Annotated in this window: 50 protein-coding genes (2 of these 50 cut by a window edge); 23 read left to right on the top strand and 27 right to left on the bottom strand. The window is 70.4% G+C overall.

Annotation, left to right across the window (positions count from 1 at the left end; genetic code table 11):
* Positions 1–345, top strand: partial view of an urease accessory protein UreD gene (locus NS3_RS20445; protein ID WP_067862275.1) — the 3' portion only. 318 nt of this gene lie to the left of the window's left edge; the window shows 345 of its 663 coding nt (coding positions 319–663); its start codon lies beyond the left edge, outside the window; it ends in the stop codon at positions 343–345.
* Positions 346–528: 183 nt separating this feature from the next.
* On the opposite strand, the gene NS3_RS20450 is transcribed toward NS3_RS20445, so the two are convergent.
* The 3 genes from NS3_RS20450 to NS3_RS20460 form a co-directional block, all read right to left on the bottom strand.
* Entirely contained in the window at positions 529–1,959 is a 1,431-nt protein-coding gene (locus NS3_RS20450) for an NAD(P)/FAD-dependent oxidoreductase (protein ID WP_067862184.1), read from the bottom strand.
* Positions 1,960–2,129: 170 nt separating this feature from the next.
* Entirely contained in the window at positions 2,130–3,017 is an 888-nt protein-coding gene (locus NS3_RS20455) for a serine hydrolase (RefSeq protein ID WP_067862186.1), read from the bottom strand.
* Between the two features lie 138 nt (positions 3,018–3,155).
* Positions 3,156–3,362, bottom strand: a complete 207-nt coding sequence (locus NS3_RS20460) for a hypothetical protein (protein WP_067862188.1) — start codon at positions 3,360–3,362, stop codon at positions 3,156–3,158.
* A gap of 183 nt (positions 3,363–3,545) precedes the next feature.
* Here NS3_RS20460 and recC point away from each other — a divergent pair, with 183 nt between their 5' ends.
* Genes recC through recD form a run of 3 tightly spaced genes read left to right on the top strand, consistent with a single transcriptional unit; the run spans position 3,546 to position 12,195 of the window.
* Positions 3,546–6,896: an exodeoxyribonuclease V subunit gamma gene (recC, locus tag NS3_RS20465; protein ID WP_067862190.1), complete on the top strand. Its 3,351-nt coding sequence runs from the start codon at positions 3,546–3,548 to the stop codon at positions 6,894–6,896.
* A 53-nt stretch (positions 6,897–6,949) separates the two neighbouring features.
* Positions 6,950–10,303 (top strand): UvrD-helicase domain-containing protein, encoded by a 3,354-nt coding sequence (locus NS3_RS20470; RefSeq protein WP_174550498.1) that lies wholly within the window; start codon positions 6,950–6,952, stop codon positions 10,301–10,303.
* The gene (recD, locus tag NS3_RS20475) at positions 10,300–12,195 is read left to right on the top strand and encodes an exodeoxyribonuclease V subunit alpha (protein WP_067862192.1); all 1,896 of its coding nucleotides are present in this window, start codon (positions 10,300–10,302) and stop codon (positions 12,193–12,195) included. Before NS3_RS20470 ends, recD begins: the two co-directional genes overlap by 4 nt.
* 120 nt (positions 12,196–12,315) lie before the next feature.
* Here recD and NS3_RS20480 read toward each other — a convergent pair whose 3' ends face one another.
* The 3 genes from NS3_RS20480 to NS3_RS20490 form a co-directional block, all read right to left on the bottom strand.
* Positions 12,316–13,245, bottom strand: a complete 930-nt coding sequence (locus NS3_RS20480) for an amidohydrolase family protein (RefSeq protein ID WP_067862194.1) — start codon at positions 13,243–13,245, stop codon at positions 12,316–12,318.
* Positions 13,242–14,315, bottom strand: coding sequence for a nucleoside hydrolase (locus tag NS3_RS20485; protein WP_067862196.1), 1,074 nt, complete (start codon positions 14,313–14,315; stop codon positions 13,242–13,244). The genes NS3_RS20480 and NS3_RS20485 overlap by 4 nt, the downstream gene beginning before the upstream one ends.
* 229 nt (positions 14,316–14,544) lie before the next feature.
* Positions 14,545–15,891: a CoA transferase gene (locus NS3_RS20490; RefSeq protein ID WP_084495774.1), complete on the bottom strand. Its 1,347-nt coding sequence runs from the start codon at positions 15,889–15,891 to the stop codon at positions 14,545–14,547.
* Between the two features lie 39 nt (positions 15,892–15,930).
* Between NS3_RS20490 and NS3_RS20495 the strand changes: the two genes are divergently transcribed.
* On the top strand, positions 15,931–16,686 hold the full coding sequence (locus tag NS3_RS20495; RefSeq protein ID WP_067862281.1) for a thioesterase II family protein: 756 nt from the start codon (positions 15,931–15,933) through the stop codon (positions 16,684–16,686).
* Between the two features lie 38 nt (positions 16,687–16,724).
* Here NS3_RS20495 and NS3_RS20500 read toward each other — a convergent pair whose 3' ends face one another.
* Positions 16,725–17,123 carry a DUF2784 domain-containing protein gene (locus tag NS3_RS20500; RefSeq protein ID WP_067862198.1) on the bottom strand — a complete coding sequence of 133 codons (399 nt, stop codon included), beginning with the start codon at positions 17,121–17,123 and terminating at the stop codon, positions 16,725–16,727.
* A 19-nt stretch (positions 17,124–17,142) separates the two neighbouring features.
* On the bottom strand, positions 17,143–18,591 hold the full coding sequence (locus NS3_RS20505; RefSeq protein ID WP_067862283.1) for an SDR family NAD(P)-dependent oxidoreductase: 1,449 nt from the start codon (positions 18,589–18,591) through the stop codon (positions 17,143–17,145).
* A gap of 224 nt (positions 18,592–18,815) precedes the next feature.
* Between NS3_RS20505 and NS3_RS20510 the strand changes: the two genes are divergently transcribed.
* The 3 genes from NS3_RS20510 (at position 18,816) to NS3_RS20520 (ending at position 21,578) form a co-directional block, all read left to right on the top strand.
* Positions 18,816–19,961 carry an acyl-CoA dehydrogenase family protein gene (locus NS3_RS20510; protein WP_067862200.1) on the top strand — a complete coding sequence of 382 codons (1,146 nt, stop codon included), beginning with the start codon at positions 18,816–18,818 and terminating at the stop codon, positions 19,959–19,961.
* Complete coding sequence (locus NS3_RS20515; protein WP_373865330.1) at positions 19,945–20,619, top strand: TetR/AcrR family transcriptional regulator; 675 nt, start codon at positions 19,945–19,947, stop codon at positions 20,617–20,619. Before NS3_RS20510 ends, NS3_RS20515 begins: the two co-directional genes overlap by 17 nt.
* A gap of 251 nt (positions 20,620–20,870) precedes the next feature.
* A complete protein-coding gene (locus NS3_RS20520) occupies positions 20,871–21,578 on the top strand; it encodes a hypothetical protein (protein WP_067862202.1) in 708 nt (235 codons plus the stop codon).
* 55 nt (positions 21,579–21,633) lie between these two features.
* Here NS3_RS20520 and ligD read toward each other — a convergent pair whose 3' ends face one another.
* The 8 genes from ligD to NS3_RS20560 form a co-directional block, all read right to left on the bottom strand.
* The gene (gene ligD / locus NS3_RS20525; RefSeq protein WP_067862204.1) at positions 21,634–22,638 is read right to left on the bottom strand and encodes a non-homologous end-joining DNA ligase; all 1,005 of its coding nucleotides are present in this window, start codon (positions 22,636–22,638) and stop codon (positions 21,634–21,636) included.
* Positions 22,635–23,735 (bottom strand): ATP-dependent DNA ligase, encoded by a 1,101-nt coding sequence (locus NS3_RS20530; RefSeq protein ID WP_218018269.1) that lies wholly within the window; start codon positions 23,733–23,735, stop codon positions 22,635–22,637. The genes ligD and NS3_RS20530 overlap by 4 nt, the downstream gene beginning before the upstream one ends.
* Before the next feature lie 151 nt (positions 23,736–23,886).
* Positions 23,887–24,285, bottom strand: a complete 399-nt coding sequence (locus NS3_RS20535) for a cold-shock protein (RefSeq protein WP_067862206.1) — start codon at positions 24,283–24,285, stop codon at positions 23,887–23,889.
* Positions 24,286–24,395: 110 nt separating this feature from the next.
* Complete coding sequence (locus NS3_RS20540) at positions 24,396–25,019, bottom strand: TetR/AcrR family transcriptional regulator (protein WP_067862209.1); 624 nt, start codon at positions 25,017–25,019, stop codon at positions 24,396–24,398.
* 119 nt (positions 25,020–25,138) lie between these two features.
* Positions 25,139–26,467: a pyridoxal-phosphate dependent enzyme gene (locus tag NS3_RS20545; RefSeq protein WP_067862212.1), complete on the bottom strand. Its 1,329-nt coding sequence runs from the start codon at positions 26,465–26,467 to the stop codon at positions 25,139–25,141.
* Positions 26,467–27,924: a type III PLP-dependent enzyme domain-containing protein gene (locus NS3_RS20550; protein WP_067862215.1), complete on the bottom strand. Its 1,458-nt coding sequence runs from the start codon at positions 27,922–27,924 to the stop codon at positions 26,467–26,469. The genes NS3_RS20545 and NS3_RS20550 overlap by 1 nt, the downstream gene beginning before the upstream one ends.
* Positions 27,921–29,255, bottom strand: a complete 1,335-nt coding sequence (locus NS3_RS20555; protein WP_245649716.1) for a heavy-metal-associated domain-containing protein — start codon at positions 29,253–29,255, stop codon at positions 27,921–27,923. Before NS3_RS20555 ends, NS3_RS20550 begins: the two co-directional genes overlap by 4 nt.
* Complete coding sequence (locus NS3_RS20560; RefSeq protein WP_067862217.1) at positions 29,252–30,523, bottom strand: aminotransferase class V-fold PLP-dependent enzyme; 1,272 nt, start codon at positions 30,521–30,523, stop codon at positions 29,252–29,254. The genes NS3_RS20555 and NS3_RS20560 overlap by 4 nt, the downstream gene beginning before the upstream one ends.
* Before the next feature lie 148 nt (positions 30,524–30,671).
* On the opposite strand from NS3_RS20560, the gene NS3_RS20565 reads away from it, so the two are divergent.
* Together NS3_RS20565 and NS3_RS20570 are read left to right on the top strand one after the other, a co-directional pair.
* Complete coding sequence (locus tag NS3_RS20565; protein ID WP_067862219.1) at positions 30,672–31,100, top strand: pyridoxamine 5'-phosphate oxidase family protein; 429 nt, start codon at positions 30,672–30,674, stop codon at positions 31,098–31,100.
* Positions 31,101–31,354: 254 nt separating this feature from the next.
* The gene (locus tag NS3_RS20570; RefSeq protein WP_174550499.1) at positions 31,355–33,124 is read left to right on the top strand and encodes a hypothetical protein; all 1,770 of its coding nucleotides are present in this window, start codon (positions 31,355–31,357) and stop codon (positions 33,122–33,124) included.
* Between the two features lie 37 nt (positions 33,125–33,161).
* Here NS3_RS20570 and NS3_RS20575 read toward each other — a convergent pair whose 3' ends face one another.
* From NS3_RS20575 to NS3_RS20585, 3 genes are all read right to left on the bottom strand, one after another.
* The gene (locus NS3_RS20575) at positions 33,162–33,596 is read right to left on the bottom strand and encodes a CBS domain-containing protein (RefSeq protein WP_067862293.1); all 435 of its coding nucleotides are present in this window, start codon (positions 33,594–33,596) and stop codon (positions 33,162–33,164) included.
* Between the two features lie 17 nt (positions 33,597–33,613).
* On the bottom strand, positions 33,614–35,041 hold the full coding sequence (locus tag NS3_RS20580) for a helix-turn-helix domain-containing protein (RefSeq protein ID WP_084495776.1): 1,428 nt from the start codon (positions 35,039–35,041) through the stop codon (positions 33,614–33,616).
* Positions 35,042–35,177: 136 nt separating this feature from the next.
* Positions 35,178–35,369: a hypothetical protein gene (locus NS3_RS20585; protein WP_067862221.1), complete on the bottom strand. Its 192-nt coding sequence runs from the start codon at positions 35,367–35,369 to the stop codon at positions 35,178–35,180.
* Positions 35,370–35,650: 281 nt separating this feature from the next.
* Between NS3_RS20585 and NS3_RS20590 the strand changes: the two genes are divergently transcribed.
* Both NS3_RS20590 and NS3_RS20595 read left to right on the top strand, forming a co-directional pair.
* Positions 35,651–37,672 carry an MMPL family transporter gene (locus tag NS3_RS20590; protein ID WP_067862295.1) on the top strand — a complete coding sequence of 674 codons (2,022 nt, stop codon included), beginning with the start codon at positions 35,651–35,653 and terminating at the stop codon, positions 37,670–37,672.
* The gene (locus tag NS3_RS20595) at positions 37,669–38,511 is read left to right on the top strand and encodes a sulfurtransferase (protein ID WP_067862223.1); all 843 of its coding nucleotides are present in this window, start codon (positions 37,669–37,671) and stop codon (positions 38,509–38,511) included. The genes NS3_RS20590 and NS3_RS20595 overlap by 4 nt, the downstream gene beginning before the upstream one ends.
* Before the next feature lie 168 nt (positions 38,512–38,679).
* On the opposite strand, the gene NS3_RS20600 is transcribed toward NS3_RS20595, so the two are convergent.
* Positions 38,680–39,258: a TetR family transcriptional regulator gene (locus NS3_RS20600; RefSeq protein ID WP_067862225.1), complete on the bottom strand. Its 579-nt coding sequence runs from the start codon at positions 39,256–39,258 to the stop codon at positions 38,680–38,682.
* 60 nt (positions 39,259–39,318) lie between these two features.
* On the opposite strand from NS3_RS20600, the gene NS3_RS20605 reads away from it, so the two are divergent.
* A complete protein-coding gene (locus NS3_RS20605; RefSeq protein WP_067862227.1) occupies positions 39,319–39,984 on the top strand; it encodes a class I SAM-dependent methyltransferase in 666 nt (221 codons plus the stop codon).
* 34 nt (positions 39,985–40,018) lie between these two features.
* Here NS3_RS20605 and NS3_RS20610 read toward each other — a convergent pair whose 3' ends face one another.
* From NS3_RS20610 to NS3_RS20640, 6 genes are all read right to left on the bottom strand, one after another.
* A complete protein-coding gene (locus tag NS3_RS20610; RefSeq protein WP_067862229.1) occupies positions 40,019–41,062 on the bottom strand; it encodes a prenyltransferase in 1,044 nt (347 codons plus the stop codon).
* The gene (locus tag NS3_RS20615) at positions 41,049–41,780 is read right to left on the bottom strand and encodes a class I SAM-dependent methyltransferase (RefSeq protein WP_067862231.1); all 732 of its coding nucleotides are present in this window, start codon (positions 41,778–41,780) and stop codon (positions 41,049–41,051) included. The genes NS3_RS20610 and NS3_RS20615 overlap by 14 nt, the downstream gene beginning before the upstream one ends.
* Positions 41,767–43,086, bottom strand: a complete 1,320-nt coding sequence (locus NS3_RS20620) for a glycosyltransferase family 4 protein (protein ID WP_245649719.1) — start codon at positions 43,084–43,086, stop codon at positions 41,767–41,769. The genes NS3_RS20615 and NS3_RS20620 overlap by 14 nt, the downstream gene beginning before the upstream one ends.
* Positions 43,087–43,089: 3 nt before the next feature.
* The gene (locus tag NS3_RS20625; protein ID WP_067862233.1) at positions 43,090–43,950 is read right to left on the bottom strand and encodes a TIGR03619 family F420-dependent LLM class oxidoreductase; all 861 of its coding nucleotides are present in this window, start codon (positions 43,948–43,950) and stop codon (positions 43,090–43,092) included.
* 71 nt (positions 43,951–44,021) lie between these two features.
* A complete protein-coding gene (locus tag NS3_RS20630) occupies positions 44,022–44,396 on the bottom strand; it encodes a carboxymuconolactone decarboxylase family protein (RefSeq protein ID WP_067862235.1) in 375 nt (124 codons plus the stop codon).
* Positions 44,397–44,637: 241 nt separating this feature from the next.
* Positions 44,638–46,101, bottom strand: coding sequence for a dihydrolipoyl dehydrogenase family protein (locus NS3_RS20640; protein WP_067862238.1), 1,464 nt, complete (start codon positions 46,099–46,101; stop codon positions 44,638–44,640).
* Between the two features lie 442 nt (positions 46,102–46,543).
* Here NS3_RS20640 and NS3_RS20645 point away from each other — a divergent pair, with 442 nt between their 5' ends.
* The 6 genes from NS3_RS20645 to NS3_RS20670 are packed head-to-tail and all read left to right on the top strand — an operon-like array spanning position 46,544 to position 52,382.
* Positions 46,544–47,749, top strand: a complete 1,206-nt coding sequence (locus NS3_RS20645) for a cytochrome P450 (protein ID WP_067862240.1) — start codon at positions 46,544–46,546, stop codon at positions 47,747–47,749.
* Complete coding sequence (locus tag NS3_RS20650; RefSeq protein WP_067862242.1) at positions 47,750–48,553, top strand: SDR family oxidoreductase; 804 nt, start codon at positions 47,750–47,752, stop codon at positions 48,551–48,553.
* Positions 48,550–48,774 (top strand): ferredoxin, encoded by a 225-nt coding sequence (locus NS3_RS20655; RefSeq protein ID WP_067862244.1) that lies wholly within the window; start codon positions 48,550–48,552, stop codon positions 48,772–48,774. Before NS3_RS20650 ends, NS3_RS20655 begins: the two co-directional genes overlap by 4 nt.
* Positions 48,774–50,006, top strand: coding sequence for a hypothetical protein (locus NS3_RS20660; RefSeq protein WP_067862246.1), 1,233 nt, complete (start codon positions 48,774–48,776; stop codon positions 50,004–50,006). Before NS3_RS20655 ends, NS3_RS20660 begins: the two co-directional genes overlap by 1 nt.
* A gap of 28 nt (positions 50,007–50,034) precedes the next feature.
* Positions 50,035–51,144 carry an NAD(P)H-dependent amine dehydrogenase family protein gene (locus NS3_RS20665; protein WP_067862248.1) on the top strand — a complete coding sequence of 370 codons (1,110 nt, stop codon included), beginning with the start codon at positions 50,035–50,037 and terminating at the stop codon, positions 51,142–51,144.
* A gap of 11 nt (positions 51,145–51,155) precedes the next feature.
* Complete coding sequence (locus NS3_RS20670) at positions 51,156–52,382, top strand: cytochrome P450 (protein WP_067862297.1); 1,227 nt, start codon at positions 51,156–51,158, stop codon at positions 52,380–52,382.
* A gap of 153 nt (positions 52,383–52,535) precedes the next feature.
* Here the strand turns inward: NS3_RS20670 and cyp51 are convergent, their stop codons facing one another.
* Positions 52,536–53,894 (bottom strand): lanosterol 14-alpha demethylase, encoded by a 1,359-nt coding sequence (cyp51, locus tag NS3_RS20675; RefSeq protein WP_067862250.1) that lies wholly within the window; start codon positions 53,892–53,894, stop codon positions 52,536–52,538.
* Positions 53,895–54,066: 172 nt separating this feature from the next.
* On the opposite strand from cyp51, the gene NS3_RS20680 reads away from it, so the two are divergent.
* From NS3_RS20680 to NS3_RS20695, 4 genes are all read left to right on the top strand, one after another.
* Positions 54,067–55,245, top strand: coding sequence for an MCE family protein (locus tag NS3_RS20680; RefSeq protein ID WP_157101446.1), 1,179 nt, complete (start codon positions 54,067–54,069; stop codon positions 55,243–55,245).
* A gap of 99 nt (positions 55,246–55,344) precedes the next feature.
* Complete coding sequence (locus NS3_RS20685; RefSeq protein WP_157101444.1) at positions 55,345–56,229, top strand: SDR family NAD(P)-dependent oxidoreductase; 885 nt, start codon at positions 55,345–55,347, stop codon at positions 56,227–56,229.
* Entirely contained in the window at positions 56,226–57,377 is a 1,152-nt protein-coding gene (locus NS3_RS20690) for a TIGR03857 family LLM class F420-dependent oxidoreductase (protein ID WP_084495777.1), read from the top strand. The genes NS3_RS20685 and NS3_RS20690 overlap by 4 nt, the downstream gene beginning before the upstream one ends.
* Positions 57,374–57,671 carry the 5' end (the start) of a phosphotransferase gene (locus tag NS3_RS20695; RefSeq protein ID WP_067862254.1) on the top strand. It continues 812 nt past the right edge of the window, so 298 of the gene's 1,110 nt are visible here — the first part of the coding sequence; it begins with the start codon at positions 57,374–57,376; its stop codon lies off the right edge, out of view. The genes NS3_RS20690 and NS3_RS20695 overlap by 4 nt, the downstream gene beginning before the upstream one ends.

Raw genomic sequence — 57,671 nt, forward strand, 5'->3', positions numbered from 1 at the left:
GGGCACCTGAACGTGACCAGTGTCCGCCTGGCGTCCGGAGCGCGGCTGCGGCTGCGGGAGCAGGTACAGATCGGCCGCACGGGCGAGCGTCACGGCCGCTGGCGCGGCGACCTGATCGCCGATCTCGACGACCTGCCGTTGGTCCGGCACCGGCTGGAACTCGGCGCGGGCGTCGCCACCGACGATGTGCTCGGCGCGCACCGCGCACTGATCAGCGAACTGCGCTACCCCGACGACCGTCCCGCCGAGACTTTCGGACTGGCGGCGGCGCGCCTGCCGCTGGAAGCGGGGGGAAGTCTGTACACGGGCCTCGGTGACCGGCTCTCGGACACGTCGAAACCATGAAGAAACGGCCCCGGCCCTGTGTCGACCGGGCCGGAGTCGTCTCGGTGCTGTCCGGAGCCGGCCCGAAATGGTCGTGGAGCCGGCGGCCGAGGGGGCGGCGTCGTCGAGTCACCCGGTCGCCCGTCGGCGGGCAGAGCCCGCGGCAACAGGTTCGCGTCGAACCGCGACGTCGCCGCCGGAGGTTCAGGACGCGCGCTGATCGGCCGCTTTCCGGCCCGGCGCGCGCCCGGGTGACGGTGGTGCCCCGAGCGCGGCGTGGAGTTCGTCCGCGTCGTCCTGATCGTCGTAGACCTGTTCCAGCGCGAGCCGGGCGAACACCCACTGCTCGGTGGCCGCCATCTGACCGCGGCTGCGGCCGAGGAAGGTGACGAACCACTGGATGCAGGTGATCAGACGGCTGCGGTAGCCGACCAGGTAGTACAGGTGCAGTCCCAGCCAGGCCAGCCAGGCGATGAAGCCGCCGAACTCCAGCTTGCCGACCTGGCACACGGCGCTGAACCGAGACACCGTGGCCATGCTGCCCTTGTTGAAGTACTTGAAGGGCTTGCGCTCCTCCGGCGGCTGACCTTTCAGGCCCGCCTTGATCTGCTTGGCGGCGTAGGTCGCGCCCTGGATCGCGCCCTGGGCCTGGCCCGGCACACCGGGCACCGACATCAGGTCGCCGACGACGAAGACGTTCGGGTGGCCTTTGATGGTGAGGTCGGGTTCGACGATCACCCGGCCCGCCCGGTCCACCTGGGTGCCCTCGGAACGCTCGGCCAGCATCTTGCCCAGCGGGCTGGCCTGCACGCCCGCCGACCACACCTTGCACGAGGATTCGATGCGCCGGGTGGTGCCGTCGGCATCGCGCACCGTGACGCCGTGCGCGTCGATATCGGTGACCATCGCGTTGAGCTGGATCTCCACGCCCATGCGCTCGAGCCGTCGCTGCGCCTTGGCACCGAGCTTGGGGCCCATCGGGCCGAGCACCGCGCCCGCGCCCTCGATGAGGATGACCCGGGCGTCGCGCGGGTCGAAGTTGTCGAAGGTGCCCTCGAGCGTGCGGTCGGCGAGTTCGGCGATCTGCCCGGCCAACTCCACACCGGTGGGGCCCGCGCCGATGACGACGAAGGTCAGCAGGCGGTCGCGCGTCGCCTGCGAGGTCGCCACCTCGGCGCCCTCGAACGCGCCGAGGATGCGCCCGCGCAACTCCAGAGCGTCGTCGATGGTCTTCATGCCCGGTGCGTAGGTGGCGAACTGGTCGTTGCCGAAGTACGACTGCTGCGCGCCGGTCGCCACGATGAGGCTGTCGAAATGGGTCAGGGTGTCGTGGTTGAGCAACCGCGAGCTGACCGTCTTGTTCTCCAGGTCGATGTCGGTGACGTCGCCGAGCAACACCCGGACGTTCTTCTGCTTGCGCAGCACCAGCCGGGTGGCGGGGGCGATCTCACCGACCGAGAGGATGCCGGTGGCGACCTGATACAGCAGCGGCTGGAACAGGTGGGTGGAGGTCTTGGAGATCAGGGTGATGTCCACGTCGGCGCGCGCGAGGTGCTTGGTGCCGAACAGGCCGCCGAAGCCCGAACCGATCACCACCACCTGGTGACGACGGTTCTCGACTGACTGAGTGCTCATCGTCGTGCTCCTCGACAGACCAGGGGACAGACCGGGGCTCGCCCCTTCACGGTTCTTCGGACAGGCTCAACCGTAGTCGGCCCGTCATCGGGCGTCACGACGAGAGGGCATTACGGCGTGTGGGCCGCACCCCGCCGCGCGCTGCGCGACGGGGTGCGGCGCCCCGGGTGTCAGCGCCCGGCGAGCAGTGTTTCCGCGAGTTTCGTGTCGGTCTCGGCGCCTTCGGTGTAGCCGCCCTCGGCGCCCATCGCGGTCATGATCGACAGCGTGTAGCGCTCACCCTGGCCTGCGAAGCCGACCGAGTTGACCACCCAGCCGCCCTCCTCCTGCGACCAGCCGTTCTTCAGGCCGGGCCGCATCGACGCGCCCGCACCCCACACACCCCAGTGCTGGTTGGGATCGACACGGCGCATCTGATCGAGCAGGTAGGCGCGATCGTCGGGGTGCATGACGTCCAGAACGTGGCTCATCAACCGGTCCAGGTCGGCGGGGGTGCACTTCTGGTACGACCAGTCCGGGAACAGCGGCCCGTTGGTGGGCAGCGGCACCAGGTTCGCCATGCCGTTGGCGCGGAAGGCGTTGTTGAAGGCCATCCGGTCCGGGCCGGCGTGCTTGTTCCACAGCAGGTCGGTCGCGGCGTCGTTGGAGGTCGACAGCATGGACTCCATCAGGCCGCGATCCTCGGGCGTGAGCACCAGCGCGCCGACGCGGGCGCGATTGAGCAGATCCGCGGCGATGGCCAGCTTGATGGTGGAGGCGGTCCACACCGAGTCCTCGGCGTGCTCGTTGGCGTAGACGGCGCCGGTCACGCGATCGCGCAACACGTATCCGGTGACGCCGGGTCGGTTCTGCAGGTACTGGTCGGCGCTGCGGATCCGGTTGCTCAGATCGCAGTCGAAACCGTTGAAGCAGCCGCCGGGAGCGGCATGGGCGATCGGCGCCGCGGCGCCGGGCAGGAGGGCGGGCGCGCTGGGGATCAAGATCGCCGCGGCGGCAAGGACACAAGCGGTTGCGGCCACGCGGGGAACGGCCCCGGTGGCGGCCTTGGGATAACGCACGAGGGACGACGATGGCACACCTGAGCTCCGGATGCACGTCTTGAGCTCGGCGTGCCGATGTGATACATCGCATCGACACCCGCGGAGAGAAGGAATCGATTGCACCGCAGGAGAATTCACCAGCGCGCGGCGAGCCGCTCAGCGGAAGGCGGCGCGCAGGTCCTCGACGGTGCGTCCGTTGAGGCGGTAACAGTGCTCGAACGCCTCGGAGTGCCGATCACGGGGCCAGCGGTGCAGGACGACCGTACGCCCGTAATGCCGGGCGTTGACCAGTTCCCAGTGCTCACCCACGCGGCGGACGGTGAACCCGTCCTTCGGGACCAGTGGGAGGACCCTCGCACTCATGAACGCGGACCAGCCTTTCGACGCGACTCGTTCTCGGTAGCCCCCTGTGGGGGGAGACTGTGGCACACGCCCCCGCGCTGTCGGCGGTGACACGACCGGCTCTCGCGCACAGGTGTGTTCCAATTCACTCTTCGCGGGCGGGCCGGGGGAGTTGCGCGCCGGTCGCTGACGTATAAACGGACCATGCCGCTGCACATCCATCGGGCCGAGCGCGCGGACACTCTGGTCGACGCGCTCGCCGCGCGATCGGCGGTGCCGCAACCGGATCCGTTCGCACCCGAAGTGATCGCGGTGCCCGCCAAGGGCGTCGAGCGCTGGCTCACGCAACGGTTGTCCGGGACGCTCGGAGTGTCGGCGAACGGGTCCGACGGGATCGCGGCGAATATCGATTTCCCCTCACCGACCGCCTTGGTCGCCGGAATCCTCGCGGCCTGCACCGGCGTCGATCCCGAGGACGATCCGTGGGCGCGGGACCGGCTGGTGTGGCCGGTGTTGCGGGCACTGGACCGCGCGGTGAGCGAACCCTGGTGCGCGGTGCCCGCTCGCTATCTCGGCGCGGCCTCGGGGGGCCGCGATCACCGGATCGGCAGGCGCTACGCCACCGCCGCGCACCTGGCCGCGTTGTTCGACAGCTACGGCGCGCAGCGTCCGGAACTGGTTGCCGACTGGGCTCGCGGTGGCGACGGCGACGGCGCGGGCGGACAGGTGCCCGAGGATCTGCGCTGGCAGCCGCGATTGTGGCGGATGCTGCGCGAGGAGATCGGGGTGCCCGCCCCCGCCGAACGCCTGGCCGCCGCCTGCGCGGCACTGCGCGCCGAGCCGTCCGTGGTCGAGCTGCCCGATCGGGTCTCCTTGTTCGGCGTGACCAGGCTGGCGACCGATCAGCTCGCCGTCCTCGATGCCCTCGGCGCCCATCGCGAGGTGCGTCTGTGGCTGGTGCATCCGAGCCCGGCCATGTGGCGCGCGCTCGCCGGTCTCGGCCCGGCCCGTTCCCGCGCCGAGGACACCAGCGCCGCCGCTGTGCGTCACCCGCTGCTCGCCGGTCTGGCGCGTGAGGTCCGGGAATTGCAGCAACGCCTGTCCGGCATCTGCGTCCCCGACGACGACACCGGTTATCTCGCGCCTGCCGCACCGGACGAGCCGACCCTGCTCCACGCGTTGCAGGCCGGGCTGCGCGAGGACGCCTGGCCACCCGCCGAGCGGATCGCGGCCGACGGCACAATCGAGGTGCACGCCTGCCACGGACCGGCCCGCCAAGTGGAGGTGCTGCGGGATCGGTTGCTTGCGCTGTTCGCGGCCGACACCACCCTGGAACCCCGTGATGTGCTGGTCATGTGCCCCGAGGTGGAGACCTTCGCCCCCTTGGTGCGGGCCGCGTTCGGGGGCCGCGGCGAGGAGCCGGGCGAGCAGACGCATCCGGCGCAGCTGCTGCGAGTGCGTCTGGCCGATCGCGGTCGCGGCGTCACCAACCCGCTGCTCGCGGTGGCGCGGACCCTGCTGGAACTGGCCGACGGTCGCGTCACGGTGACACAGGTGCTCGACCTGGCCGCCTCCGACACCGTCCGCCGTCGCTGCGGTTTCGACGACGACGCGATCGAGCGGTTGCGGGAATGGGCCGCCGCCTCCGGCGCGCGATGGGGTATCGGCGCGCGTCAGCGTCAGGCCTTCGGGCTGGCGGATTTCGCGCAGAACACCCTCAACGGCGCGGTGGACCGCATCCTGCTCGGCGTCACCGCCGACGAATCCGGCGACGACTGGCTCGATCTCGCGCTGCCGCTGGCCGACGTGGACAGCAACGACGTCGACCTGGCCGGGCGCTTCGCCGAATTCGTCGACCGCCTCGCGGTCTGCTTGCGTGACCTGCGCGGGCCGCGGCCGGCGAGTGAATGGGCGCACGTGCTGGGCCGCGCGCTGGAACTGCTCACCGACGTCCCGGAGAACCAGGCGTGGGTTCGTACCGAAGCTCGCGCCGAGATCGCCGCCGCCACCGGGGCGGCGGCGGGCGGCGCCGAAGCCGCCGACGTGCCGTTGCGGCTGGCCGATGTCACGGTGCTGTTCACCGAGCGCCTGGCCGCGCGGCCCACCCGTGCCAACTTCCGCACCGGCGAGCTGACCGTGTGCACCATGGTGCCGATGCGCTCGGTGCCGCACCGGGTGGTGGTCCTGCTCGGTCTCGACGACGAGGTGTTCCCCCGCGCCGGCGGCGTGGACGGCGACGACGTACTCGCCCGCGACCCGCTGCCGGGCGAACGCGACGCCCGCGGGGAGGACCGCCAGCTGCTGCTCGACGCCGTGCGCGCGGCGGAGGAGCGGCTGTTGATCTTCCACACCGGCGCCGACCCGGTGACCGGCTCGGTGCGGCCACCGGCGATTCCGGTCGCCGAACTGCTCGACGTGGTGCGCGCGCACGTCGGCGACGACGCCATGGCGACGGTGGTCACCCGTCATCCGCTGCAGAGCTTCGACCGGCGGAATTTCGACCCCGCCCGGCCCCGCAGCTTCGACACCGTCGCGCTCGAGGGCGCCCGTGCCGCGGCCGCGCTCGCGCGCCCGGCCCCGCCCCTGCTGACCGCGCCGCTGCCCGCACCCGAACGCGCCGATGTGGCGCTGTCGGAGCTGATCTCCTTCGCCGAGCATCCGATTCGCGGATTCCTCTGGCAACGACTCGGACTGCGGGTGCCCGAACACGAGGAGGACATCGCCGAGAACCTGCCCATCGAACTGGACGGGCTGGCGAAATGGGAAGTGGGCGAACGCATGCTGGTCGCCCGGCTCAACGGCGCCGACCCCGTGGCGCTGCGCCGGGCGGAGTGGCGGCGCGGCACCCTGCCGCCGTTCCAGTTGGGCGCGGCGGTGCTCGCCGAGATCGAGCGCACGGTCGAGACCCTGGTGCGCGCCGCCCAGCCCGACTACGCCGCCGAACCCCGCGCGGTGGACATCTCGGTGGATCTCGGCGACGGGCGCAGACTCGTCGGCACCGTCCCCGAGGTCCGCGGCGACGCACTGGTCCGCGCCACGTATTCGCAGGTGAAGCCCAGGCACCGGATCGCCGCCTGGGTCGGCCTGCTGGCGCTGGCCACCGCGGAGGACCGGCCGTGGCGTGCGGTCACCATCGGGCGCGGAGGTTGGCACCGTCCGGCCTGGCGGTGCGAACTCCTCGCCCCGGACCGCCCCGACGCCCTCGCCGTCCTGCGTGACCTGGTGCGCCTGCGCGACGAGGGCCTCACCGAGCCACTGCCCCTCGCACCCAGCGCCTCGGCCGCCTACGCCGAGCGGCGGGTCCGCGGCGGCGCGACGGAGGACGCCGTTCTCGCCGCCGAACGCGAATTCAACGGTAAGGCAGAAGGTTTCGGCGCTTTCGGTGATCACGCCGACCGCCACCTGCGTTACGTCCTGGGCCCGGCCCCTCGGCTGGATCATCTCCTGACCACCCCAGCGCCCGCCGGAACCGCCGGTGAGCCGACCCGATTCGGCGCGCTGGCCGTGCGGCTGTGGGCGCCGCTGCTGGCCGCGGAAACGCAGAGGCAACCGTGACCATTCCGCCCGCCGCCGCTCTCTCCCCAGCCGTCTCCCCGCGCGCGTCCGCGATCTCGGCGCCGCTGCCCCCCGGCGGCGACACTTTCGACCTGTGCGGCCCGCTGCCCTCCGGTACCACCGTGCTCGAGGCCAGCGCGGGCACCGGCAAGACCTACGCGATCGTCGGGCTGGCCGTGCGCTACGTCGCCGAAGCCGGGGTCCGGATCTCCGAGCTGCTGCTGGTCACCTTCTCCCGATCGGCCACCCAGGAACTGCGCGAGCGCACCAGGGACCGTTTCGTCACCGTCGCGACCGCCCTGGCCGATCCGGCGAGCGCCCGCGTCGCCGACGACGAACTGATCGCCCACCTCGCCGACGCTCCCGACGAGCAGGTGGGCCTGCGCCGCGCCCGGTTGCTCGCGGCCCTGTCCGACTTCGACGCGGGCACCATCGCGACCACCCACAGCTTCTGCCAGCGCATGCTCGACGAACTCGGCGTCGCCGGTGAGCGGGACCCGGCCGCCCGCCTGGTGGAGGCCGTCGACGACCTGGTGCACACCGTGGTCGAGGACCTCTACCTGCAGCGTTACGCCCGCACCGAGCCGCCGTTCGGGGTGCGCGACGCACACGCGCTGGCCCGCGAGGCGATCCGCGACCGTCACGCACGCCTGACGCCCGAGGACGACGGCCCGGCGGGGGAGCGGGTGGCCTTCGCCGAGGCGGTGCGCACCGAAACCGAACGCCGCAAACGCCTGGCCGGACTGCGCGATTTCGACGACCTGCTGGTGCTGTTGCACGAGGTGCTCGCCGATCCCGGCCACGGCCCTGCCGCGCGCACCCGGATCAGGTCCCGCTTCCGCGTCGCGCTGGTCGACGAGTTCCAGGACACCGACCCGCTGCAATGGGACATCCTGCGCGGCTGCTTCCACGGCCACACCACACTGGTGCTCGTCGGCGACCCCAAACAGGCCATCTACGCCTTCCGCGGCGCCGAGGTGCTCAGTTATCTCGACGCCGTCTCCCACGCCGACAACCGCAAGGAACTGACCCGCAACCGGCGCAGCGATCCCGGCCTGCTGCGCGCCCTCGACCACCTGCTGGGCGGGGCCGCCCTCGGCCACCCGGAGATCAGCGTGTACCCGGTGGCGGCCACCCGGACGGGCAGCAGGCTGTCCGGGCAGGCCGAACAGATCCGGCCGCTGCGATTGCGCTGCCTGCCGCGCACCGGTGTCGGCCCGTTGAAGAACGGATTCCCCCGGGTGGACCGTCAGCGGGCCGCCGTCGCCCGTGATCTGGCCGCCGATCTCGTCCGGCTGCTCGAATCCGGGACCGACGTGACCGTCGGCCGGGGTAGGTCGGCTGTGCGCCGCCCGGTCACCGCCGGTGACATCGCCGTCCTGGTGCGCAAACGCTCCCACGTCGCGCTGGTGCGCGACGCGCTGGACCGCGTCGGTATCCCCTCCGTACTGGCAGGCGGCACCAGCGTTTTCACCACACCCAGCGCGACGGACTGGCTGTGGGTGCTGCGCGCGCTGGAACAGCCGCACCGCTCCGATCGCGTCCGCCTCGCCGCCTGCACCCCGATCCTGGGGTACACAGCCGCCGAGATCGACAGCGGCGGAGCCGATCTGGTGGGCACGCTGAGCGCCCAGTTGCGCGAGGTCGCCCGCTTGTTCGGGCGTACCGGTTTCGCGGCGCTGTTCGAGCGATTGGCCGACCGTTCCCGGCTGGCTCCGCGCCTGCTGGCCGTCGAAAACGGTGAACGCACCCTCACCGACCTGCGCCACATCGCCCAGCTGCTCGACGAGGTGTCGGCCACCGAGGGCTACGGGCTGACCGCGCTGACCCGATGGCTGGCCGAGCGGGTGCGCGACCCCGCGTCCGGCGCGGTGGCCGGCCGCTCGCGCCGGCTGGACCGCGACGCCGCCGCCGTGCAGATCGCCACCGTGCACGCCAGCAAGGGGCTCGAATTCCCGATCGTCTACCTGCCGTTCGCGTGGGACAACGCCAAGAATCCGAAACCGCCGACCCTGCTGTTCCACGACGACGACGGCGCCCGCGTGCTCGACGTCGGCGGCCCCGAAGCCCGCGGCTACGCCCAGCGCAGGCAGCGTTGCGAAGCCGAGGAGGCAGGGGAGGAACTGCGCTTGCTCTACGTGGCGCTGACCCGCGCCATGTGCCAGGTCGTCGCTTGGTGGGCGCCCTCGGCCACGACGGCGGGCGGGCCACTGCACCGGATGATGCTCGGCCGCACCGACCGTGGCCCGGACGTGCCCGAACGCGCGCCGGTACCCGCCGACACCCGGGCCGTGCCCGCGATCACCGCCTGGGCCGAGCCCGCGGCGGAGGTGATCTCGGTGACCGCCGTGGACACCGCCGAATCCGTCACGCCACGCCGTGTCCGCGTCGAGCCGGACACCGCCGAACTGGCGGCCGCCCGCTTCGACCGCACCCTGGATCTGCTGTGGCGGCGCACGTCCTACTCGGCGCTGACCGAGGGCGCGCACGAGACCGTCACCGACACCGAACCCGAGGATCTGCGCGGTCCCGGCGACGAGCCCGCCACCCCCGCGCTCCTCGAGATCGAATCCGACCCCGCGACCGGTCCCGCCGCGCCCTCGCTGATGAACGACCTGCCCTACGGCGCGGAGTTCGGCACCCTCGTGCACGCTGTCCTCGAACGGATCGACACCGCCGCCGCGGATCTGGCTGCCGAAGTTCGGCGGCGCTGCCGGGAGACCGCCGCCGAACTCCTCGCCGAACTCGACATCGACACCCTCGCGACCGCCCTGCTCGCGGTCCTGCGCACCCCGCTCGGCTTCGGGTGCCTGGCCGATCTCGCGCCCCGGGATCGGTTGAGCGAGCTGGACTTCGAGCTGCCGCTGGCCGGCGGCGACACCCCCACCGCGCACTCGGCCACCCTCGGCGCCATCGCGGACCTGCTGCGCATCCACCTCGCCCCCGAGGACGACCTGTCCCCCTACGCCGACCTGCTCGCCGGTCTCGACGACCGCGCCCTGCGCGGCTACCTGACCGGCAGTATCGACGCCGTGCTGCGCGTCACCGGCCCCGAGGAGGGGGCGGCCCCGCGTTTCGTCATCGTCGACTACAAGACCAACCGTCTGGGCATCGACCGGCTGACGGTCGATCACTACACCCGCCCGCGCATGGCCGCCGAGATGCTGCGCTCGCACTACCCGTTGCAGGCGCTGCTGTATTCCGTTGCCCTGCACCGGTATCTGCGCTGGCGGCTGCCCGGCTACGACCCGGCCCGTCATCTCGGCGGCTGCCAGTACCACTTCGTGCGCGGCATGATCGGCCCGGACACTCCGCCCGGCCACGGCGTCTTCGACTGGCGCCCGCCCGCCGACCTGGTCGTGGCGCTCTCGGACCTGCTGGCGGGCACGGGAGAGGGAGCGCGATGACCGCGATCCAGGTGGCACAGCGCGGTACGGGACTGTTGCGCGTATTCAACGAGGCCGGCGTGCTCTCGGCGGCCGACGTGCACGTCGCGGTGCGGTTGGGCAGGCTCGGCCGGGAGGAATCGGAGCTGGTGCTGTTCGCGGCGGCGCTGGCGGTGCGCGCGGTGCGCTCGGGGTCGGTGTGTCTGGAACTGGACCGGATGCGCGAGATCGGTGTGGACGCCGACGAGGACTGGGACGTCGGTCAGGGTGTCGACCCGGCCACCCTGCCGTGGCCCGATATCGAGCCGGTGATCGCGGCGCTGCGGGTGAGCCCGCTGGTGTGCGGCGGTCCGGCCGGGCCGTTGTGCCCGCTGCGGGTGGTGCCGCCCGCCCCCGGCGACGACGGCGGCCCGCTGCTCTACCTCGACCGCTACTACCAGCAGGAACAGACGATCCGCCGGGTGCTCACCGAGCGCGCGGCGAGCCACCCCGAAGTCGATGCGGCCGTGGCCCGCCGCGAGCTGGACCGGCTGTTCGGCACCGGCGACGGCGCCCCCGACCGGCAGCGCCTGGCCGCCGCACTCGCCGCGACCCACCGGACCACGGTGGTCGCCGGCGGTCCCGGCACCGGCAAGACCCACACCATCGCCCGCGTGCTGGCGCTGCTCGAGGCGCACCAGCGGGCCGATGCCAAGGCCGCGCCGCTGCGGATCGCGCTGGCCGCGCCCACCGGCAAGGCGGCGGCCCGTCTGCAGGAGGCGGTCCGCGACCAGGCGGGCGAACTCGGCCTGCCCGAACTGACCGCCGCGACACTGCACCGGCTGCTCGGCTGGCAGCGCGGGCGCGGAAACCGATTCCGGTACAACGAGTTCAATCGCCTGCCCTACGACGTGGTCGTCGTCGACGAGACCTCCATGGTGTCACTGACCATGATGAGCAGCCTGCTGTCGGCGTTGCGCTCCGACACCCGGCTGGTGCTCGTCGGCGACCCGGACCAGCTCGCCTCCGTCGACGCGGGCGCCGTGCTCGCCGATCTGGTGGCCGGGCCGGTCGTCGGTGCGCCCAACCCGGTGCTCGACGACATCCTCGGCACGCCGCCCCCGGATGCCGCCGAGCACCCGGAAGGTCTGACCGAGCTCGAACGGACCAGGATGCGCGGCGGCATCGTGCGCCTCACCCGCGGCAGGCGCTTCGGCGGCCATATCGCCGAACTGGCCGTCGCGGTCCGGGCCGGGGACGCCGACCGCGCCCTCGACCTGCTCCGCGCGGGCGGCGCCGATCTGTCCCTGTGCGCGCCCGAGGACATCGACGCCGTGCGTGCGGATGTGGTGCGCGCCGCCCGTACGGTCACGGACTCCGCCCGCGCCGGCGACGCCACGGCGGCTCTGGCCGCTCTGGAATCGCACCGGCTGCTGTGCGCCCACCGCCGCGGCCCCTTCGGCGTGGAACGCTGGGACCGCATGGCGGGGGAGTGGGCCGCCGCCGCGGGCGCGGGTCAGGACGGCGGGTCCACACCCTGGTATCCCGGTCAGCCGCTGCTCGTCACCGCCAACGATCACGAGGCCCGCATCTACAACGGCGACACCGGTGTCATCGTCACCATGCCCGACGGCTCGCTGCGCGCCGCCCTGCTGCGCGGCAGCGACCCCTACCTCGTCCACCCCACCCAATTTCCTTCCGTAGTCACGGTTTTCGCGATGACCATCCACCGCAGCCAGGGCAGCCAGTACGACTCCGTCTCCATCGTGCTGCCCGAACCCGAATCCACCCTGCTGACCAGGGAACTGCTCTACACCGCCATCACCCGTGCCCGCGGGCACGTCCGCGTCATCGGCACCGAGGAAGCGATCCGCGCGGCGGTCGGGCGGAGGGTGCTGCGAGCCAGCGGGCTCGCCCGGCGTGTCATCGCCTGAGCGGGATCGGTCCGGCCGCCGCCCGCCTGGACCCTGGGCCGAGTCGTGTGAGAATCGCCGGGCCACCCGGTCGTGCTGATCCCGGCCCTCGCCGGTCGGGGCCGAGTCCCGACGACGATCTCAGCTCAGGCCGAACATCCGGACCGCGTTCTCCCAGAACACCTTCCGCAGCCAGTCCGCACCGAGATCGAGGCGTTCGACGGCCTGGACCGCGTGCGCGTACGAGTACGGGATATTGGGAAAGTCGCTACCGAACAGGATGCGGTCGGACAACGCGCGCAGCCGCTCGTATTCGGTGACCGGGTAGGGCGCGTCCGCCTCGCTGAAATCGGTCCACACCATCGTGGTGTCGAGTGAGACGGTGGGGTACCGCTCGGCGAGGTCGAGGAACTGGCTGTATTCGGGGGTGCCCATGTGCGCCACGATCAGTCGAAGAGCGGGGAACCGGCTCAGCAGCTCGGCGATCGGCCCGGGCCCGGTGAACCGGCCCGGCGCGGGCCCGGACCCGCAGTGGATCACCACCGGGACTCCCGCCTCGGCGAGCTGCCCCCAGACCGGGGTGAGCAGCGGATCGTTCGGCGCGAAGTCGCCGACCTGGATGTGCACCTTGAACACCCGCGCCCCACGCTCGATCGCCGCGGCGACATAGGCGGCGGCCTCGGGTTCGGGATAGAAGGTCGCGGTGTGCAGGCAGTCGGGCGTGCGGGCGGCGAACTCGCCGGTCCAGTCGTTGAGCCACGCCGCCATGTCCGGCTTGTGTGGGTACACCAGCGAAGTGAAGGCGCGAACACCGAAGCCGCGCAGGGTCTTCAGCCGGACCTGCTCCTCGTCGCGGTAGGTGATCGGCCACTGCCTGCCCACCAGCGGGCCCACCGAGTCGAAGTAGGCCCAGACCTTGCGCAGCACCGACTCCGGCATGAAGTGGGTGTGCACGTCGACGATGCCCGGCAGCCCGAGCCTATCCCGGAACCCGGCCAGGTAGGCGATGCTGTCGGCGGCGTGGGCGTAATCGCTCGCCGAATACTCGCCGTGATGGCTGTGACCGGTCATGTGACCTCCAGGCTCGAACGATGCGCCACGCTCGGCGCGGGCGGATACAGTGCGCGCGCGAAATCACCCACCCGGGCGAGGAGACGGTCGAAGAACGCCTCGGGGTCGGTGCCAACGACGATGTCGGCGTTGAACGGCCTGCCCCACATGCCCGCCCAGTCGGCGACCGTGGTGGCCCGGGTCAGCGTGCCGGTCAGCTCGACGTCCACCGTGGCGGGACGGGTCACCGCCAGCGACGGATCCAGCGCCACGGCCGCGGCGAACGGGTCGTGCATATGCGCCAGATAGCCTTGGTCGTAGGCCTGATGGAACTCGAAGTAGAAGCGGACCGCGTCGGTCAGATGGCGGATGATCGGATTGCTCGCCGTCGAGGACCGCCCCGGTGGATCGGTGGGCGCGGGCACCTCGACCGGGCTGCTGCCCGCCCGCTCGGCCAGCGCGCGCAGATGGCCCGGATGCATTTCGATGGTCTCGGTGACGTCCAGTGCGCAGATCAACGGCCTGCGGTCGGGCGGTGCCGCGGAGAAGGCGTCGAAAACCTCCTTGGCCGCTTCGGGATCGACGTGCACGTTCCATTCGTTCGTCGGCGTCGTATTGCCCGGATGGTTGAACGCCCCGCCCATCACCACCAGCCGGCGCAACAAGCGCGGCAGCTCGGGCTCGAGCCGCAAGGCCAGCGCCAGATTCGTCAGCGGCCCGGTGCACAATCCGACGATCTCGCCGGGATGCGCCCGCACCGACTCCACCCACATCCGCGCCGCCGAGCGGTCCGAGAGCGTCCGCCCCGACATCGGGAGACGGGCATGCCCGACGCCCTGCGGGCCGTGGGTGTCCTCTGTGGTGCGCAACTCGATCGCCAGCGGCCGATCCGCCCCGAGCGCCACCTCGATTTGCGGCGCGCGGCACACCTCGAGCCACGCCAGATTGTTGGCGGCGACCTGCGCGGCCCCGACATTGCCCGCTGTCGACGCGATGCCGAGCACCTCGGCCTCCGGCGAAGCCAGCAGGTAGAGCAGCGCCAGCGAGTCGTCGATCCCGGTATCGACATCCACGATGATCTTCTGCCGCACGCCTCGAGCCTAATCGCCGCGTCCGAGCGGCCGCTCTCGGCTCCCGAGGGGGCCGCCCCGGCTGTGCCCGCGCTTGGGTCTGGCCGCCGCGGTGCCGGACGTCCGACGCGGGGATTCGCGGCTACGCCCGGGCTCGCCGGCCTACCGCCCGCTGCGCGGCCTGGGCATCGCCCCGGGATCGGTGGTATTCGCGGGCGGCAGGGCTGCGGGCCGTGGGCGCGAACAGGCGTTACCGCGTGCGCACCGGCCAGGCCGGTGTTCCCGAACCGATCTGGGGCGCGGGCCAGGCGTAGTCCGGGTACTCGGCCAGCGCGGGAGCCGCGGTGAGCAGGTTCCCGTGCGCGACCACCGCGTGCGGGTTCGGCGCCGCGGGCGGCGGATGCTTGAGGGTGCGGCCCGGTGCGCCGAGCAGCCAGGAGGCGGTGCGCGCCAACGAGGTTCGCACATCCCGGCCGACACCGTCGTAGGTGTGCGCGGCGAGCGCGTCGATGATGCCCGCGGCGAGCAGGTAGCCGGTGGCGTGGTCGATGGCCTGCGCGGGCAGCGAGCCGGGCACCTGGGGCGCGCCCTCGAGCACGGCGATACCGGTCGCGGCCTGCACGATGCTGTCGAAGCCGCGCCGCCCGCTCCACGGACCCGACTCGCCCCAAGCGCTGATCCTGGCGTGGATCAGGCCGCGCCGAACCGCGGTGATCAGGCCCGCGCTCTCCAGCGCGCCCGGCCGGTACCCGGTCACCAGCACGTCGGCCTGCGAGAGCAGATCGTGGAAGGCGACGGCATGGCTGCGCATGTCCATCAGCACCGAATGCTTGCCCTGACAGGTGTCGGCGAACTGCCACGGCAGCTCCGGCAGCCACGGTGCGTCGATGCGCAGCACCTCCGCGCCCAGCAGCGCCAGGGTGCGGGTGGCGACCGGCCCGGCGATCACCCTGGTCATATCGAGCACACGCACTCCGCGCAGCGGCTGGAACGGGGTGGCGTCCGACCGCAGCCGGGTGCCCGCGCGATCCTCGCGCTGTTCCATCGCCACCAGAGGCCCGTCGGCGGCGTCGGCGGCCTGCGGCGTGGCGGCCCACTCGTCTTCGGTGCGCACCCGTACCGCGACGGCGCCCACCGCGGCCGCGTTGTCCTCGATGTCGGAGGCGCGGCTCATGGCGATCTGCGCGACCGCGATGTCGAACGGGATGTCCTCGGGCAGCCCCAGCGCGGTGAGCAGGCGGGAGCGGTGGTGCGGGTAGTTGGCGTGCGTGCGGACCCAGCCGTCGAAGGTCGGGAAGAACCCGGACAGATCGGCCCAGCTCGGCACCTGCCGGCCGTCGACACGCAGCAGATGGTCACTGGAGAACGCGGCGGTGATGCGCTCGGGGTCGATCCGGTGGGTCACGGGCGCGAGCCCGTGCGCGTCGCGCATACGATTGGCCGCGGCCGCCACGGCTGCCACCGATCCCGCGGCCAGTGTCCACACCGGCAGTGTCGCAGCGAGATTGCTGCCGGGATCAGGCGAATCGATAACGCCGGACGCCGGGACGCCGATTCCGGATTCGTACTCGTGGACCAGCCGATTGTGCGCGTTCACCAGTCCGAGACTAGCGGTTACAAGCAGAAGGAGACCGACGTGGAGAGTGCGATCGTGGCGACCGAATGGCTGCGCGCCTTGCGAATCGAACCCGCGCCACGCCACCACCTGGTGTGTTTTGCCCCGGGAGGCGGTTCGGCCACCGCCTACCGAGATCTGGCCGACCGGGTCGGTCCGGGTATTGCGGTCTTCGCCGTGCAATACCCGGGTCGTCAAGATCGTTTGGGCGAAGCTCCGGTGACCGATCTGCATGCGCTGGCCGACCGGATCGCCGAGGAGTTGCTGGCCCAGGCCGCGGTGCCCGGTCTCGCGCTGTTCGGACACAGCATGGGCGCCACCGTCGCCTACGAGACCGCCCGCAGGCTGGAGTCCGCGGGCCGCGCGGTGTCCCGGCTGTTCGTCTCGGGCCGCCCCGCGCCCACCTTCGTCGAATCGCGCAGGCTGCATCTGGGCCCGGACGAGGATCTGATCGCCGACCTCGAACGTCTCGCCGCCGATCCGGCCCCGATCGCCGTGCTGCGCAGCGAACCGGGCCTGGCCGAGATCGTGCTGCCCGCCGTGCGCGGTGACTACCAGGCGGTGGAGACCTACGCCCAGCGCGGCGGCGATCCGTTGCGCTGCCCCATCACCGCCCTGGTCAGCACCGAGGACCCGACCATGAGCGTCGAACAGGCCGACGAATGGCGCGATTTCACCTCGGGGGTGTTCCGGCGGGAGACCTTCCCCGGTGGGCACTTCTATCTCGACGAACAGCCCGACGAGGTCGCCGCGCTCGTCACTCGCACCGTGCGCTGATCACCGGGGCGCCGCGCCGATGAGCGCGACCGCGCACCTCACCGGATCGCGCGACGGGACACCACCGGCGCGCGATCCGCGGACCGGCGGCGGATCGTCACCAGTGCGCCCGCCCAGGAGATCAGCACGACCACCGCCACCAGCAGCCGGATGAGTCCCACCGCGTCATCGGGATAGATGACGCCGGTGAGGTAGTGGTCGATGAATCCGGTCGAGGGCAGTTCCGCCGTCCCCGCCGACCGGCGCGCCCAGTTCTCCAGATGCGTCAGCGGGCAGTCGTAGCCGATGAGCACCGAGCCGAATCCCCAGACGGCCGCGGCCAGATGCGGCCAGAAGGCCCACGGCCGCCACCACGCCAGGAATCCGCCGAACACCACGTAGACCAGGAACGCGAAATGCGCGAACGCGGTGAGATCGGCGATCAGACGAAAACCCACAGTTCCCAGGGTAGGCCGCTCACCAGGGTGACGGCCGGTAATCCTTGAGGAAGCAACCGTAGAGGTCGACGCCGTTCTCGCCCTGAACGATCGGGTCGTACACCCGGGCCGCGCCGTCGACGAGGTCCAGCGGCGCGTGGAAGCCCTCCTCGGCCAGGCGCATCTTCGTGTAGTGCGGGCGCTCGTCGGTGATCCAGCCGGTGTCGACCGCGGTCATCAGGATGCCGTCGGTCTCGAGCATCTCCGCGGCGCTGGTGCGGGTGAGCATGTTCAGCGCTGCCTTCGCCATATTCGTGTGCGGATGTCCCGGGCCCTTGTAGCCGCGGCTGAACTGGCCCTCCATCGCCGAGACGTTGACGATGTACTTGCGGTGGGCCGCGGCGGCCGCCATCGCCGGGCGCAGTCGTGACACGAGGATGAACGGCGCCACCGAATTGCACAGCTGTACTTCCAGCAACTCGGTCGGATCGACCTCGGCGACGGTCTGCACCCAGCTGTTGGTGTGTGCGAGATCGGGCACCAGCCCGCCGGCGTCGATGGCCACGCCGCGCGAAATGCGTTCGGGGGTGGCCGATCCCGCGACCAGCGCGAGTTCGGCGACGTCGGCGGCGGTGAGTGAGGGGGCGGCGAGCAGCGAGGGCGACAGCGAGGCGGTCAGCGCGCTGGGATGCGCCTGCATCGTCTTGCCGAAGGTCACCACGTCGGGCAGCACGCCCGCGGGCAGCGGCGCCGATTCGGCCTCCACCAGCGCGCTGTAGGCGCCCGTCGAGCGGCGCACGGTCTGCGCGGCGTTGTTGATCAGGATGTCGAGCGGACCCTGCGCGGCGACGTCGTCGGCCAGCGCGATCACCTGGGCGGGGTCGCGCAGGTCGATGCCGACCACGCGCAGTCGGTGCAGCCAGTCCGCGCTGTCCTCCATGGCGGCGAAGCGGCGCACCGCGTCGTTGGGGAAGCGGGTGGTGATGGTGGTGTGCGCGCCGTCGCGCAGCAGCCGCAGCGCGATGTACATGCCGATCTTGGCTCGCCCGCCGGTGAGCAGCGCGCGGCGGCCGGAGAGATCGGTGCGCGCGTCGCGTTTGGCGTGGCTGTCGGCCGCGCAGTCCGGGCACAGCTGGTGGTAGAAGGCGTCGACGCGGGTGTAGTGCTGCTTGCAGATGTAGCAGGGGCGCGACCGCAGCAGGGTGCCCGCGCTCGCGCCCGCGGCGTTGGAGCTCAGCGGGATGCCCGCGGTCTCGTCGTCGATGCGGTTCGGTGAGCCGGTAGCGGTGGCCGCCACCACCGCCCGGTCGTTCTCGGCGACCTTGCGCCGCGCTTCCTCGCGCCTTCGCTGCTTGAGCTTTTTGAACATGTGTCCGACCGCCCGCTGCACAGCGATCGAATCCGCGTGGTCCTTGTCCAGGTCAGCGGCCTGCTCGAGAACCCGTAGACAGGTGGCCAGCTCGTCGGGATCGATACTGTTCTCGGCCATCGGGTCTTCGGACATCCTTCGTGAGCTGGGGTGCGAACGCAGTGGATCGGGGTGACCGGGTGCGTTGTCGCGACGCGATCGTGGGGTCCATTGTCGCAAACGCCGACTTTCCGGATTCCGCCGCGTTCGCCGCGCTGTTGACAACTCGCCAATAGGGCTGGGAACCTGATGCCGGGGTCCCGGCGCCCGAGGCCGGGTCACATCGAGCAAAGGATCGTGAGCACATGGCACGCGCCGCATGGAGTGACGACGAGGTCGAGGCGGTACGCGAACTCGCCCGGAACTTCTTCGAGAAGGAGGTCGTCCCGCACGAGGAGAAGTTCGTCGCGCAGGGACACCCCGACCGCGAGCTGTACAACCGTGCGGGCGAGCTCGGCCTGCTGTGCACCGCGGTGCCCACCGAATACGGCGGTGGCGGAGGAACTTTCGCCCATGAGGCCGCCATCATCGAAGAGCAGACCTTCGCGGGCGACGGCGCCCTCGGCATGCCCGTGCACAGCTCGATCATCGCGCCCTACATCGCCGAGTTCGGCTCCGAGGAACTCAAGCGCCGGGTGCTGCCCAAGGCCGCCGGCGGCGAGATGGTGCTCTCGATCGGCATGACCGAGCCGGGCACCGGTTCGGACCTGCAGAACATCAAGACCAGGGCCGTGCGCGAAGGCGACGAGTACGTCATCACCGGCTCCAAGATCTTCATCACCAACGGCTGGCTCTGCGACGGCATCATCATCGCCGCCAAGACCGACCCGACCAAGGGTGCGGCGGGCGTCTCGCTGATCTTCGCCGAGGTTAGTGACGACACCCCCGGTTTCAAGCGTGGCCGCATCCTGAGCAAGATGGGCGGCAAGGGCCAGGACACCGCGGAGCTGTTCTTCGACGGCCTGCGGGTGCCCGCCTCCAACCTGCTGGGCACGGGCGAGGGCCAGGGCTTCTACCAGATGATGCAGCTGCTCGCGCAGGAGCGACTGGTCACCGCCGTCATCGCGGTGCCCATGATGGAGAAGGCCGTCCAGCTGACCGTCGACTACACCAAGGGCCGCGAAGCCTTCGGCAAGCCGCTGTACGCGATGCAGAACACCAAGTTCGAGCTCGCCGAATGCGCCACCATCACCAAGGTCGCGCGCACCTTCCTCGACGAGTCGATCGTCAAGCATCTGCGCGGTGAACTCGACATCCCCACCGCGGCGATGACCAAGTACTGGATCACCGATCAGCTGAACATCGTGGTGGACCGATGCCTGCAGCTGTTCGGCGGCTACGGTTACATGACCGAGTATCCGATCTCGGAGCTGTACACCGGCGCCCGTGTGCTGCGCATTCTCGCCGGCAGCAACGAAGTGATGAAGGATCTCATTGCCCGATCGCTCTGAGGTGCCCGGTCGTATCGCATCGGCGGCCGGTCGTACCGGAGCCGGTGAGCGCCCCGCGCGCCGCAAACGCCTCGAACCCGACGAGCGCCGCGCGCAGATCCTGGCGTGCGCGATCGAGATGTTCGGTGAGCGGCCGTACGCGGCCGTGTCCACCGCCGAACTCGCCGCGCGCGCCGGGGTCGCCCGCGGGCTGATCAACCACTACTTCGGCAACAAGCGCGACCTCTATCTCGTAGTGGTGCGCCGGATGGTGACCCTGCCCAGGGGCGAGGACATGGTCGTGCCGACGGGCACCCCGCGCGAGCGGGTCGACGCCAGCGTGCGGTGGCTGCTCGACACCATCGCCGAACACGGCAGCACCTGGGTGAAGGTGACCAGCCACGAGGGCGTCGGCGACGACCCCGAGGTCCAGCAGATCCTGGACGAGGCCGACGACGCGGCGGCGGAACGCACGCTGTGCATGGTCGGGCTCGCGGATTCGGCGCACAGCGCGGAATTGCGGGCGATGGTGCGTGCGTACGGCGGATTGGTGAAAGCCGCGGGGCGCGAATGGATCACTCGCGGAAACCTGACCCGCGAACAGGTGCACCATCTGCTCGCGGACCTGCTGTGGGCGCTGGTCAGCGAGACGATGGCGAAGGTGGGCCACGCTTCCTGAATACCGCTTTTCGCCGGGAGTTTGCCGAGTGAATATCCGGCCGTTCCGGTGATCATCGTTTCCGGATTCCTGACGCATTTCGGGATATCCGGCCCCGAGGCCGGGTGTGACCGGCATTACTCGGTGACCGGGCTACTACCTCGCGCATTCCGGTAGCGCTTTCTCGTCCGGCCACTATTCTTTCCCGGTAGCTGGTGGGGTTCGCCGCTTCCGGGGCGCCGCGCGAGAGTTCGAAATGCGAGAGGACCGGGATGGCACGGACGCGGGAATGGCAGGACTCCGAGGCGTGGCCACAGGCATGGCCCGAGGACCAGGACCCTGAGGACCCGTTCATCGCCGACTCCCGTCCCATCGTCAATCCTTATGCGGTGATCGCGCTCGTCGCGGCGTTGCTGGCCTTGTTTCCGGTCGCCATCGTGTTCGGGCTCATCGCCTTCGGGCATCCGAGAGGCCGGGCCATGGCCACGTTCGCGGTCTTGCTCGGTATCGCCGAGGCGGCCGCCGTGGCCGCGGTGGTGGTGCTGACAGGCAGCTCGCTGACCGACACGCTGGCCGACCTCGAGGACGCGACGGCCACCGGCACGACGGTCACCGCCACGAGCACCGCCGACCAGACCACCGCGGCCCAGGCGCCGCCCGCCGAACTCCCCTCCGCGCGGCCCACCCCGGCATCGACGACCGAGGAAGCTCCGCTGGTCCGCAAGGGCGCGGCGTGCACCGCGGGCCAGCTCGGCATGATCGGGTCCGCTGTCGACGGTGGCACGCTGTTGTGTCTGGAAGCCGCGGGTGCGAGCGGCGCTCACCAGTGGTCGGGCCCGTACAACATCGGCACCGGCGTCTTCGAACCCGGCCGGACCTGCGACGAGACGATCGCCAAGTCCGGGCGCACCGCCGACGGCCGGGCGCTGGTGTGCGAGAGCCAGGGGACCGAAGGCGTCTGGGTCCGCTGGACCAACTGAGACGGCTGCGCCGGACCGATCGACGAGTTCCGCTGCAGACGATCACGGCCGCTCGCTAGTCGGTTTTCGCCCGGCTCGGCTGCACCCTCGGCGGCTCGTTCGGCATCTTCGGATATTGCGGCGGCCACGGCGCGTCCATCAATCCCGAAGCCATATCCCGTTCGGACATCTCCAGCAGCGCCTCGATCGACTGTGGCGCGCGATCGGCCCACGGATCGCCGAACTCGGCCAGCCTGTCCGGGACGGTGGCGATGGTCAGATCCTTCGGCGCCACGGCGTCGAGATCGTCCCAGGACAGCGGGGTGGAGACCTGTGCGCCGACCTTGGGCCGCACGCTCCAGGCCCCGAAAACGGTCTTGTGCGGAGCGTTCTGATTGAAGTCGACGAACACCCGCTGCCCGCGTTCCTCTTTCCACCACTGCGCGGTGATCTGGTCGGGATGCCGCCGTTCCAGTTCGCGCGCCAGCGCGACCGCGGCCGCCCGCACCTGGTAGCCGTCCCAGCGTGGCTCCAGCGCCACATAGATGTGCAAACCCCGCGACCCCGAGGTCTTCACCGACGATGCGATGCCAAGCTCGTCGAACAACGCTCTGGTCAGCCGCGCCGCCTCGACCAGGTCGGGGTAGCCGATGCCGGGGGAGGGATCGAGATCGATGCGCAGTTCGTCGGCGATCGTCAGATCGCCCGCCCGGTTGGGCCAGACATGGAAGCCGAGGCAGCCTTGGTTGACCGCCCACAGCACGTGCGCGAGATCGTGCGCCACCAAGGCGTCGCTCGTGGTGCCGTTCGGGGTGGTGACCTGCACGGTGTGCAGCCAGTCCGGGGCCGAGGCGGGCACCCGCTTCTGGAACCAGGATTTGCCCGAGGCGCCGTCGGGATAGCGTTCGAGGAGCAGCGGGCGGTCCCGGATCACCCCGAGCAGCGGCCCGGCCACGGCCTGGTAGTAGTGGACGAGGTCGAGCTTGGTCTCGCCGCGCTCGGTGAAATACACCTTGCCCGGATTGCTGATGGTCAGCGTGCGTCCGTCGACCTCGAGTTCCACGCTCTCCTTCGGGCTCATCCGCGCGCCGCCGTCTCGGTGAAGATCGCGGTCAGCTCGGCCGGGGCGACTTGTTCGAGCTGGGCGTAAGTACACGACTGCGGTGTCCGGTCCTCGCGGAACCGCACCAGCCTGCCGCCGTGGCGGAACCGGCCGGACTGCAGGTGCTCGTAACGGACCTCGGCGACCAGCTCCGGGCGCAGCGCCGTCCAGGACAGGTCTTTGCCCCCGCTCCACCTGCTCAGCCCGCCCGGCATCTTGGCCTCGGTCCCGGCCTGGACGGCGGCCTGCGCGGCGGCGTCGGCCCATTCCCGCCACGGATGGTTCGCCAGCGCGTTCTCCTTCAGTGGCGCGAGCTCGGCGACCAGTTCCGCGCGCCGGGCGGCGGTGAAACTGCTGGCCACCCCGACGTGGTGCAGCCGTCCCTCGTCGTCGTAGAGCCCGAGCAGCAGCGACCCCACGCCCTGACCGTCCTTGTGCATCCGGAAGCCGGCCACCACGCAATCGGCGGTGCGTTCGTGCTTGACCTTGAACATCACCCGCTTGTCCTGGTGATAGGCCTGGTCGCCGCCCTTGACCATCACCCCGTCGAATCCCGCGCCCTCGAACCGGGTGAACCAGTCCTCCGCCACGTCGGGGTCGCGGGTGATCGGGGTCAGGTGCACGCGATCGAACTCGGCGCCGAGGACGGATTCGAGCTCGCTGCGGCGTTCGGAGAACGGCGCGCCGGTGAGGTCCGTGTCGCCGAGGGCGAGCAGATCGAAGCCCACGAAACTGGCAGGCGTCTCGAGGGCCAGCTTCTCCACTCGCGACTTGGCCGGATGCAGCCGGTTCTGCAGGGTGTCGAAATCCAGGCCGTGCTCGGTGACCATCACGATCTCCCCGTCGACGACACAGCGTGGCGGCAGCGCCGTGCGCAGCAGTGCGGCCAGCTCGGGGAAATACCTGGTCAGCGGGCGATCGTTGCGGGAGCCGAGTTCGATCTCGTCGCCGTCGCGGAAGACCACGCAGCGGAAGCCGTCCCATTTCGGCTCGTAGTACAGACCGGGACCGCGCGGCACCGACGGTGTCGATTTCGCCAGCATGGGTTTGACGGGCGGCATCACCGGCAGGTCCACGTTTCCTCCTCGGGGCAGGTCCTCACCCATCACGGCGCTCACCCATCACGGCGCTCACCCATCGAGACGCCGTGGCGGGCGCGAATTCATCGCCCCGGCGGTCGGCTCGATGGTAGGCCGCCGGTCCGACAAGTCCGTGGATCTCGCCTGGCTAGTCGAGCCAGCCGTGTTCGGAGGCGAAGGCGGTCAGCCGCTCCCGGATGGTGAGGATCTCCCCGGCCGTGAGCGCGGGGCTGGCGTCGAGCAGCAGCTCGGTGATCAACCGCCGGTGTTCTTCGGCCGAGAGCTGACCGCCACCGCCGGAGCGCTCCTTACGCGCACGCGGCGACGGACCCGGGGCGCCGCCGACGGCGGTGAGATTGATCGCCTTGGGTCCGCGATCACCCTCGGTCATATCGAATTCGAATACCCGGCCCTGGCGCAGTTCGTCCTCGTCGAGCCCGATGTCGTTGACATGGACGAACACGTCCGGGCCGCCGTCTTCCGGCCGGATGAATCCGAACCCGCGTGAACTGTCGAACGACACCAATTTTCCGATGGACACCAACACCCGCTCCTCGCCGCCGCTGTCAGCTATGCGCCAACTCTAGCTATCGGGCAACTCTAACCCGCCATTTCCGGCGTTGTCGTTCGGCGAAGGCCGGATTCGTCTCCGGCGGGTCAGCGGTAAATCGTCCGGTAGGCGGTGAGGGTGGCCACGCAATGCTCGACGATCTGTTCCCTGGTGGCACGCAGCGAACCGTTCAGCCAGGCCGAGAACATGCCCGCATTTCCGCTGGCCATGCTCACCGCGGTCAGCCTGCGGCGGACCGGGTCCTCGATGTGGACGAACAGATGATCCTGGATCAACCGGGTGAACGCGGGCATCACCGCGATGGTGGTCTGACCGAGTCCGGTACTGGAATACGGCTCGACCAGGAACAATCGCGATTTGCGCGGATCGGCGAGCACTTTGTCCACCAGGATCTCGGCGAGCGCGCGGTCGCGGGAGGGATCGTCGGCATCGGTGAAGGCGGTCATCGGCCCGAGGAATTCATCGGCGACACTGCGATAGAGCACATCGAGCAGTTCGTCGCGACTGCTGAAACTCTCGTAGAAGTAACGGTCGGTGAGATTGGCGCGCCTGCACACCGCGCGCATGGTCACGCCCGCCGCCCCCGCCTCGCCGATCAGATCGAGCGCGGCGTCGAGCAGCGCCGCGCGGCGCGCCTCCCTGCGCTCGGTGAGCGTCGTCCCACCCCAGATGCGGGGACCGCCGCTCTCGGAATCCTGGCCTGTCTGCACCGGCCCAAGACTAGTGCCTGTGACCCGGACTGCCGGATACCCGGCTCGGCGACGGCCGCCGGGCTCGATCGTGCTCCGGGGCAGCGCGCGTGGGACTCGGCTGCCCGACCGGATCGGTGTCAGCCGCCCCGTTCGAGCGGCAGGCCGGCATCGCGCCAGCCGATGACACCCCCGTCCAGGCTTGCCGCGTCGTAACCCGCCCGGCGGGCGAGCACCGCGAAGCGCAGGGCGATTTCGCCCACGGGGCAGACGAAGACGATCGGGCGGGAGCGGGGGAACGGCATGCCCTGGGCGATCATGTCGGCGAGCTGATCGTCGCGGATGTTCACCGCGCCGGGCACGTGGCCGATCCGGTAGGCCATAGCGCCCCTGGTGTCGACGATCGTGAGGCGTTCGTCGCGATCGCGCCGCTCGAGCTCGGCGGGGGCGATCCGGGGGACAGCGGCGAGTTCGGCGTCGGTGGGCGGCGCGGGCCGATCGGGTCCGCCGAACAGGTCCGGGCGACGCTTGCGCAGATAGGACAGATACGGCTCGAGCCGGTCGCAGACGATGAAGACCGCGATCACCGGGTCACCGGGGTCACGCTCGGAAGCATCCTGTGCGCGCAGCGCTCGCATCGTCGCCGCGTAGGCGGCGCCGCTGGTGGGTCCGGCCAGCACGCCGTGGGTGGTGGCCAGGGTCAGCGTCGCCTCGATCGCGTCGGCGGATTCCACGGCCGCGATCCGGTCGTAGAACTCCGGCTGGAACAGCCCCACATCCCACATCTCGGTCTCGGACCGGATACCGGGAATGAAGTCCGACCGCGCCGACACCACGCCGATGGTCTGCAGATCCGGATTGCTCTTGCGCAGAAAGGTCGCCGCGCCGCGGGTGGATCCGGTGGTGCCCAGACCGCCGACGAGATAGTCGACGCGCTCGATGCCGCTCGCGGCGAGGTCGTCGTGGATCTCGCGGCCGGTACCCGCCCGGTGCGCTTCGATGTTCTTCTCGTTGGTGTACTGCGACAGATGGTGGAAGGCAGTGGGTTCGGCGGCCAGCGTCGACTCGATGACGGCATAGACATCGTTCGGGGTGGTCGGGTCGGGGCATTCGGACAGCCCGGGCAGCTCCACGATCTCGGTGCCGAGCAGGCGCAGCAGATCGCGTACCTCGGTCACCCTGATCCGGTTGGTGATCGCGCGCACTCCGATGCCCTCCATCGCGGCCAGCAGCCGCAGCGACTTGGCGGTATTGCCGCTGGAGGCCTCGATGAGGGTGCGGCCCTCGGCGCGCAGGCGAGGCAGCTCGTCGTGCAGCATGGCGGCGGCGACCCGGTCCTTGACCGAGCCGAACGGATTGTGCGACTCCAGTTTCGCGAACAGTTCGACGTTCGGCAGCCCGTGCCGGGCCGGATCCAGGCGCAGCAACGGCGTGTTGCCGATCAGTTCGGCGATGTGGTCGTAGCGCATCAGGACTCCTTCGGGAACTCGCGCGCGTGCTCGCCGGACAGCACGCCGTCGTCGGTATCCACGCGGAAGCCCCGCTCGGTGCCCACGACGACCACTTTGCGAGGGGGCAATCGCATCGACGCCGCGGCCGCCGACAGATCCATGTGATAGGCGGCGGTGTTCGGGAAGACGATCAGGTCGCCCGGTCGCGGCAGGCCGGGCAGGTGCACCCGGTGATTGGTCACCATGTCGCGCTCGAGACACAGCCCGCCCGCGAAGAACACCCCCGCGGGCGGCCCGGTGAGCGGGGCCGACCTCGGCACGACCAGCGGATCGACCATCACCTCCTGGTCGGCGGGGGTCACCGCGTCGCGACTGAGATCGAGATGGACCAGGGGCGTGCCGTCGCCGAGTTCCTTGGTGAACTCGACCCCGGCGACGGTGACGCCCGCGTGGTCGACCAGGGCCTTGCCCGGTTCGAGCCACAGTTCGAGCAGATTGTCGGCCAGCACCCGGGCCAGCGGACGGTGGTCGTGCTCGGGCAGTTCGGCGGCCAGCAGTTCGGCGAGCATGTCGGCCGCGGTGACGGTGTTGCCGTATTTGTGGAACACCGGAGTGCCGTGCGTGGCGCCGGATTCGATGTGATAGCCGAAGGTATGCCCCGCCCAGGCCAGTGGCTCGCCGCGCCCGGCCAAGCCCTCGCGCAGCGCGCGGACATAGGCGTCGAACCGGTCGGCGTCGGCGGTGAACACCTGCCGCAGGCCGCCGCCGATATCGATCACGGTGGGGGCCAGGCCCCGCGCATGCGCACGCTCGATCAGGCCCAGACACGTCTGCGCGGCCCGCACGCGGTCGCCGACGGCGCCGGAATCGAGGTGGAAGGCGAAGCCCAGCAGTCGAATTCGCGAGCCCGCGGAGGCGAGCGTGGTCAGCGCTCGGTCGATCAGGGCGAGCGGGATACCGAAGCGGCTGAAAGGGGTGCCCGGCAGTTCCCCGACCCGCAGCAGCACCGCCACCGGGTCGCCGCCTGGGCGCTCGGCGCGAGTGATCCGGTCGATCAGGTCCAGTTCCCACAGATTGTCGACATTGATCGTGACACCCGTCTGCAGCGCGATACGCGTGAACGCCTCGCCTTTCGGGCCGGTCACCTCGATCTTCTCGGGTGCGAACCCGGCCCGTGTGGCGCTGTCCAGTTCCCCGGGCGAGGCGACATCGATTCCGATCCCCGCGCGACGAGCCGTCAGTGCCAGCGCCGCGGACTGATTCGCTTTGTGCGCGTAGAACATCCGGTAACGCACCCGTTCCCGGTCGAGCACGGCGCGCAGCGCCCGCACGTTCTCGTCGAAAACCTGCGGGAAGATCAGATGCACGGGCGTGCCGTGGTGCGCGAGGGCGCCCGCGAGTCCGTCGCGGTCGGCCAGGAACGCGCCGACCAGCGCAGGCAGCAGTGCGGGCAGCGCGGGAGGCCCCACGCTCATATCGCGTTCTCGGCGGCTGCCGCGGGCGGGGGCGCGGAAACCGGGTTGTAGCCGCCGTCGCGCAGCACGTCGAAGACCCGAGCCCGATTGCGCGGACTGCGGAACTCCGCGACCACGCGCTTGCTCGCCAGATCGATCTCGGTCACCGGCACGCCCATGGACTCCAGGGTCGCGGTGATGGTGCGTACGCAGTGCTGACAGCTCATGTCCGGCACGTGGAAGATCCGGTCCTCGGCGTCGATCGGAGCGTCCGACAGCGTGGCCGGGTCGATGCGGCCTTCGGTGATCCGGCACCGGTCCAGCACCGCGCAGAACGTGTCGACGAAGCGATCGACCACCAGCGGCAGCAGTGTGTAGTGCCTGCCCTCGAGCTGGTGCGGCATGGCGGCCAGGCACGACGGGCGGGTGCCGGGCGGCAGCAGCGCGTACTGGCGGGAGATGAGGTCGAGGTCTTCGTGGTATCTGTCGATGGCCTCGGCCACCGAGAGCCCCTCGACCGTGGTCGCACGGCGCATGACGGTGTGCGCCTCGGCGATGGTGGCGTCCTTCATGGCGCGCAGGGTCGCCACCGTCTCGGCGGTGTAGCGGACGCTGCCGTCGGGCCGGCAGGCCAGCGTCACCGGGATCATGCCGCGCCGGTAGGTCGAGGCCTGCAGCTCCCAGTACCAGCGGGTCGCGACCGCGGTGAAGATGCCCGAATCGCGCAGTCCCCGAGCCAGTTCGGCGGCCGACCGGTACGGGGTGCGTCGCGCCGGCAGCGCGTGCTGGGCCAGCGTGCGGGCTGCCGCCTCGACGCCGACGCGCAAGATCTCCATCGGCTCGTGATCGGTGGTGGTGCCGAGCAGCACGGCGTGTGAGCGGGCGTCCAAGCCCCCGATCCGCGCGGCGAGTGCGGTGTCGGCCTCGAGCGCGTGCCACAGCACGAGCACCGCTTCCCTGGCGGCGATCGGCACGATCGGACCGAGGCCGTCGGCGCGGTAGTGCCCGGTGTTGGGGATGCCGTCGCTGTCGGTCCAGGTCAGCCGATGCGTGGCGGTGGTGACCTGCTCGGGCCTGCACGGGCGCATGAAGCGCTCCAGGTACAGCCGCTGCGAGGTGGTCAGATGGCTGTCGGGCTCGGAACGCACCGTCGCGCTGACGAACTCGATGTCGCGATGGCCGACCGGACTCTGCGGCGCGCCGAACAGACCCGGTTCGGCCAGCCGGGCGAGAACCTGCGAGGCCGCCCGGCGGTCGTAACGTGGCAGGTCGGTCCGGTGCGGGGCCGTGCTGCTGGCGGAACCGGCACTGCCCGCGGGGTCGGCGCTGCGGTGGGGGACGGTGCTGCTCACGTGATCTCCTCGGCGATGGACGCGACACAGGCGGTGAAACGGTCGACCTCCTCGACCGTCGTGTAGATCTGGGTGCTCACCCGGACCGAGTCACCCGCGGCGTCCGGCTCGGGTGGCCGAACGCAATGGGCGCCGGTACGCACCAGGAAGCCGTGCTCGGCGAGGACGAATCCCAGATCCTGCGAGCCGATCCCGTCGAGGGTGAACGAGACGATTCCGTAGCCGGGCGAGATCGTGCCCGTCACCGTGTGTGCGGGTCCCGGCAGGAACCGGATGCCGCGAATCGGGCGCAGCCGGTCCACGACGCGCCGGGTGAGTCCGCGATTGTGCTCGGCGATCACCCGCCGGTCCAAGGAATCGAGCACCTCGAGTGCGCTGCCGAGCGCGAGGATGCCCGGGATGTTCGGGGTGCCTCCTTCGAGCAGCCGCGGCATACCGGTCGATTCGAGCCCGGCGGCGGTCAGCCGCACGCCGGTGTCGCCGCCCGGCAGGAAGGGCAGCAGCCGGTCGTGGACCCGGCGGGCGCAGTACAGCACGCCCGTTCCCGGCGTGCCGAACATCTTGTGCGCGGCGAAGACGGCGAAGTCCGCGCCGAGCGTGCGCACGTCGACCGGCACGTGCCCGCCGCTCTGGCTGCAGTCCACGCACAGCAGCGTCTCCGGGGGCAGGCTCGCGCGCAGCCGCGCCACATCGGTGAGCCCGCCGTAGACGTGGTGCAGGTGGGCCACGGTCACCAGCCGGGTGCGCGGGCCGGTCGCGGCGGCGATGTCGTCGATATCGGCGGTGCCCTGCGGTGTCGTGCGGTAGGGGACCAGGTCGATCCGGCGGCCCGTCCGGGCGAGCAGGGTGCGCAGATGATGCCAGGGCAGCACGTTCGAGGCGTGATCGAGCGGGTTGAACAGGATCTGGTCGCCGTCGCGGAGTTCGGGCAGGGCCCAGCACAGGGCCACGGCGTTGAGCGCGGCGGTCGCGCCGGAGGTGAAGACGATCTCGTCGGGGTGCGCGCTCCCGACGAACGTCGCCGTGTGCGCACGGATCTCGGTGATCCGGGTGGCCAGGCGCGAGGACCACGGATAGGAGCCGCGTCCGGCGTTGGCGGTGGCCCGGCGGTGGTAGTCGGTGACGGTCTCGATCACCGGACGAGGTTTCTGGGTTGTCGCTGCGCTGTCGAGATAGATGTCGGTGGTGCCGAGGGCGGGGAACAGGTCGCGGACATCGGACCGCCGCGGGCCGGTGGACAGCGCCGAACCTGGCGTGGACGTCTCCACCGCGACCCTCCCTCCGACCACCGGGCGGACTCGATCCACGATACGCACCGAATGTCCGGCGCTCGAAGGTTTCTGGCAGACAACATTTTTCGGTGCGGGAGCGCGTGGTTTCGCCGTGATGTCGTACCCCGCGCCTACACTCGCGCCCATGCCGTTGAGCCAGGAAGAACGTCAGGAATTCCTCGCCGCGCCGCATGTGGCGGCGCTGTCGGTGACCGTGGCCGGGCGCGGCCCGCTGGTCGTGCCGATCTGGTATCAGTACGAACCCGGTGGCCGGGTCTGGGTGCTGACCGGTCCCGACTCGACCAAGATGCGTCACATCCGGGAGGCGGGCCGATTCTCGCTGATGGTGCAGCAGGAGACGCCGACCGTGCGCTATGTCAGCGTCGAGGGCCCGGTCACCGAGGTCGCCCCGATGACCGACGCGCACCATCGGGAGATGGTCTCCCGGTACCTGCCGCCGGACAAGGTCGACGCCTATCTCCGGATGGCCGAGAGCTTCGGTCCGCAGGTGGTGGTCTCCATGCGGCCACAGCGTTGGCTCTCCGCCGATCTGGGTGCGATCGTGGACATGTGACACCTGGCGGTCGATACCGCCGTCGACCCCGCATGAAGCGGTGATCGACATGTCGGGTCGCGGCGTCGAATGCTCGTGCGGCAGTCACGGGTGAGAAGCGGTGAGCGCAGGCGAGGCCTTGCGCCGGCGGATCCGACCGGGGAAGGGGCGTGTGGGTGCGAGCGGTTGCGGCGACAGACACCCGTGGTGAACTCGCCGAATCCGGGCAAACGTCGTCGCGACATCGCCCGGCGCCGCTCTCCGCCCGGCGGGTGATGGTCACGGCGGGATGTCTCATCGCGCTGCAGCTGGCGATTCGCGCGGCGGTCGCCTTCTCCGGGGATTTCTACTGGGACGATCTGATCCTGATCGGTCGATCGGGACAGACGCCGCTGCTGTCGCGGGAGTTCCTGTTCTACGACCACGACGGTCACTTCATGCCCGCGGCGTTCGCGCTCGCGTGGATGTCGACGACCCTGGCGCCGTTGAACTGGACGGTGCCCGCGGTGACGATGCTCGTAGGGCAGGCGCTCGCGTCGCTGGCGGTGCTGCGGGTGTTGCGCCTGGTGCTGGGTGCGCGGCCGGCGGTGTTGCTGCCGTTGGCGTTCTACCTGTTCTCGCCGCTCACACTGCCGTCGTTCGCGTGGTGGGCGGCCGCTCTGAATTCGTTGCCGTTGCAGATCGGTCTGGCGTGGGTGGCCGGAGACGCGATCCTGTTGTGTCGCGGCGGGCGTCGCCGTTTCGCGGTCTCCGGCGCCGTGGTCGCGGCGGTGTCGCTGGCGTTCTTCGAGAAATCGGTGCTCGTGCCGCTGGTGGCGTTCGCGACCGTGGCGCTGATGTATCGAGTGGACGGGGTGCCGCGACCGCTGCGCACGACACTCGTGCGCGGACGCGCGCTGTGGATTCCGCTCGTGGTGGTCGTCGTGTCGTGGGCGGCGGCGTACCTGCACTTCGCGGCCCCTCGGTCGGCCGGGCCCACCGTCGCGGAGGCGGCCGAGCTCGCGCATCGCGCCACCTCGCTGGGGCTGGTGCCGACCCTGCTCGGCGGTCCCTGGACGTGGGAGCGGTGGCCGCCGAGCCCGCCGTGGGCGACCCCGCCGGTCGTCCTGGTCGTCCTCGGGTGGTCGGCTGTGGCCGCAGCCGCGGTCTGGTCCCTGCGGTATCGGCAGCGAACCGCCGCCGTCTGGGCGATGCCGGTCGTCTACGTCGCGCTGTCCGAAGCATCGATGATCCTGGTGCGTACCGGCCCCGACACCGCGGACGAACTGGGGCAGACACTGCGCTACGTCGCCGACAGCGCGGTCCTGCTCGCGATCGGCTGGGCACTGATCGCCCGCGCTCCGCGCCGCACGACGGTGCGCCCCCTGCGCCCCCTACCCTGCCCTCGACGGCAATCCGTCGTGGTCGTGGTCGCGGTCGCGGCATTCGTCGTGAGCAGCCTGTGCTCGACCGCGACATTCGTGCAGCGCTGGCGTGACAACCCGACGGTCGAATATCTCGCGAACGCGCGGGCGGCGCTCGCCGCCGACCGGAGCACCCCGATCCTGGACCACCCGGTGGCGATCCACATCCTGCTGCCGGTCGCGTACCCGCACAACAGCGTCGGCTACATCTTCGGTCCGCTCCGCGAACGCCCGGAGTTCCGGCGGTCCACCGAGGTCCTGCGCGTGTTCGACGATTCCGGCAGGCTCGTTCCGGCCGCTGTCACCTCGACCCGCACCCTCGGGCAGGGGCCGGTACCCGGCTGCGGTCACCGCGTCGCGGGCGGGTCGGTGGAGTTGCCGTTGGGCGGGCCGCTCATGGACTGGGAATGGGCGGTGCAACTGAACTACTTCGCGAACACCGACGGCGAGGTCGATCTCGGTCTCGACGGCAGCGACGACACCGTGCGGGTGCCCGTCCGCGCCGGTCTCCACCGGGTGTTCGTGCGGCTGCTCGGTGCGGGGCAGGCGCTGCGTGTGCGGACCGTGACACCCGGGCTGACACTGTGCGTCGGCAACGGTCCTGTCGGTGTGGTCGTGCCGACGCCCGACGCGGGATCGTGAGCGGTCCTGGCCGGAGAACCGTCCCCGGAGCCGCCGATCAGTACCCGCCCTCGACGTAGTCGACCAGCAGTTGCCGTTCGGTGGCGAGTTCGTCGATGGCGCTCTTGACCACATCGCCGATGCTGACGATGCCCGCCAATCTGCCGTCGCTGACGACCGGCAGGTGCCGGACCCGGTGTTCGGTCATGACCTGGCGCAGATCGTCGACATGGTCGTCGGGGGCGCAGGTCTGTACCCGAGTGGTCATGAGCGTCCCGACGGGGGTGTCCAGCAGGCCCGCGCCGTGCTCGTGTAGTCCGCGTACCACGTCACGCTCGGACACGATGCCCGCGATCACCCCGTCGCCGGGGGAGACGACCACCGCGCCGATATCGTGCTCGGCCAGGATGCCGAGCAGTTCGCGCACCGTCGTGGCAGGCACGACGGTGGCGACCGCGCTGCCCTTCCTACGCAAGATCTCCGCTATACGCATCTGTTCACCATCCAGACTCACGGGGGTTCCAGCATCTCGCTTCCCCGTGCCGGTGACCAGCACGAAACGGCATCGGGTGCCGTCGCGCGTCCTCTCGGCCCGGCGCGGTCGAGGTCGCGGGCGAGCAGGGCGGCGGTGGCCCGGGCGATGCCGGTGGCGGTCGCCAGGTCCATGCCGGTGAGCTGGACGATCCGTCGCAGCCGGTAGTCGACGGTGTTGGGGTGCACGAACAGCTGCCGCGCGGTACGCCTGCGGTTCATGTCGTTGCGCAGATAGGCGCGCGCGGTGTCGAACAGTTCGGGATGGGCGTCGAGCGGATCGAACAGGCGCGCCAGCTGCCTGCCCGCGGGCCCGCCCCGGGTGAGCTGATACTCCATCGCCAGGTCGGCCAGCCTGTAGAAGCCGGGGCCCCGCCCGGCGACGCGCGCCACCTCGAGCAACTCGTGCGCCTGTTCGGCGGCCTCGGGCACCTGGCCGGCCTCGGCGAGGACCGCGGCCGCCGACAGCGCGATCTCGGCCGCGGCGGACAGTTCGGCCAACAGTTCGGCGGTGAGTTCGGCGGTGAGTTCGGGCCCGTCGCCGCCGCGCGGCAGCTGTGTTCCGCCGCCGCGCGGCAGCTGTGTTCCGCCGCCGCGCGGCAGCAGCAATGTTCCGCCGGTGGGCGACAGCAGCGCGGGCACCTGTGCGCCGAAGACGACCGAGACCGCCGAGTGCAGCCTGCGCAGGGCGCGACCGGCCGTGGTCGGCGCGTCGTATCTGTCGTCGCGATCGTCGGGGTGCGCGGGAGCCGACAGCGCGACCACCTGATAGGACTCCGCGATCGGCAGGCCGGCATGCCGGGCGACAGCGGAACCGGCCTGCCCGCTCAGCAGCGCCGAGGCCAGGGTGTGCGCCGAGGCGTGACGCTCGCGGGCCAGGTGCCGATCCTCGTCGACGTAGGCGTCGCAGACCACGGCGGTGACCGTACGCAGCAGTTCCAGCATCAGGTCGGTGGCGTCGAGCACCTCGCCCGCGTTCCCGGCCGCCGTGCGCGCGGTGGCCGACTCCAAGGCCGTGCGCAGCCCCGCCTGGCACGCGCGCAGGACCGCGCTCAACGGCAGACCGTCGCCTGCCCATCGTGCGGCGGCCTCGCCGAACCAGCCGAGATCCTCTTCGCCGGGCGCTTTCCCGTCGTCGAACACCTGCGCGGCCACCGTGCGACAGAACCGGTCCACCTCGGCGACACCGGCGGACCCGGAGATCCCGGAGGTCCCGGAGGTCCCTGTGACAACGGAGGCCGCGCCCGTGCGCCCGACCGCACCGGATGAGCCGATCCGAGGCGTGCTCGCCGAGAGCCGCCCCGGCGTTCGGGCGGCGCGACGGTCGGGGCCGGGAAGCGGGACCGATGCGCCGCCGCTCCTGCCCGCTGATGGTTCCGGCGGAAGATCCGGCACGGCGATACTCATAGGTGTGTGCTCCCACTACCACCTCGGACACGCGACGACCGGGCCCGAATCGAGCCTCACTATAGGAAAACAATTCCGGCCGCGGGCCGCTTCGGCGAGATCGAGCGCGGCGGGACGGCGTCGGCGAGCCGCCGGATCAGCCGGCTTCGGTGACGGTGGCGCCGCGGATCTCGCGCTCGATCGCCAGTGCGGCATAGTGCTGACCGGACTCGTGTAGCTGGGCGATCCGGCGTTGTAAGGCCTCGGTGCCGTAGGCTGCGGCGACATCGGCGATGCCCAGACGACGGGAACGCTCGGGATGTGGTGAATGGTGAAGTGGCTGATTCATGACGCCTGGCCTTCTGCGGGTGTGAAGCTCCCCTGTTTCCCGAAATCCTAAGGGTCGCCTTTCTCCGAGTGCAAGTGCATCTGCATGAACACATGTGTGCGCAAATGGCTTTCGACAGGGCCGCCGACACGCCGACACACCAGCGAGGGTCCTGAGAATCGCTCTCAGGTAGTTCTGACAGGCTGTTGATCGTGAAACCTGGAGATCGGTTCGCCGCAGCTGTCACCGGTCGGCGGTCCTGGCTGGTGCTGCTGTTGGTGTTTCTCGCGTCCGGAGCCCTGATGGGCCTGGCCGGCTCCAACGAGTCCGCAGGGGCCGGGCCGACCTCGCTGCCCCAGTCGAGCGAGTCCGCTCGCGTGCAGCGCATGGTCGAAGAATTCCCCGGCGGCCGGAACACCGCCGCGATCGTGGTGTTCGACCGGCTCGACGGCGAGCAACTCACCGATTCCCAGCTGTCCGCCGCGACCGGGGCGGTGGCGGCGATCCGCGCCGAGACCGGCGGCCAGGCCGGTGGCCCGCCCGCCGATCTGACCATCTCCGAGGACCGGATGGTCGCGCTCGGCCAGATCCCGGTGTCGTCAGAACTCAGCGGCGCCCCGCTCAACGACGAGGTCGAGCGCCTGCGCACGCTCGCCGAGGAACGCGCGCCCGACGGGCTGCGCACCCAGATCACCGGCGGTCCCGCCTTCGGCGCCGACATCGCCAACGCCTTCGCCGGCGCCGATGTCACCCTGCTGCTGGTCACCGCGTCGGTGGTCGCGGTGCTGCTGATGCTGACCTATCGCTCGCCCGTGCTGTGGCTGGTGCCGCTGCTGGTGGTCGGTCTGGCCGACCGTATCGCCGTGAGTCTCGGTGTGCTGCTTGCCCGGGTCACCGACCTGAGCTTCGACGGCTCGACCTCCGGCATCACCAGCGTGCTCGTCTTCGGCGCGGGCACCAACTACGCACTGTTGCTCATCTCGCGCTACCGCGACGAACTGCATCGCCACGAGAACCATCGCGACGCCCTGCGCCGGGCCGTGCGCCGCTGCGGGCCCGCCATCGTCGCCAGCAATGTGACCGTCGTCCTGGCGCTGCTCACCCTGCTGCTGGCCGCGCTGCCCAACACCCGCAGTCTCGGTCTGATGGCGGCGGCCGGCGTGATCACGGCCGCGCTGTTCGTGCTCACCGCGCTTCCCGCCGCGCTGGCACTGTGCGGCCGCCGGGTGTTCTGGCCCTTCATCCCGGCCGTCGACGGCACCGACAACGCCGGTTCCGGCGCCTGGTACAAGCTGGCCGACCGCGTGGTGCGCAGGCCCGCGCCGGTCGCCGCGGGCGCCCTGGCCGCCCTGCTGCTCTGCGCGGCGGGCCTGCTCGGCACCGATGTCGGTCTGTCGCAGTCCGACCAGTTCCGGGTGCGCGCGGAATCGGTGGACGCGCTCGACACCCTGGCGGCGCACTTCCCCTCCGGCGCCTCCGATCCCACCATCGTGCTGGCCCGCACCGAGGCCGAGGCGGATGTCCAGCGCGCGCTCGACGCCGAGCCCGGCGTCTCGCGAGCCGTGCCGACCGGCCCGCCGCACGAGGGCACGACCCGCTGGGCGGTGACCCTCGACGCGCCTCCCGCTTCCCAGGAGGCCTTCGACACCATCGATGACCTGCGCGCCCGGCTGGGGGAGGTTCCCGGCGCCGAGGCGTTGGCCGGCGGTAGCGACGCGAAGCAACTCGACACCGCCGAGGCCGCGCGGAAAGACCAGCTGCTGGTCATCCCGTTGATCCTCGCCGTGGTCTTCAGCGTGCTGCTGGCGCTGCTGCGAGCGGTGCCAGCGGCGCTGGTGCTCATCGGCGTAACCGTGCTCAGCTCCCTGGCCGCCATCGGTCTGGGCAGCCTGGTCAGCGAACACATCTTCGGCTTCCCCGCCCTGGACACCACCGTCCCGCTGTTCGGCTTCCTGTTCCTGGTCGCCCTCGGCGTCGACTACACGATTTTCCTGGTGACCCGCGCGCGGGAAGAAGCCCTCGATCACGGCACCGCCCGCGGCATCGTGCGCGCGGTCTCGGCGACCGGCCCGGTGATCACCAGCGCGGGCATCGTGCTGGCGGCGGTGTTCGCCGTGCTCGGCGTGCTGCCGCTGATCACTCTGACCCAGCTCGGCATCATCGTCGGCATCGGCATCGTCCTGGACACCTTCGTCGTGCGCACCGTCGTCGTCCCCGCGCTGTTCGCCCTCATCGGCCCCCGCATCTGGTGGCCTGCCGACCTCGCCGAGCCCGAATCCGTGCGCGCAGAGCGGGAAATCAGCACCACGACAGGAACACGATGACCATCATCACCGCCACCGAACTCGCCGATCTGCTGGCCACCGACGCCCCCGTCCGCCTGCTCGACGTCCGCTGGGCGCTGACCCGGCCCGACGGCAGGGAAGCCTTCGCCGACGGTCACATTCCGGGCGCGGTGTACGTCGACCTCGAGACGGAATTGAGCGATCCCTCCGTCACCGGCCGCGGCCGTCATCCGCTGCCGTCGGGTCGTGACCTGCAGGCCTCGCTGCGGCGCTGGGGGATCGACGACGGTGACACCGTCGTGGCCTACGACGACTGGAACCGCGCGGGCTCGTCGCGGGCCTGGTGGGTGCTGCGCGCCGCGGGCCTGACCGATGTGCGCATTCTCGACGGCGGTCTGGCCGGCTGGCTGGAAGCGGGCGGGTCCGTTCAGTACGGCCGCGCGGCGGAACGCACCGGATCGGTCACCGTCGCCCACGACGACCTGTACGCGGGCGCGCTGCCGGTACTGACCGCCGCCGAAGCCGCGCAGATCGCCGCGAACGGCATCTTGCTGGATGCCCGTGCGCCCGAACGCTTCCGGGGCGAGCTGGAACCGGTAGACCCGATCGCGGGGCACATCCCCGGCTCGGTGAACCTCCCCTCCACCCGTGTGCTGCACGAGGACGGCGGATTCGTCGAGCCCGAGAAGCTGCGGGAGCGATTCGCCAGACGCGGCGTGGACGGCGCGACCCCGCTGGGGGCCTACTGTGGATCCGGCGTGACCGCAGCCGTTCTCGTCGTCGCCGCCGCGTCGGCCGGCATCGATCTCGCCCTGTTCCCCGGCTCCTGGTCGCAGTGGTCCTCGGACCCGGACAACCCGGTCGCGACGGGCGAGTAATCGCGCAGCCGGCGACAGGGCCGCACCCGCTCGGCATCGACGACCGAGCCGAGTCGGTCTCGCTGTCGAGGCGGTCTCGCGTCGGGTCGGACCGCGAGCCCGCTCTCGGCCCGGAGCCGAGAGCGGCCCCGCCCGCGTTCGCCCGATCGAGTGGGGGAGCGTGCCCGGTCAGCGCAGGACGCGCAGTGCCGAACGTTCGATCCGGTCGGCGATATCGGTGTAGGACTCGTGGCCCATGCCCGCCCGCATGAGGGCTCCGGCGTAGACGAGTTCGAGCGACTCCACGATCTCGGGATCGGGGTCGGGGGCCAGCGCGGTGGTGATGCGCGCGCGGATCTCCAGGCCGATCCGCGTGCGCAGATGCTGCACATCCGCATCGTGACTGAGCAGTGCGCTGGTCACCGCCCCGGACAGCTCCGGCTCACCGGCCACCAGCAGGGCGATGTTGCGCAGTTCCGCCACCACTCGGGCGGTGCGCTCGGCTTCGGGTGCGACCGGGCTCGGCGAGGCGTGCAGTCGCCGCCAGAAGATCTCGGCGACCAGATGCTCCTTGGAGGAGAAGTAGGTGTAGGCGGTGGCCGCCCCGACCCCCGCCTCGGCGGCCACGATCCGGATGGTCATGCCGCTGTAGCCCGCCCGCCCCAGTACGGTGAGCGCGGCCTTGGTCAATTTCTCGACCGTGTCCGCCTGTTTGCCGCTGAGACGCCGGCGAGTCGCCTCGAGCGTCTTGGAATTGCGTTCGGACATGTGTCTGGATGCTACTATCGGCGTTCTTGAACAGCAATATTCGAGGGAGCACGGTCGTTCATGACGCAGCAGTCCACGTCGCAACTCGGCGCCGCGTCCGCGAAGTCGGACGAGGAACTGTTCCAGCTCTCCCGCGGGGTCCGGGGATTCCTCCCCGAGGACGAGGGGCAGGCGTTGCACGACGCGATTCTGCGCTATTCCTCGGGCGGTCCGATTGTCGAAATCGGCACCTACTGCGGCAAATCCACGATTCTGGTCGGCGCGGCGGCGCGGGCCCGCGGTTCGGTCGTCTACACCGTCGATCACCACCGCGGTTCCGAGGAACACCAGCCCGGCTGGGAATACCACGACACCAGCCTGGTCGACCCGGAGACCGGCTGTTTCGACACCCTGCCGGAATTCCGCCACGCGATCCTGCGCGCCGGACTCGGCGAGACCGTCGTCGCGCTGGTCGGATCCTCGCGGCAGTTGTCCTCGGTCTGGGGCGCACCGCTGGACTTCCTGTTCATCGACGGCGGCCACACCGAAGAAGCCGCCCAGAACGACTATTCCGGTTGGGCGAAGTTCGTCGCCGCGGGCAAAGCGCTGGCGATCCACGATGTGTTCCCCGACCCGGCCGACGGCGGCAGGCCCCCGTACAACATCTACCGCCGCGCGCTCGACAGCGGTGAGTTCCGCGAGGTCGGCGCGACCGGATCGCTGCGGATCCTCGAACGCATCCGCTGAGCGGTCCGCGGCCGACCGTGCGCCGGTGCTCGGATCAGGCCCCGACGCCTACGGGGACGGGCAGCGTGAGGGCGCGGAAGAGTCCGTTGGCGGGCGTGGTCCGTGACAGCGCGTCGGCGGCCAGCACGACCGCCGCGGCCGTCCAGGTGGTCCGCTCTTCGGGCCAGCGCTTCCCGTCGGCGAAAACCAGTCCGGTCCAATAGGAACCGTCGCTCTCGCGCAGATGCTGCATGGCCGCGAACAATCGGTGCGCTCGGTCGGCGTCGCCGATCGCGTCCAATGCCAGCACCAGCTCGCACGTCTCGGCCCCGGTCACCCACGGCCGGTCCGCCACACAGCGGATGCCGATATTGCCGACCACGAACTCCTCCCAGCGCGCATCGATGCGGGCCACCGCGGCGGGTCCACGCAACGCGCCGCCGAGCACCGGGTAGTACCAGTCCATCGAGTAACGGTCCTTCGGCGTGAAGAGTTCCGGTCGCGACCGCAGCGCCGCACCCAGCCGGGCCTGCGCGCTCGCCCACTCCGGGTGCGGGTCGTTCATCGCCTCCGCCAGCGCGACGGCACAGCCGAGACTGTGGTGGATGCTCGCGCATCCGGTCACCAGTGCCTCCGCCATCGGGCCGTGTTCGCTTCCCGCCCAGGGGATCTGACCGTCCGGGCCGCTCAGTGCCAGCACATGCTCGATGCCCGCGCGCACCGTCGGCCACATCTCGGCGGCGAAACCCAGATCGCCGGTGCACAGTGTGTGGTGCCAGACACCTGTCGCGAGATAGGCGCAGAAGTTGGTCTCGGAATTGGCGTCCTCGATCACCCCGTCCCGGAACTGCCTCGGCCACGACCCATCCGGCCGCTGGGTCCGGGCCGACCAGCGGTAGGCCGCCACGGCCTCGTCCCGGAACCCGGTGATCGACAGCGCCATCGCCGATTCCACGTGATCCCACGGATCGGTGTGGCCGCCGGGAAACCACGGGATGGCGCCCGAGGATTCCTGCGCGGCCGCGATCGACTCCCCGGTCCGCAGGCACTGTTTCCGCGTCAGTGCCAGTGGGACACTCGGGAGTTCAGACGACCGCACGTTGCACCGCCGGCTTGGCGAAGTACAGCGCGACGCTCTTACCGATGAGCGGATCCAGCAGGGTCTCGGCCACCCGGGTCACCGCGGGCCGCGACATCATGTCCCACACCAGCATCTTGTGGTATGCCCGCACCAGCGGGTTGTTCTCGTTGTTCACTCCGACCGCGCACTTGAGCCACCAGTACGGCGCGTGCAGCGCGTGCACGTGGCTGCTGCGCACGAAACGCAATCCGCGCCCGGCGATCTTGTCGCGCAACTCGCCGGCGCGATAGATCCGCACGTGCCCGCCCTCGTTGCTGTGGTATTCGGTCGACAACGCCCAGCACACCCGCTCGGGCAGCCAGCGCGGCACCGTCACCACGAGATCGCCGCCCGGTTTCAGCACCCGAGCCAGCTCGGCGATGGCCTGATCATCGGCCGGGACGTGCTCGAGGATCTCCGAGGCGATGACGATGTCGAAGTGGTTGTCCGGGTAGGGCAGTGCCAGCGCGTCGCCGCGCACGGTGCGCGCCGTCGCGCCCGCGGGCGCCTCTCCGGCCTGGGCCATCGCCTCGAACATCGTCTGCACACCGGCCAGATCCTCGGTGTTCAGATCGAAGGCGATGATGTCGGCACCGCGCCGGTAGGCCTCGAACGAATGCCTGCCCGCGCCACAACCGACGTCGATCACCCGTGTGCCCGGGGCGATGCGGAGTCGGTCGAAGTCAACGGTCAGCACGGTGATCCTCCTGTGTGCGCTGAATGTGCGATGTCGCCTGAATGTGCGGGGAGCTGGGGACTTCCGATTGCGGCGCGCCGTTCGCGCGGGCGATGGCGCGCTGGTAGATCCGGGTGGTCTGCGCGGCGACCGACTCCCAGCCGAACACCGCCACCGCCCGCTCGCGGCCCGCCCGCGACATCTCCGCCCGGCGCAGCGGCGCGTCGAACAGCGCGCCGAGCGCGGCGGTCAGTTCCTCGGCGTCGCCGGGAGTGATCAGGTCGGCGCACACGCCGGGCTCGCCCACGACCTCGGGCAGCGCGCCCGCCCGGCTCACCACCAGGGGGGTCCCGCTGGCCATCGCCTCCACGGCGGGCAGTGAGAATCCTTCGTAGAGCGAAGGGATGCAGGCGATCTCGGCAGAGGCCAGCAGCTCGGCGAGCTCGTCGTCGCTGAGTCCGGAACGGACCGTGACGATGTCGGACAGACCCAGTTCGGCGATCAGCTTCTCGGTCGGGCCCTCCGGCTCGAGCTTGGCGACCAGTTGCAGCTCGATCTTGTGGGTCACCCGCAGCCGCGAGCAGGCGCGCAGCAGATGCGAGACGCCCTTGAGCGGCTTGTCGGCGCTGGCCACCGCGACGATGCGGCCGGGCACCCGCGGTTGCGGGCGCGGGGCGAACAGGTCGGTGTCGACGCCCAGCGGCACCACGCTGAGCTGTCCCGGATCGACGCCGAAATCGGCCACGATATCGGTGGCCGAGGAACTGGAGACGGTGACCAGCTCGGGGATGCGCCGCGCCACCCGCTTCTGCATGCCGAGGAAGCCGTACCAGCGGCGCACCAACGGTTTCCGGCGCAGCGGCGCGGCCGCCAGGTCGACGGCGAGATCGCGGGTGATGGGGTGGTGCACGGTGGCCACCACCGGCAGGAACTCGGCGATGTCGAGCAGCCCGCTGCCCAGGCACTGATTGTCGTGCACCACGTCGAACTCGTCGGCGCGTTCGGCCAGCAACCGCGCGGCGCGCAGGCTGAAGGTGCGCGGTTCGGGGAAGCCCGCTGTCCACATGGTGGCGACCTCGAGCACGTCGATGCGGTCGCGGATCTCCGAGAGCCGGGGCGTGCGGAACGGGTCGGGCTCGCGGTAGAGATCCAGGCCGGGCACTTCGGTCAGGCGAACGCGCGGATCGAGATCCTCCGGATACGGTTGTCCCGAAAAGACTTCCACCTCGTGACCGAGCTCGGCCAGTCCGGCGCTGAGTTTACGGACGTAGACGCCCTGTCCGCCGCAGTGTGTCTTGCTCCGGTAGGACAGCAGGGCGATGCGCACGGTTCAGTGTCCTTCCCCGGCCGGTACGGCCAGCTTGGCGGCGAGACGCTCGAGGTAGGCCCGTACCTGGTCCTCGGGCTTATCGGGCAAACCGTACAGTACGTCGGTCACGCCCGCAGCGGCCCAATCCGCGAGACGCTGCGCGTCCGGCTTCATGTCCAGCGCGACGACCCTCGGAGCCCCCTCGCGCCCGGCGTCGGCCCAGATCTGTTGCAGCAGTGCGAGCCGGTCGGTGACGTCGGTTTCGCCCGGGGTGGTGATCCATCCGTCGGCGGACTTCGCGATCCACCGGAATGTCTTCTCGGTGCCGCCCGCGCCGATCAGTACCGGCACGTTCCGGCGCACCGGTTTCGGCCATGCCCAGCTCGGGCCGAAGGACAGGAACTCGCCTGAGTACTCGGCCTCGTCGTCACGCCACAGCGCGCGCATGCCCTCCAGGTACTCGCGCAGCACGGTCCGGCGTTTGCCCGCGGGCACCCCGTGATCGGTGAGTTCGTCGGTGTTCCAGCCGAATCCGGCGCCGAGCAGGACGCGACCGCCGGACAGGTGGTCCAGTGAGGCGATGGTCTTGGCCAGCGTGATCGGGTCGCTCTCGGTGGGCAGCGCCACCGCCGTCGCGAGTTCGATCCGTTCGGTGACCGCGGCGGCCGTCGCCAGCGCCACCCAGGGGTCGAGGGTGCGCATGTAGCGGTCGTCGGGCAGCGATGCATCGCCGGTGCCCGGATGCGCGGCCTCGCGCTTGACCGGGATGTGGGTGTGTTCGGGGACGAAGAACGAGTGGAAGCCGTTGTCCTCGGCGGCCCGCGCCGCCGCGGCGGGGGTGATGCCGCGGTCGCTGGTGAAGAGGACGATGCCGTAGCGCATGATCGCTGCCTTGTCTGTGCGTGGTCCCGGCCGATCGGGGGCCGGGTCGAGAGGGGCCGGCGGAGAGTGGGTCAGGCTGGGTCGAGTGCGGCGGTGACGACCGCGTCGAGCCCTTCGCCGGGCACGGAGCCGAGGTGGTCGCCGAGGAAGCGGGCGGCCTCGCGCAACTGCTCCTGGCTCAGCTCCCCGTTGTGCAGCGCGGCACCCACCTGGATGCCCGCCACGTCGAACATTCCGCCGGCCGCGAGCGCGCCGAGCAGCAACAGCCTGCGATCCCGCAGGGTGAGTCCGGGGCGGGACCAGATACCCGCGAAGAGGTGGTCGGCGGTGATCGCGAACAGCTCGTCCGGGCCGTCGGCGAAGTCGAAGCCGTAGACCTCGCCCATCTTCGCCAGCCCGCGCGCCCGCGTCTCGGACCGCTGCTCGGCCGGTTGTGCCCCGCTCATGACCGCGTGTCCGGCACGAAGACGGTGCTGGGGGAAGAACGCCGCATGCGTGGCTCCTCGAACTCGATCGTGCGAACGGTCTGCCGCGGCGCGGCGGCGGGCCCCTCCGAACTGTCTGGACAGGTGTTCGGAATATAGTCCGATTCGATCATGGACCGCAAGAACGTGTTCCTGTTTGCGGTGTTCACAGTACCCGGTCGGACCATCGCCGGACGTGTCGAGGTACCAGCCCTCGCGGTGGTCAGGCGCCGACGCGGGAATGCTGTTCGTCGCGATAGGTTTCCAGCAGCCGCAGCCAGACTTCGCTGATGGTCGGGAACGACGGCACCGCGTGCCAGAGCCGGTCGAGTGGGATCTCCCCGGCGACGGCGACTGTCGCCGAATGCAGCAGTTCGGCGACGCCCGGCCCGGCGAAGGTCGCGCCGACGACCACGCGACGGCGCGGATCGATCAGTATCCGGGCGTGGCCGCGATACGCCGGGTCGTACTGCATCGCGCCGGAGACCCGGCCGAGGTCGTAATCGACCACGTCGACCTCGAGTCCGGCGCGCGCGGCGTCCTCGGTGGTGCGGCCGACGGTGGCGATCTCCGGGTCGGTGAACACGACCTGCGGTACGGCCAGCCGGTCGGCGGTGCTCGCGTGCCGTCCCCAGTCGGCGGTGTCGAGCGCGTTCCCGCGCGCCCGGTCGGTGATGGCCGCGCTCGCGATGCGCGCCTGGTACTTGCCCTGATGGGTGAGCAGCACGCGGTGATTGACATCGCCCACCGCATACAGCCAATCGCCCGCGATCCCGGTCGCGGTGCAGGTGTCGTCGATGTCGATCCAGTCGCCCGGGGTCAGCCCGACGGTGTCGAGGCCGATGTCCTCGGTGCGTGGTGCGCGCCCGGTCGCGAAGAGGAGTTCGTCGGTGACGAGGTGGGTGTCGTCGCCGAGCGTGACGTCGATGCGGTCGCCCGGCCCGCCGGACCGTTCGGCGGAGGTGACGGTGGCGCCGAATCGCAGGTCGACGCCGGATTCGCGCAGCCGCTCGGTGACCAGATCCGCGGCGAAGGTCTCGACGCGGGGCAGCAGTCGCTCGCCGCGGACGACGACGGTGACCCGCGAACCCAGGGCCCGCCATGCGGTCGCCATCTCGGTGGCGACCACGCCGCCGCCGACCACGATCAATCGGCTCGGCACCCGGCGTGCGCTTGTGGCCTCCCGACTGGTCCAGATGCGCACGCCGTCCAGGCCCGGCAGGGCGGGCACGGCGGCGCGCGAGCCGGTGCACACGGCCACCGCGTGCCGCGCGGTGAGCCGCACCTCGCCCCCGGGGGTCTCGACCCTCACCTGGCGTGGCCCGGCGATCCGGCCGAAGCCGCGGACGAGCGCGATGTTCGCGGATTCGAGCCATTCGGCCTGCCCCTGGTCGTCCCAGCCGGAGACCATGGCGTCGCGGTGTGCCAGGACGGCCGGGGCATCGAGCGGTCCGGTGACCATCGTGTCGACGCCGGGCAGGCGGGTTGCCTCGGCGCGCAACAGTGCCGGGCGCAGCAGCGCTTTGCTGGGGACGCAGGCCCAGTACGAGCATTCGCCGCCGATGAGTTCGGACTCCACGACGACGGTGCTCAGGCCGGCGGCGGCGGTCCGGTCGGCGACATTCTCGCCCGCCGGGCCTGCTCCCAGAACGATGACGTCGTAGGTCTCGGCGATCTCGTCTGTCATGACTGCGCTTTCGGGACGGGTGGGTGGTTTCGGGGTGAACCGGTGCTGACGGAACGGATCGACGCTCGGGACGGAAGGGATGGCGGTCGGGCGGTGCGCCGCGGCGCTGCCCGGGGAACCGGTCGTTGCTGTCGGGGTCGTGAAGGCGGCGAGACAAACCGTAGTCCCCGCTCGGGGGATGTGCCCGGTGACGCGCTGTGGATCCGTTCGCCCGCCGCTCGCGGTCGCGGGAACGTGTTCCGGTTCCGGCGCCGGCGGGCCGGTTGCCGCGATCGCCTGCGTATCGACCGGGGGAGGGGTTTCATGGAAGTGTTCGCGGTGCCCATTGTTATGGAATGGTGTCGATGGTACTGTCCAGACACATGTCCAGCTATCTGTCTCCACGGCGCGTCACGGGGATGCCCGGCGGGAAGAACCTGTTATCGAAATGGGGGTCCGTGCGATGACCGCGGCGTCGGTGGAACCATTGACATTCGATCCGTACGACTACTCGTTCCACGAGAACCCGTACCCGATCTACGCCCGGCTGCGCGCCGAGGCGCCGCTGTACCACAATCCCGACCTGGACTTCTGGGCGTTGTCCCGGCACGCGGACGTCATGGCGGCCTTCCGTGACGCGGGCCGGTTCTCCAGCGCCAACGGGGTCTCGCTCGATCCCGCCGCGTGGGGTCCGCACGCGCATCGCACCATGTCGTTCCTGGCGATGGACGATCCGCGGCACATGCGCATGCGCAAGCTCGTCTACAAGGGCTTCACCCCGCGCCGCGTCGCCGAGATGGAGACGCGGATCAGGGAGATCACCCTGGAGTATCTCGGTCCCGCGCTCGAGCGCGGCAGTCTCGACTGGATCGACGACTTCGCGGGCAAGCTGCCGATGGACGTGATCTCGGAGCTGATGGGCGTGCCCGAGTCCGACCGCGCCGAGGTCCGGCGGCTGGCCGATCTGGTGGTGCACCGCGAGGACGGGGTGCTCGACGTGCCCGACGCGGCGATCGACGCCTCGCTTCGCCTGGTCGGCTACTACGCCGACATGGTGAAGGACCGGCGCGTGCAGCCCACCGACGATCTGACCTCGGCGCTGTTGGACGCCGAGATCGACGGCGACTCGCTGTCCGACGACGAGATCATCGGCTTCATGTTCCTGATGGTGGTCGCGGGCAACGAGACCACCACCAAACTGCTCGGCAACGCGGTGTACTGGGCGGGGCGCAACCCGGCCGAGCTCGCCAAGGTCGTCGCCGATCCGGAGCGGGTGCCGGAGTGGGTGGAGGAGACGCTGCGCTACGACACCTCGAGTCAGATGGTGGCGCGCTGCCCGACGGTCGACATCGAGCTGCACGGCGGGGTCATCCCGGCCGGCTCGAAGGTGCTGCTGCTCATCGGCTCGGCCAACCGGGATTCGGCGGCCTTCGACGACGCCGACTCCTACCGGCTGGACCGCACCGGCACCAGCGCCCTGGCCAGCTTCGGCGCGGGCGTGCACTTCTGCCTCGGTGCGCACTTGGCGCGCCTGGAGGCCAATGTCGCGCTGCGTGAGTTCCTCACGCGGGTGCGTGATTACGAGGTCGTGACCGAAGGCGTCGAGCGCGTGCACTCGACCAACGTGCGCGGCTTCGCCCATCTGCCGATCACCGTGGAGGTGCGCTGAATGCCTCGTTTCGAACCCCATCCGACGATCCGCCCCGCGGTGATCGCGGGCGCGTCCTCGGGCATCGGCGCGGCCACCGCGGTGGCACTGGCCCAGCTCGGTCACCCGGTGGCCCTGGGCGCGCGCCGGGTGGAGCTGTGTGAGGAGCTGGCCGAGAAGATCCGCGCCGACGGTGGCGCCGCCATCGCGCATCGCCTGGACGTGCTCGACAGCGACTCGGTCGAGGAGTTCGTGACCGCCGCCGAGGCCGCCCACGGCCCGACCGAGATGCTGGTCTCCGGGGCGGGCGACATCGAGTTCGGCCCGGTCGGCGAGATGCCCACCGAGGACTTCCTGAAGCAGGTGCAGGTGCATCTGGTGGGCGCGCACCGGATGGTGCACCGGGTGCTGCCGGGGATGCTGGAGCGGCAGCGCGGCGACATCGTGCTCATCAGTTCCGACTGCGCCGATCTCCCGCGCCCGCAGACCGGCGCCTACAGCGCGGCCAAGGCAGGGGTCGAGGCGATGGTGACGCAGATGCGGATGGAGCTGGAGGGCACCGGCATCCGCGCCTCGCTGGTGCGGCCCGGACCGACCCAGACCGGCATGGGCCTGACCTCGCCCGCCGAACGGGTCGGACCGATGCTCGAGGCCTGGCAGAAGTGGGGCTTCGCCCGGCATCCGTACTTCCTGCGCGCCTCGCAGCTGGCCGACGCGGTGGTCGCGGTGGTCAGTGCCCCGCGTGGCGCGCATCTGGTGCTGGTCGAGGTGCAGCCGGAGGCGCCGATCGCGCCGCGTCCCGCCGCGACCGGGGACGCGCCGTGAGGATCGTCGTCGACCTGGATCTGTGTCAGGGCCACGCCGCCTGCCAAGCCGAAGCGCCCGGCATCTTCTCCGTGCCCAAGCGCGGTCAGGTCGAGATCCTCGATCCCACGCCGGGGCCGGATCGGCGCGAGGAGGTCGCGAACGCGATCCGGTACTGCCCGACCCAAGCCCTGTCGCTCGTCGAGGACGAGTCCGGCACCGGATCGAAAGGTGCGAAGTGATGGTCTTCCGGTCGTTGTCACGCGACACCCTGGCCGCGCTGGTGCCCGAACTGCTGCTGTGCGGGCACCTCATCGACCGCTGCGGCATGGCGTACACCATCGCCGCCTTCGGCCGGGAAGGCATGGCGGGCGTGGCGATCGAGGAATGGCAGACCGCCAGCCCGGTCTACACCCGCCGCATGCAGCGCGCGCTCGGCTTCGTCGGCGACGGCGTCGACACCATCTTCAAGGGCATGCAGCTCGAGATCGGCGCCCCTCCGCAGTTCATGGACTTCCGGTACCGGGTCCACGATCACGACCACGGGGAGTTCTGGCTCGACCACTGCGGTGCGCTGGCCGACGTGGAGCCGATGGGGGAGGAGTTCGTCGTGGCGATGTGTCACGACATCGAGGACCCCACCTTCGACGCCACCGCGCTGGCGACCAACCCGCGCGCGCAGGTCCGCCCGATCCACCGTCCGCCCCGGGCCCCCGCCGATCGGAAACCGGTGTGCGCGTGGACGGTCACCATCGACGCCTCGCACGAGCCGCCCGCGATCCCGCCGAACTCCGATGTGTTGGCCGATTCCGCTGCCGCGCACGTCGTTCTGGACCCCATCGACCCGGACGACGTCGGTCAGGGCGACTACGCCGGTCCGCTGCTGAGCGATCTGCGCTTCGGCGACTTCTCCCATTCGGCGCTGGCGCGCATCGCGGGCGAGGTGTGCCTGCAACAGCACCTGCTGACCCTGGGTTTCCGCATCGCGGTGCGCGCCAGAACCGGGGAGGACGAGGCGCGCGACATCGTGCGCAAGCAGTTCACCGGAATCGCGGGACTCACCGCGGAGCGACTGCGGCGTTGCCTGGGAGCCGGCGACGACGGCGCGGGCCTGGCCGCGGTCCTGTCGGTGCACCCGGCGCTGAATCCGGTGCCCTACACCGGTGTCGAGGTCTCCCGCGACGGCGAGGGCGTGCGACTGCACATCCCCGCCGACAGCGGCGCCCGGACCGACGGCACCTGGCCGTCGATGCTCGACGTGGACCACCTCGCCCCGCTGAACGCACTGGCCCGCGGCGTGAACCCGCGCTACGTCGCGAGCGCCGTCCAGGCGGCCGATGGTCTCACGGTCGATTTCACGCTGGCCGATCAGCCGTTCGCGGAGGCATCGGAGGTCGCTGTGACCCGCTTCAGCACCGGCGCCGACTTCGCCTTCGCCGACCGTGGGAAGCCGTTGCCGCTCACCGTGCTGTGAGGCGGCAGGTGTTCGGACAGCGAGGCGAATGACGATGACAGACAACAGAATCCGCGTCATCCAGTGGGCCACCGGGGGAGTCGGGCAGGCCGCCGTCGAGGGCGTGCTCGACCACCCCGGCCTCGATCTGGTCGGCGTATGGGTGCACAGCGAGGACAAGGACGGCGTCGACGCCGGTGCGCTGATCGGGCGCGCCGACACCGGGATACGCGCGACCACCGATGTGGCGGCGCTGCTGGCCCTGCCCGCCGACTGCGTGATCTACAGTCCGCTCCGAGCCGACACCGCGGTCATGCGGGCGATCCTGGCATCGGGCAAGAACATGGTCACCCCGCTCGGCTGGTTCCATCCGCCCGGCGCGCAGCGCGAGAAGTTCGACGCGGTGTGCCGGGACGCCGGAGTCAGCCTGCACGGCACCGGCATCCACCCCGGCGGCATGACCGACAAACTGCCGATCGTGCTCTCGGCCTTCTCCGGCTCGATCACCGAGGTGCACGCGCACGAGTTCTCCGACATCCGCACCTACGGCGCACCGGAGGTCGTGCGCGACTGGATGCGCTTCGGCGCCACGCCGGAGGAGGCGACCGGCGGATTCATGGCGGGCATGCTCGCCGGCGGCTACGGGCAGTCGGTGCGGCTGGTCGGCGAGATGCTCGGCATCGATCTCGACGACGACCTGCGCACCGTGCACGAGGTCGCCGTCGCCACCGCTCCCATCGATTCCCCGATCGGTCCCATCCAGCCGGGCCGGGTGGCCGCGCAGCGCATCCGGTGGCAGGGCACCGTCGACGGGAACCCGGTGGTGACCGTCGGGGTGAACTGGCTGATGGGCGAGAAGAACCTCGAGCCGGCCTGGGAGTTCGGCCCCGCAGGCGAGCGCTACGACATCCGCATCGTCGGCGACCCAGGCGCGCACGCGGTGATCACCGGCATGCATGCCGAGAAGCCACGCCTGTCCGCGGAGAACACCACCGCGCTGACCCGCCACCCCGGCATCGTGGCCACCGCCGTGCACTGCGTGAACTCGGTGCCCGCGGTGGTCGCGGCGGAACCGGGCGTGCGCACCTATCGCGACCTACCCCTGCTGGGCGGATTCGCGCACCCCGGCATCGCTACACACTCCAGGAGGCAGATTTGAGCGAGGACGAGATGAACTCACCGTCGTTGCCCGTGGGTTTCGACTTCACCGACCCGGCGCTCTGGGCCGACCGCAGGCCGGTGGAGGAGTTCGCCCTGCTGCGCCGCACCGCGCCGGTGTGGTGGAACGCCCAATCCGACGAGGACTCCGGCGGATTCCACGACGGCGGCTACTGGGTGGTCAGCAAACTCGACGACATCAAGGAGATCTCGCGTAACCCCGAGGTCTTCTCCTCCCAGCTCAAGGGCTCGATCATCCGGCTGCCGGGCGACATCACCCCCGCGCAGATGAACGAGACCGGCGCGCTGCTGCTGAACATGGACCCGCCCAAGCACTCCAAGATCCGCCGCATCATCTCCAAGGGCTTCACCCCGCGCGCGGTCGAGAGCCTGCGCGCGGCGCTCACCGAACGCGCCGAGCGGATCGTGCACGAGGCGAAGAAGGAGGGCAGCGGCGACTTCGTCGAGCAGGTCGCCTGCGAGTTGCCGTTGCAGGCGATCGCGGAACTGCTCGGCGTCCCGCAGGAGGACCGGCGCAAGGTCTTCGACTGGTCGAACCAGATGCTCAATTACGACGACCCGGAATTCGGCGATCCGGCCATGGCCTCGGCCGAAGTCCTCGGCTACGCCTGGAACATGGCCGAGCAGCGCCGGACCTGTCCCGCCGACGACATCGTCACCGAGCTCATCCAGGCCGACATCGACGGCGAGGCACTGGCATCCGACGAGTTCGGTTTCTTCGTGATCCTGCTGTCGGTGGCGGGCAACGAGACCACCCGCAACGCCATCACCCACGGCATGAAGGCCTTCGTGGACCATCCCGACCAGTGGGAGAGGTTCAAGGCCGAGCGTCCGCGCACCGCGCCCGACGAGATCGTGCGCTGGGCGACGCCGGTGACGGTCTTCCAACGGACCGCCACCCGGGACGTGGAACTGGGCGGGCAACTGATCGAGAAAGGCCAGCGGGTCGGATTGTTCTACGGCTCGGCCAATTTCGACGAGGACGGCTTCGACGAACCGTTCGCCTTCGACATCGGCCGCAACCCCAATCCGCACGTCGGCTTCGGCGGTACCGGCACGCATTACTGCGTCGGCGCCAACCTGGCCCGGCTCGAGATCGACCTGATGTTCAACGCGATCGCCGACGCCATGCCGAACCTGCGCCAGCTGTCCGAGCCGGTCCGGTTGGCCAACGGCTGGATCAACGGCATCAAGAGTTGGCAGGTCGCCTACGGGTAGAGCAGTCCGGTGGTGTGCCGGTCGGTCCAGGCGCGCCACCGGACTGTCCGCGTCGTCACCGGGACGGAAGCTCCCAGCACCGGCTCCGCGGCGGTCGTCGATCGGGGCGGACACCTCTGCCGAGTTCCCCCCGATCGACCACGGCCCAGGCCCTCAGGCGGTCTCGGTGCGGCGGCGGTAGCGAACCCGGCACGGCTGCTGCAACTGCACGACCATCTTGGAGTGGTCGTTGCGGTAGCTCTCCGACGGCTGCGCCATCTCGAACTCCCAGTCCCGCAACAGGATCGAGAAGATCGCCTTGAGCTGCATGAGCGCGAACGCCGCGCCGACGCAGCGGTGCCTGCCCGCGCCGAACGGGATCCAGGTCCAGCGGTTGACCAGATCGGCCTGGTTGGGGTCGATGTAGCGGCCCGGATCGAAGGCGTCCGGATCCGGGAAGTCCTCGGGCAGCCGGTTGGAGATCGCCGGCGTCGCGGCCACGTGGTCGCCCTTGGTGATGTGATGCCCGCACACCTCGAAATCGCCCTGCGCGACGCGCATCAGGATGATCAGCGGCGGATGCAGCCGCAGGGTTTCCTTGAGCGTCGCCTCCAGCAACGGGATCTGGCGCAGCGCGTGGAAGCTCACGTCCTGGCCGTCGGTGTAGATCTCGTCGAGTTCGGCGGTGACCCGGCTCAGCAGCTCGGGGTGGCGCAGCAGTTCGATGACCGTCCATGCCGCGGTGCCCGAGGTGGTGTGGTGGCCGGCGAACATCATCGAGATGAAGATGCCGGTGATCTCGCTGGCCGAGAATCGCGCACCGCCGTCGTCGCCGGGCACCGAGACCAGCACATCGAGCAGGTCGCGGTCGGCTTTGTCGGTGGGCGGGTTGGCGGCGCGCTGGTCCATGATCTGCTGCACCAGCTCGACCAGGGCGGCGCGCGCTTCGTCGCGTTTGCGGAAGCTCTCGATCGGAGCGTAGGGATCGACGTAGGCCAGCGCGTCGGTGCCCTGCTCGAGCTCGTGATAGAGCCTGGCGAACCGCTCGTCGAGCTCGTTGCGGAACTTCACGCCGATCAGGCACGCCGAGGAGGTGTAGATGGTGAGCTCGGCGAAGAACTCGAGCAGGTCGATCTCGCCCTCGTCGCCCCAGGTCGCCAGCATGCGTTCGACCTCGGCGGAGATGGTGCTCGCGTGCCCGCGCATCTGCTCCGCGCGCAGGGCCGAATTGTGCAGCATCTCCTTGCGGCGTTCCGGACTGGCGTCGAACACCACGCCGTCGCCGAAGATCGGCTTCATGAACGGGTAGGCCGCGGCCTGATCCATGTCCTCGTCTCCCGCGCGGAAGAAGAACTCGTTGGCCTCGGCGCCGCTGAGCAGGATGACCTGCTTGCCCGCCAGCTCGAACGCGCCGACATCGCCGCACTCGGCCCGCACGCGCCGCATCAGGGCGATCGGGTCGGTGCGGAACTCCTCGAGGTGCCCGTGTTCGTGCTCCCCGCCGGAGACTCGCTGTGGTTTCACCAGAGTCATCGGAATTCCTTCCACAGATACCTGTCCAATTCACATGATGGACACGTGTCTGGACAGTACTATGACCAACGGGAACCGGGCAAGACAGTCGCGGTAGACCGCGTACCGGCGCCCTCGCGAGAGGTGAACAGTGGACCCACGTCAGCACAGCCACCGACATCGGCACGCCACCCTGCACAGGGTCTGGCAGGTGCTACGCCTGAAAGCGGCGGGTCTGGTGTTCGTGGCGGCGGGAGTCGTCGTGATCCTGCTGGCCCTGGCGGCGTTCACCGGGCGCTTTCAGAACACCGCCGTGGTGGCCGTGGACGTCCCGCGCAGCGGCCTGGTGCTCGACCCCGATGCCGAGGTCCGGATGCGTGGCGTGGAGATCGGCCGGGTGGCCGCCATCGAGCCCGCCTCCGACCGGGTGCGCTTGACCCTGGAGCTCGATCCGGCGCTGATGCGGATGGTGCCGGACAACGCCCTGGTCGACATCCGTTCGACCACCGTGTTCGGCGCGAAGTACGTCAATTTCGTCGATCCGCCGCAGCCTTCGGCGACATCGCTGAGCGAAGGCGCGCTGATCCGCGCCGAAGCCGTGACCGTCGAGTTCAACACGCTGTTCCAGCGGCTGTCGACGATCCTCGGGCGGATCGAACCCTCGAAGCTCAACGCCACGCTGGCCGCCCTCGGTCAGGCGCTGCAAGGCCGTGGCGCCACACTCGGCGAATTGCTGGAACGCGCCGATGCCTACCTGCGTGAGATGAATCCGCTGTTGCCCACCCTGCGCGCCGACATGGCGGCCACCGCGCAGGTCACCGGCATCTACGCCGACACCACATCGGATCTGCTGCGTACGGTGGACAACGCCACCGTCACCTCGGCCGCCCTCGCCGATCACAGCGCCGATTTCGACGAGGTGCTGATGAATGTGACCGGCTTGGCGCAGACCGTGGGCACGGTGCTCTCCGAGAACGAACAGAATCTCGCCGACTCCCTGGCTCTGCTCGCCCCGGCCACCGCGTTGCTGCACCGGTACAGTCCGGCGTTGAACTGCGTGGTGAACGCCGTCGTCACCGTGCTGCCGCAAGGCGAGGCGGTCTTCGGCGGCAACCAGCCCGGAGCGGCCTTCAACACCAACTTCATGTTCGGCGCGGAGCCGTACAAGTACCCGGAGGACCTGCCGAAGGTGAACGCCACCGGCGGCCCGGACTGTACCGGCTTGGTCGACCGGGCGCCGGGTGCGCATTCGGACTACGTCGTCACCGACACCAACGAGGGTATGCCGTTCGTGCCGTCCACCTCGAGTCAGTGGATCAACGATCCGCAGACGGTTTTCGAGGTCTTCTTCGGCAAACTGCTCGGCCGGTGATGTCCCCGACCAGAACGCCGACATCCGTGCGACGCCACCGGCGAGGGTCCGGGCATCTGCGCGATTCCACAACTATCAACGGCAGGGAGTGACCTCGGTATGAGCGAGTCGGGATCGATGCGCGCGGCGGTGGTGGTCGGCGGAACCCGGGGGATCGGCTTCGAAGTAGCGGCGAAAATGGCGCAGGCGGGTGCGGGCGTCGTGGTGAACGGGCGTGACGACGCCGCGGTGGACGAGGCGGTCGCGAAGCTGACCGCGGCCGGACACCGGGCGGTCGGCGTGGCCGGTTCGGCAGCCGAGGACGTGGTGGCCGAACGCGCCGTGCGGACCTGCGTGGAAAGCTTCGGCGCCGTCGACGTACTGGTGAACTGCGCGGGCACCGCCGAACCCGAGGGCTCCTCGATCCTGAATGTGTCCACCGAGCAATGGCGTTCGCTGCTGGACGCGCACCTGACGACCGCGTTCGCCACCTGCCGGGCAGCCGCCCCGCTCATGGTCGCCCGAGGCGGCGGCTCGATCGTGAACACCAGTTCCTTCGCCTACCTCGGCGACTACGGCGGTACCGGCTACGCGGCGGGCAAGGGCGCGGTGACCAGCCTGACGCTGGCCATCGCCGCGGAACTGAAAGAGCACGGGGTCCGCGCCAATGTGGTGTGTCCCGGCGCGCGGACCCGGCTGTCGAGTGGACCCGAATACGAAGCGAAGATCCGGGAACTGCACCGGCGCGGGCTGCTCGACGAGCTGTCCATGCGCGGCGCGCTCGACGCTCCGCCCGCGGAGTACGCCGCCCAGCTGTACCTGTTTCTCGCCGGGCCGCGCGCCCGCGAGGTGACGGGCCAGATCTTCATCGCGGCAGGCAATTTCGTGGGCCGTTTCGACCGCCCGACGCCCTCGATCCTCGGCTACCGCGACCACACCGACGCCCCACCGTGGGACCTGGACGAACTCCACCGCATGATCGTGCCCGACGTGGTTCGCCGATGAGCGTCGACCAGGGGGACGCGGAACCCGGGAGAGCCGCACCACCTCAGCCGAGATCGCCGAGCGCGCAGCGTTTCCCGGAACTCGGGTGCTACGGCCTGGCGGGTCACGTGACGACGGCGCGGACCCTGCTCGACGAGGTGCGCATCGCGGAGGATCTGGGCTTGGGCTCGATCTTCCTCTCCGAGCGGTTCAACACCAAGGAAGCGATCGCGATGGCCGGCGCCGCGGGCGCGGTCAGTTCCCGCATCGGCATCGGCACAGCGGCCACCAACCACAACACTCGCCATCCCGTCGTGACCGCCGCCGCCGCGGTCACCCTGCACCGGCTCACCGAAGGCCGCTACGCACTCGGCCTCGGTCGCGGCTTCGACCTGTACTTCGACGTCCTCGGCCTGCCGCGCGTCACCTCGGCGCAATTGACCGACATCGCCGGAATCTATCGCACCCTCTGGCGCGGCGGCACTCTCGTCGGACACGACGGCCCGGCGGGCCGGTATCCGCTCCTGCGCCTGGACACAGACCTCGACGAGGACATCCCCATCCTGCTCACCGCCATCGGTGACAACACTCTCCGTCTGGCAGGCCGCATCGCCGACGGGGTCGTCCTGCACACCTTCTTCACCGACGAGACCACCGCCCGCGCCGTGCGGATCGTTCGGGCGGCCGCCGAATCCGCCGGTCGCGATCCGGCGTCCGTACGCATCTGGTCGGTGCTGGTCACCGTGGACGACTCCGTCGAGGAATCCTCGCGACTGCGCAAACTCGCCGGCCGGCTCGGCACCTACCTCCAGGGGTACGGCGACGTGCTGGTCACCGCGAATCGCTGGGACCCCGAGGTACTGCGACGTTTCCGCATCGATCCCGCGGTCACCGGATGCTCCGGCGCGATCGACGCGGTGGCCGACGAGCCGACCCTGCGCGCTGTGCGCGACCTGCTGCCCGAATCCTGGCTGGCGGCCTCGGCCACCGGCACCCCCGAGCAGTGCGCCGCCCGCATCGCCGACCAGTTCGCGGCGGGCGTCGACGGCGTGATCCTGCACGGTGCCGCCCCCACCGAACTCACCCGGGTAGTCGCGGCATGGGACCGGCGTCGCCCGGCGCAGCGTTTCGCCGCACTGCCCGCCAATCCGGGAAGGCCCATCACATGACATCGACCGATGCGCCGGATTCCGGCGTGCCCGGCTCCGCCGACGTGGCACTCACCGCCGACGACCTCACACCCGAGTGGCTGACTGCCGCCCTGGGCCGCCCTGTCCGCACCGCCCGCGCTGTGGCGGTCGGCACCGGCCAGATCGGCACCGTCTATCGCGTCTTCCTCGAAGGCGACGGCGTTCCCGGACAGATCCTGGCCAAGCTCCCCGCCGCCGACCCCGCCGCCCGCGCCATGCTCGCCGGCGCCTACCGCCAGGAAATCCTGTTCTACACCCGCTTGGCGGATACCG

Origin of the sequence: Nocardia shimofusensis NBRC 100134, from assembly GCF_001613125.1 — a bacterium.
In the GTDB taxonomy this organism is placed as follows: domain Bacteria; phylum Actinomycetota; class Actinomycetes; order Mycobacteriales; family Mycobacteriaceae; genus Nocardia; species Nocardia shimofusensis.

Excerpts from the sequence above, each read along its gene's own strand:
- recC (WP_067862190.1), top strand. The coding sequence starts at position 3,546 with ATGCCGCTGCACATCCATCGGGCCGAGCGCGCGGACACTCTGGTCGAC.
- cyp51 (WP_067862250.1), bottom strand. The coding sequence starts at position 53,894 with ATGACTCTGGTGAAACCACAGCGAGTCTCCGGCGGGGAGCACGAACAC.
- NS3_RS20565 (WP_067862219.1), top strand. The coding sequence starts at position 30,672 with ATGCCGTTGAGCCAGGAAGAACGTCAGGAATTCCTCGCCGCGCCGCAT.
- NS3_RS20575 (WP_067862293.1), bottom strand. The coding sequence starts at position 33,596 with ATGCGTATAGCGGAGATCTTGCGTAGGAAGGGCAGCGCGGTCGCCACC.
- NS3_RS20690 (WP_084495777.1), top strand. The coding sequence starts at position 56,226 with ATGAGCGTCGACCAGGGGGACGCGGAACCCGGGAGAGCCGCACCACCT.
- NS3_RS20625 (WP_067862233.1), bottom strand. The coding sequence starts at position 43,950 with ATGCGCTACGGCATCGTCCTCTTCACCAGCGACCGCGGCATCACCCCC.
- NS3_RS20520 (WP_067862202.1), top strand. The coding sequence starts at position 20,871 with ATGGCACGGACGCGGGAATGGCAGGACTCCGAGGCGTGGCCACAGGCA.
- NS3_RS20505 (WP_067862283.1), bottom strand. The coding sequence starts at position 18,591 with ATGGCCGAGAACAGTATCGATCCCGACGAGCTGGCCACCTGTCTACGG.
- NS3_RS20460 (WP_067862188.1), bottom strand. The coding sequence starts at position 3,362 with ATGAGTGCGAGGGTCCTCCCACTGGTCCCGAAGGACGGGTTCACCGTC.
- NS3_RS20605 (WP_067862227.1), top strand. The coding sequence starts at position 39,319 with ATGACGCAGCAGTCCACGTCGCAACTCGGCGCCGCGTCCGCGAAGTCG.
- ligD (WP_067862204.1), bottom strand. The coding sequence starts at position 22,638 with ATGAGCCCGAAGGAGAGCGTGGAACTCGAGGTCGACGGACGCACGCTG.
- NS3_RS20510 (WP_067862200.1), top strand. The coding sequence starts at position 18,816 with ATGGCACGCGCCGCATGGAGTGACGACGAGGTCGAGGCGGTACGCGAA.
- NS3_RS20590 (WP_067862295.1), top strand. The coding sequence starts at position 35,651 with ATGGGCCTGGCCGGCTCCAACGAGTCCGCAGGGGCCGGGCCGACCTCG.
- NS3_RS20595 (WP_067862223.1), top strand. The coding sequence starts at position 37,669 with ATGACCATCATCACCGCCACCGAACTCGCCGATCTGCTGGCCACCGAC.
- NS3_RS20450 (WP_067862184.1), bottom strand. The coding sequence starts at position 1,959 with ATGAGCACTCAGTCAGTCGAGAACCGTCGTCACCAGGTGGTGGTGATC.
- NS3_RS20570 (WP_174550499.1), top strand. The coding sequence starts at position 31,355 with ATGGTCACGGCGGGATGTCTCATCGCGCTGCAGCTGGCGATTCGCGCG.
- recD (WP_067862192.1), top strand. The coding sequence starts at position 10,300 with ATGACCGCGATCCAGGTGGCACAGCGCGGTACGGGACTGTTGCGCGTA.
- NS3_RS20640 (WP_067862238.1), bottom strand. The coding sequence starts at position 46,101 with ATGACAGACGAGATCGCCGAGACCTACGACGTCATCGTTCTGGGAGCA.
- NS3_RS20600 (WP_067862225.1), bottom strand. The coding sequence starts at position 39,258 with ATGTCCGAACGCAATTCCAAGACGCTCGAGGCGACTCGCCGGCGTCTC.
- NS3_RS20480 (WP_067862194.1), bottom strand. The coding sequence starts at position 13,245 with ATGACCGGTCACAGCCATCACGGCGAGTATTCGGCGAGCGATTACGCC.
- NS3_RS20670 (WP_067862297.1), top strand. The coding sequence starts at position 51,156 with ATGAACTCACCGTCGTTGCCCGTGGGTTTCGACTTCACCGACCCGGCG.
- NS3_RS20645 (WP_067862240.1), top strand. The coding sequence starts at position 46,544 with ATGACCGCGGCGTCGGTGGAACCATTGACATTCGATCCGTACGACTAC.
- NS3_RS20665 (WP_067862248.1), top strand. The coding sequence starts at position 50,035 with ATGACGATGACAGACAACAGAATCCGCGTCATCCAGTGGGCCACCGGG.
- NS3_RS20580 (WP_084495776.1), bottom strand. The coding sequence starts at position 35,041 with ATGAGTATCGCCGTGCCGGATCTTCCGCCGGAACCATCAGCGGGCAGG.
- NS3_RS20545 (WP_067862212.1), bottom strand. The coding sequence starts at position 26,467 with ATGCGCTACGACCACATCGCCGAACTGATCGGCAACACGCCGTTGCTG.
- NS3_RS20685 (WP_157101444.1), top strand. The coding sequence starts at position 55,345 with ATGAGCGAGTCGGGATCGATGCGCGCGGCGGTGGTGGTCGGCGGAACC.
- NS3_RS20585 (WP_067862221.1), bottom strand. The coding sequence starts at position 35,369 with ATGAATCAGCCACTTCACCATTCACCACATCCCGAGCGTTCCCGTCGT.
- NS3_RS20660 (WP_067862246.1), top strand. The coding sequence starts at position 48,774 with ATGGTCTTCCGGTCGTTGTCACGCGACACCCTGGCCGCGCTGGTGCCC.
- NS3_RS20650 (WP_067862242.1), top strand. The coding sequence starts at position 47,750 with ATGCCTCGTTTCGAACCCCATCCGACGATCCGCCCCGCGGTGATCGCG.
- NS3_RS20550 (WP_067862215.1), bottom strand. The coding sequence starts at position 27,924 with ATGAGCGTGGGGCCTCCCGCGCTGCCCGCACTGCTGCCTGCGCTGGTC.
- NS3_RS20630 (WP_067862235.1), bottom strand. The coding sequence starts at position 44,396 with ATGAGCGGGGCACAACCGGCCGAGCAGCGGTCCGAGACGCGGGCGCGC.